At 62.6% G+C, this 57,671-nt stretch carries 49 protein-coding genes (1 of these 49 running past the window's edge); 12 read left to right on the top strand and 37 right to left on the bottom strand.

The genetic code is table 11. The annotated features are described in order from the left end of the window. Positions 1-6,939, bottom strand: a 6,939-nt coding sequence (locus tag AC1Q80_RS28140) for a peroxidase family protein (protein ID WP_492362583.1), incomplete at its 3' end; no start/stop codon positions are given. Positions 6,940-7,368: 429 nt separating this feature from the next. Between AC1Q80_RS28140 and AC1Q80_RS28145 the strand changes: the two genes are divergently transcribed. Together AC1Q80_RS28145 and AC1Q80_RS28150 are read left to right on the top strand one after the other, a co-directional pair. Continuing rightward, positions 7,369-8,841, top strand: a complete 1,473-nt coding sequence (locus AC1Q80_RS28145) for a sensor histidine kinase (protein ID WP_492362584.1) — start codon at positions 7,369-7,371, stop codon at positions 8,839-8,841. Next, positions 8,834-9,493: a response regulator gene (locus AC1Q80_RS28150; RefSeq protein WP_492362585.1), complete on the top strand. Its 660-nt coding sequence runs from the start codon at positions 8,834-8,836 to the stop codon at positions 9,491-9,493. The genes AC1Q80_RS28145 and AC1Q80_RS28150 overlap by 8 nt, the downstream gene beginning before the upstream one ends. Positions 9,494-9,640: 147 nt before the next feature. Here the strand turns inward: AC1Q80_RS28150 and AC1Q80_RS28155 are convergent, their stop codons facing one another. From AC1Q80_RS28155 to AC1Q80_RS28195, 9 genes are all read right to left on the bottom strand, one after another. Beyond that, positions 9,641-10,573, bottom strand: a complete 933-nt coding sequence (locus AC1Q80_RS28155; protein WP_492362586.1) for a sugar phosphate isomerase/epimerase family protein — start codon at positions 10,571-10,573, stop codon at positions 9,641-9,643. Between the two features lie 101 nt (positions 10,574-10,674). Then, a complete protein-coding gene (locus tag AC1Q80_RS28160) occupies positions 10,675-11,556 on the bottom strand; it encodes an ABC transporter permease (RefSeq protein WP_492362587.1) in 882 nt (293 codons plus the stop codon). After that, complete coding sequence (locus tag AC1Q80_RS28165; RefSeq protein ID WP_492362588.1) at positions 11,553-12,434, bottom strand: ABC transporter permease; 882 nt, start codon at positions 12,432-12,434, stop codon at positions 11,553-11,555. Before AC1Q80_RS28165 ends, AC1Q80_RS28160 begins: the two co-directional genes overlap by 4 nt. Then, the gene (locus AC1Q80_RS28170) at positions 12,427-13,506 is read right to left on the bottom strand and encodes an ABC transporter ATP-binding protein (protein ID WP_173421155.1); all 1,080 of its coding nucleotides are present in this window, start codon (positions 13,504-13,506) and stop codon (positions 12,427-12,429) included. The genes AC1Q80_RS28165 and AC1Q80_RS28170 overlap by 8 nt, the downstream gene beginning before the upstream one ends. Positions 13,507-13,626: 120 nt before the next feature. Continuing rightward, positions 13,627-14,778, bottom strand: a complete 1,152-nt coding sequence (locus tag AC1Q80_RS28175; protein WP_492362589.1) for an extracellular solute-binding protein — start codon at positions 14,776-14,778, stop codon at positions 13,627-13,629. 118 nt (positions 14,779-14,896) lie between these two features. Beyond that, a complete protein-coding gene (locus tag AC1Q80_RS28180) occupies positions 14,897-15,748 on the bottom strand; it encodes a ChaN family lipoprotein (protein WP_492362590.1) in 852 nt (283 codons plus the stop codon). A 14-nt stretch (positions 15,749-15,762) separates the two neighbouring features. Further along, entirely contained in the window at positions 15,763-16,494 is a 732-nt protein-coding gene (locus tag AC1Q80_RS28185; protein ID WP_492362591.1) for a hypothetical protein, read from the bottom strand. A 44-nt stretch (positions 16,495-16,538) separates the two neighbouring features. After that, entirely contained in the window at positions 16,539-18,239 is a 1,701-nt protein-coding gene (locus AC1Q80_RS28190; RefSeq protein ID WP_492362592.1) for an ABC transporter ATP-binding protein/permease, read from the bottom strand. Between the two features lie 65 nt (positions 18,240-18,304). Continuing rightward, positions 18,305-20,620 carry a TonB-dependent hemoglobin/transferrin/lactoferrin family receptor gene (locus tag AC1Q80_RS28195; protein ID WP_492362593.1) on the bottom strand — a complete coding sequence of 772 codons (2,316 nt, stop codon included), beginning with the start codon at positions 20,618-20,620 and terminating at the stop codon, positions 18,305-18,307. A gap of 431 nt (positions 20,621-21,051) precedes the next feature. On the opposite strand from AC1Q80_RS28195, the gene AC1Q80_RS28200 reads away from it, so the two are divergent. Both AC1Q80_RS28200 and AC1Q80_RS28205 read left to right on the top strand, forming a co-directional pair. Next, positions 21,052-21,585, top strand: coding sequence for a hypothetical protein (locus AC1Q80_RS28200; RefSeq protein WP_492362643.1), 534 nt, complete (start codon positions 21,052-21,054; stop codon positions 21,583-21,585). A 233-nt stretch (positions 21,586-21,818) separates the two neighbouring features. Beyond that, positions 21,819-23,135 carry a hemolysin family protein gene (locus tag AC1Q80_RS28205; protein ID WP_173421150.1) on the top strand — a complete coding sequence of 439 codons (1,317 nt, stop codon included), beginning with the start codon at positions 21,819-21,821 and terminating at the stop codon, positions 23,133-23,135. 51 nt (positions 23,136-23,186) lie between these two features. Here the strand turns inward: AC1Q80_RS28205 and AC1Q80_RS28210 are convergent, their stop codons facing one another. From AC1Q80_RS28210 to AC1Q80_RS28220, 3 genes are read right to left on the bottom strand one after another with little or no spacing between them, the layout of a single operon-like run. Further along, entirely contained in the window at positions 23,187-24,233 is a 1,047-nt protein-coding gene (locus AC1Q80_RS28210; RefSeq protein WP_492362594.1) for a glutathione synthase, read from the bottom strand. Positions 24,234-24,241: 8 nt separating this feature from the next. Further along, positions 24,242-26,161, bottom strand: a complete 1,920-nt coding sequence (locus AC1Q80_RS28215) for a flavohemoglobin expression-modulating QEGLA motif protein (protein ID WP_492362595.1) — start codon at positions 26,159-26,161, stop codon at positions 24,242-24,244. Next, on the bottom strand, positions 26,158-27,009 hold the full coding sequence (locus AC1Q80_RS28220) for an N-formylglutamate amidohydrolase (RefSeq protein ID WP_492362596.1): 852 nt from the start codon (positions 27,007-27,009) through the stop codon (positions 26,158-26,160). The genes AC1Q80_RS28215 and AC1Q80_RS28220 overlap by 4 nt, the downstream gene beginning before the upstream one ends. Before the next feature lie 213 nt (positions 27,010-27,222). Between AC1Q80_RS28220 and AC1Q80_RS28225 the strand changes: the two genes are divergently transcribed. Together AC1Q80_RS28225 and AC1Q80_RS28230 are read left to right on the top strand one after the other, a co-directional pair. After that, on the top strand, positions 27,223-27,378 hold the full coding sequence (locus tag AC1Q80_RS28225) for a DUF3309 family protein (protein WP_173422203.1): 156 nt from the start codon (positions 27,223-27,225) through the stop codon (positions 27,376-27,378). A gap of 11 nt (positions 27,379-27,389) precedes the next feature. Continuing rightward, the gene (locus AC1Q80_RS28230; RefSeq protein WP_492362644.1) at positions 27,390-28,424 is read left to right on the top strand and encodes a DNA topoisomerase IB; all 1,035 of its coding nucleotides are present in this window, start codon (positions 27,390-27,392) and stop codon (positions 28,422-28,424) included. 6 nt (positions 28,425-28,430) lie between these two features. Here the strand turns inward: AC1Q80_RS28230 and AC1Q80_RS28235 are convergent, their stop codons facing one another. The 5 genes from AC1Q80_RS28235 to AC1Q80_RS28255 form a co-directional block, all read right to left on the bottom strand. After that, complete coding sequence (locus AC1Q80_RS28235) at positions 28,431-28,796, bottom strand: response regulator (RefSeq protein ID WP_173421146.1); 366 nt, start codon at positions 28,794-28,796, stop codon at positions 28,431-28,433. Next, the gene (locus AC1Q80_RS28240; RefSeq protein WP_492362597.1) at positions 28,793-32,086 is read right to left on the bottom strand and encodes a PAS domain S-box protein; all 3,294 of its coding nucleotides are present in this window, start codon (positions 32,084-32,086) and stop codon (positions 28,793-28,795) included. Before AC1Q80_RS28240 ends, AC1Q80_RS28235 begins: the two co-directional genes overlap by 4 nt. 115 nt (positions 32,087-32,201) lie before the next feature. Further along, the gene (locus AC1Q80_RS28245) at positions 32,202-33,272 is read right to left on the bottom strand and encodes a zinc-binding metallopeptidase family protein (protein WP_173421145.1); all 1,071 of its coding nucleotides are present in this window, start codon (positions 33,270-33,272) and stop codon (positions 32,202-32,204) included. Between the two features lie 41 nt (positions 33,273-33,313). Then, positions 33,314-33,499, bottom strand: coding sequence for a hypothetical protein (locus AC1Q80_RS28250; protein WP_492362598.1), 186 nt, complete (start codon positions 33,497-33,499; stop codon positions 33,314-33,316). Positions 33,500-33,624: 125 nt separating this feature from the next. Then, positions 33,625-33,825 (bottom strand): CsbD family protein, encoded by a 201-nt coding sequence (locus AC1Q80_RS28255; RefSeq protein WP_077498137.1) that lies wholly within the window; start codon positions 33,823-33,825, stop codon positions 33,625-33,627. A gap of 205 nt (positions 33,826-34,030) precedes the next feature. Between AC1Q80_RS28255 and AC1Q80_RS28260 the strand changes: the two genes are divergently transcribed. Next, positions 34,031-34,738 (top strand): DUF421 domain-containing protein, encoded by a 708-nt coding sequence (locus AC1Q80_RS28260; RefSeq protein ID WP_492362599.1) that lies wholly within the window; start codon positions 34,031-34,033, stop codon positions 34,736-34,738. A gap of 85 nt (positions 34,739-34,823) precedes the next feature. Then, on the top strand, positions 34,824-35,516 hold the full coding sequence (locus AC1Q80_RS28265; protein WP_210264512.1) for an aspartate/glutamate racemase family protein: 693 nt from the start codon (positions 34,824-34,826) through the stop codon (positions 35,514-35,516). Between the two features lie 102 nt (positions 35,517-35,618). Here the strand turns inward: AC1Q80_RS28265 and AC1Q80_RS28270 are convergent, their stop codons facing one another. Beyond that, complete coding sequence (locus AC1Q80_RS28270; protein ID WP_492362600.1) at positions 35,619-36,632, bottom strand: 1-aminocyclopropane-1-carboxylate deaminase; 1,014 nt, start codon at positions 36,630-36,632, stop codon at positions 35,619-35,621. A gap of 159 nt (positions 36,633-36,791) precedes the next feature. Here AC1Q80_RS28270 and AC1Q80_RS28275 point away from each other — a divergent pair, with 159 nt between their 5' ends. Further along, a complete protein-coding gene (locus AC1Q80_RS28275) occupies positions 36,792-37,256 on the top strand; it encodes an Lrp/AsnC family transcriptional regulator (RefSeq protein ID WP_173421141.1) in 465 nt (154 codons plus the stop codon). Between the two features lie 14 nt (positions 37,257-37,270). On the opposite strand, the gene AC1Q80_RS28280 is transcribed toward AC1Q80_RS28275, so the two are convergent. The 9 genes from AC1Q80_RS28280 to AC1Q80_RS28320 form a co-directional block, all read right to left on the bottom strand. Further along, a complete protein-coding gene (locus tag AC1Q80_RS28280; RefSeq protein WP_492362645.1) occupies positions 37,271-37,486 on the bottom strand; it encodes a hypothetical protein in 216 nt (71 codons plus the stop codon). A 76-nt stretch (positions 37,487-37,562) separates the two neighbouring features. Beyond that, positions 37,563-38,249 (bottom strand): Crp/Fnr family transcriptional regulator, encoded by a 687-nt coding sequence (locus tag AC1Q80_RS28285; RefSeq protein WP_492362601.1) that lies wholly within the window; start codon positions 38,247-38,249, stop codon positions 37,563-37,565. A gap of 100 nt (positions 38,250-38,349) precedes the next feature. Continuing rightward, positions 38,350-38,724 carry a hypothetical protein gene (locus AC1Q80_RS28290; protein WP_173421139.1) on the bottom strand — a complete coding sequence of 125 codons (375 nt, stop codon included), beginning with the start codon at positions 38,722-38,724 and terminating at the stop codon, positions 38,350-38,352. A 149-nt stretch (positions 38,725-38,873) separates the two neighbouring features. After that, on the bottom strand, positions 38,874-40,379 hold the full coding sequence (locus AC1Q80_RS28295; RefSeq protein ID WP_173421138.1) for a tripartite tricarboxylate transporter permease: 1,506 nt from the start codon (positions 40,377-40,379) through the stop codon (positions 38,874-38,876). 10 nt (positions 40,380-40,389) lie between these two features. Next, positions 40,390-40,851, bottom strand: coding sequence for a tripartite tricarboxylate transporter TctB family protein (locus tag AC1Q80_RS28300; protein ID WP_173421137.1), 462 nt, complete (start codon positions 40,849-40,851; stop codon positions 40,390-40,392). Positions 40,852-41,093: 242 nt separating this feature from the next. After that, the gene (locus tag AC1Q80_RS28305) at positions 41,094-42,071 is read right to left on the bottom strand and encodes a tripartite tricarboxylate transporter substrate-binding protein (protein WP_209793059.1); all 978 of its coding nucleotides are present in this window, start codon (positions 42,069-42,071) and stop codon (positions 41,094-41,096) included. 255 nt (positions 42,072-42,326) lie between these two features. Next, positions 42,327-43,118 carry a pseudouridine synthase gene (locus tag AC1Q80_RS28310; protein WP_492362602.1) on the bottom strand — a complete coding sequence of 264 codons (792 nt, stop codon included), beginning with the start codon at positions 43,116-43,118 and terminating at the stop codon, positions 42,327-42,329. A 62-nt stretch (positions 43,119-43,180) separates the two neighbouring features. Beyond that, complete coding sequence (locus AC1Q80_RS28315; RefSeq protein WP_492362603.1) at positions 43,181-44,743, bottom strand: D-aminopeptidase; 1,563 nt, start codon at positions 44,741-44,743, stop codon at positions 43,181-43,183. A gap of 108 nt (positions 44,744-44,851) precedes the next feature. Then, positions 44,852-46,570, bottom strand: coding sequence for an ABC transporter ATP-binding protein (locus tag AC1Q80_RS28320; protein WP_173421134.1), 1,719 nt, complete (start codon positions 46,568-46,570; stop codon positions 44,852-44,854). A 235-nt stretch (positions 46,571-46,805) separates the two neighbouring features. On the opposite strand from AC1Q80_RS28320, the gene AC1Q80_RS28325 reads away from it, so the two are divergent. After that, complete coding sequence (locus AC1Q80_RS28325) at positions 46,806-47,105, top strand: DUF6074 family protein (protein WP_173421133.1); 300 nt, start codon at positions 46,806-46,808, stop codon at positions 47,103-47,105. A gap of 45 nt (positions 47,106-47,150) precedes the next feature. Here AC1Q80_RS28325 and AC1Q80_RS28330 read toward each other — a convergent pair whose 3' ends face one another. Then, positions 47,151-47,891 (bottom strand): SDR family oxidoreductase, encoded by a 741-nt coding sequence (locus AC1Q80_RS28330; protein ID WP_492362646.1) that lies wholly within the window; start codon positions 47,889-47,891, stop codon positions 47,151-47,153. Positions 47,892-48,007: 116 nt separating this feature from the next. Here AC1Q80_RS28330 and AC1Q80_RS28335 point away from each other — a divergent pair, with 116 nt between their 5' ends. Further along, positions 48,008-48,901: a LysR family transcriptional regulator gene (locus AC1Q80_RS28335; protein WP_492362604.1), complete on the top strand. Its 894-nt coding sequence runs from the start codon at positions 48,008-48,010 to the stop codon at positions 48,899-48,901. A 9-nt stretch (positions 48,902-48,910) separates the two neighbouring features. Here AC1Q80_RS28335 and AC1Q80_RS28340 read toward each other — a convergent pair whose 3' ends face one another. The 6 genes from AC1Q80_RS28340 to AC1Q80_RS28365 form a co-directional block, all read right to left on the bottom strand. Continuing rightward, entirely contained in the window at positions 48,911-50,131 is a 1,221-nt protein-coding gene (locus AC1Q80_RS28340; protein ID WP_173421130.1) for an adenylate/guanylate cyclase domain-containing protein, read from the bottom strand. A 129-nt stretch (positions 50,132-50,260) separates the two neighbouring features. Further along, complete coding sequence (locus AC1Q80_RS28345) at positions 50,261-51,163, bottom strand: AraC family transcriptional regulator (RefSeq protein ID WP_492362605.1); 903 nt, start codon at positions 51,161-51,163, stop codon at positions 50,261-50,263. A gap of 112 nt (positions 51,164-51,275) precedes the next feature. After that, positions 51,276-51,524, bottom strand: a complete 249-nt coding sequence (locus tag AC1Q80_RS28350) for an Atu4866 domain-containing protein (protein ID WP_492362647.1) — start codon at positions 51,522-51,524, stop codon at positions 51,276-51,278. A gap of 130 nt (positions 51,525-51,654) precedes the next feature. Next, on the bottom strand, positions 51,655-52,389 hold the full coding sequence (locus AC1Q80_RS28355) for an SDR family oxidoreductase (RefSeq protein WP_492362606.1): 735 nt from the start codon (positions 52,387-52,389) through the stop codon (positions 51,655-51,657). A 166-nt stretch (positions 52,390-52,555) separates the two neighbouring features. Further along, positions 52,556-54,616 carry a 2Fe-2S iron-sulfur cluster-binding protein gene (locus AC1Q80_RS28360; RefSeq protein ID WP_492362607.1) on the bottom strand — a complete coding sequence of 687 codons (2,061 nt, stop codon included), beginning with the start codon at positions 54,614-54,616 and terminating at the stop codon, positions 52,556-52,558. 59 nt (positions 54,617-54,675) lie between these two features. Next, positions 54,676-55,287 carry a glutathione S-transferase family protein gene (locus AC1Q80_RS28365; protein ID WP_173421127.1) on the bottom strand — a complete coding sequence of 204 codons (612 nt, stop codon included), beginning with the start codon at positions 55,285-55,287 and terminating at the stop codon, positions 54,676-54,678. A 213-nt stretch (positions 55,288-55,500) separates the two neighbouring features. On the opposite strand from AC1Q80_RS28365, the gene AC1Q80_RS28370 reads away from it, so the two are divergent. Then, positions 55,501-56,394: a LysR family transcriptional regulator gene (locus tag AC1Q80_RS28370; RefSeq protein ID WP_173421126.1), complete on the top strand. Its 894-nt coding sequence runs from the start codon at positions 55,501-55,503 to the stop codon at positions 56,392-56,394. 39 nt (positions 56,395-56,433) lie between these two features. On the opposite strand, the gene AC1Q80_RS28375 is transcribed toward AC1Q80_RS28370, so the two are convergent. Further along, positions 56,434-57,390 carry a DUF817 domain-containing protein gene (locus tag AC1Q80_RS28375; RefSeq protein ID WP_492362608.1) on the bottom strand — a complete coding sequence of 319 codons (957 nt, stop codon included), beginning with the start codon at positions 57,388-57,390 and terminating at the stop codon, positions 56,434-56,436. 93 nt (positions 57,391-57,483) lie between these two features. Further along, positions 57,484-57,671, bottom strand: partial view of a TRAP transporter large permease gene (locus AC1Q80_RS28380; protein WP_492362609.1) — the 3' end only. Its footprint extends 1,093 nt past the window's final position; only the last 188 of its 1,281 coding nucleotides appear in the window; its start codon lies off the right edge, out of view; its stop codon occupies positions 57,484-57,486.

Genomic DNA, 57,671 nt, shown 5'->3' on the forward strand with positions numbered 1-57,671 from the left:
GCGCGCCGCAACCGGCAACGGTGTTTCGCCACCGTCCCCATCGCCAGAACCGTCACCGTCACCGGAGCCAGAGCCGCAGGTGTCGTCGTCTCCATCATCATCATTGTCGTCCGGGTCGGAGCCGGCGTCATCGTCATCGTCGTTGACAGGAACCAGGGTCGGCGCAGCACCGTGGAAGGTGATGGTGTGCTGGCCGCTCGCCAGCGTCGTGGTGCCGTTGCCGTTGTCGGTCGCCACATAGCTTCCCGGATCGGCGCCCGCCGGGATCTCGACCACGTCCTGCGGACGAAGCGTGCCGACGATGGTGTCCCGCCCGCCGTTCGAGCGGAAGACGATGCGATGTGCCGAGGTGAGGCTGGAAATGTCGACGATGTCGTCGCCGCTCGAGCCTTCAATGGTGATGGTCGAGTAGTTGAGGCTGGTGCTGTCGAAATTGCCGATGACCTGGATCGTGTCCGTGCCGTTGGCGCCGCCGTCAGGGGCGCCGTTGCCGTTGTTGGCGGTCACGTTCAGATTACCGACGACGATTTCCTCGATGTTGTCGAGTTCGGCCACAACGGTCTCGACGCCCGCCACTGTGCGGGTGATGACGATTTCCGTCGAGGCGAGGAATGCGGTGTTGAGACTTGCCGCAAGCCCACCATTCTGGCCGTTGGTGACCGCATAGATGCGGAACTGTTCTGCGCCCTGCGCGCCCGACAGGCGGTAAGTGTCGCTCCCGGTTCCGCCATCGACGATGTCGCGGCCCTCGTTGCTGGTCTGGTCGATGATGTCGTCGCCGCCGCCGGCGAGGATGACGTCGTTGCCGGCACCGGCGTTAAAGGTGTTGGCGCCATCGTTGCCCACCAGGATCTGACTGCCGTTGCCGCCGGTGATCGGTCCCGCCGTGTCGTAGGTGAGCGCGACATTGGCGTTGTCCGCGTTGCTCCCTGTCGCCGTGTAGGTGAACTGTCCGCCGGCCGTGCCGTTGGTCGGATCGGTGAGCGTTACCGAGCCGGGATTGGTGGTGAGGCTGACACCCGTCAGCCCGTTGGCAGTGGATACGGCCGTCACGTCCAGCGTGCTGTCCGGATCGGTGTCGTTATAGAGGAATGCCCATTCCGGAATGAAGATCGCCGTGCCACGCGCCACGTTCGTGACGATGCTGTCATCGTTGGCGACCGTCGGATCCTGAACCGCGGTGATATTGACAGTGGCGGTTGCGACCGCGCTGTTGCGAATACCGTCATTGACCGTCACCGCGATGGAACGGGGCGTCGTGTTGGGGTTATCAGAGGTGTTTTCGAAGCGGACGGCATCAAGCGCTCTCTGGTAATCCGCAGCCGTTCCCGTACCCGAAAACTGCAGGACGATCTGGCCATTGGCGGCTGTCTGCTGGACCGAGATGCCGGCCGGGCGGCCATTGCCGGTCGTGGCCGTCAGGACGTCTCCGGCGGCAGCGTTGGTCAGGACGACCCTTGCGGAGACGATCTGCTCGTTGCTCGCAATTCCGGCGAGGCTCGAGATGCCGACTGCGGCCTGATCCTCGACGAAGGTGCTGGTCCAGCCCGTCGATCCATCGTCGATCGGGCGGGTGAACTGGACGTTGACGTTGTCGATGCGCACGGTTTCGTTGCCGGCGTCGACGCCGCTGAAGAGGAAACGGATTGCGGCGGTGGCGGTAAACGGCCCCGTCAGTGTCAGGCTCGCCGTGCCGTTGTTGGAGGTGTTGTTGAGCGTCTGCAGCGTGGTGAAGTTCTGGCCGTCGGTCGAATACTGCACCTGCAGCGTTTCGCCGTTGTCGAGGTTGGCCTCCTGGTAGCTGAAGCTCAGCGTCGCCGTGCCGTTGCCAACGGTCGACAGGTCGACGCTGCGAGTGATCGATGCGCCGGCGGGGGTGGCACCCTGAGCCGTATCCTGTCGGAATTCGAGTTGCCCAGCGTTGATGCGGATCTCGCCGGTCGTTGCCTCATTTCCCAGCCGGTCGTTCGCTTCGGTCCAGCTCGTGGCCCAGGGAATGGATCCGTTGGAATTGGCATAGCCGACCGTTGTGAATGCATCCCGGTAGCTCTGGCTTTCGAAGGCATGCAGGTCCACGGTCGGCAAACGAAGGTCGAGGATCCGGTCGGCAAACTGGATGCGTTCGATGTTGAAGAGCCGGTCCGTGCCCTCGGCTTCGAGGTTCCTGCCGGTTTCCGGATCGACGATGCCGACCGTTGGGTTGATATGCGAGACGGTGACGCTGCCGTCGTCGTTGTACGTGATCTCGTAATTCGCGAAATCGTCGTAGTAGACGGCGGTGTCGACATCGCCTTCATTGCCGCCGTCGAGAATTTCCCGGACCACCTGCAACTGCTTCGGCTTGATCTCGCCGGAGAACAGCCGCGCCTGGATGTCGGCGATCGAGTCGATGCTAAACGGCGTCCAGATCTGGCCGCGGGACAGATCCGGCGATACCAGGATGCGCACGTTCAACCACTTGTCGCCGTCGATGATGTCGTTGCCGCCCATGCCGCGGATGATGTCGGAACCGCCGCCACCCAGGATGATATCAGAGCCGTCGGATGTATCCATGACGCCAAGCAGCATCTCGCCCGCCGGATTGATCGGGTTGCCGTTGGCATCGAGGTTGTGCGGATTGTAGATCTCGAAGCGTTGCAGGTGAGCGACGAGGTCGCGCAGGCCGGCAATCCGGTCGACGTTCTTCTCGAGAAGCGCGTTGGAGAAGCTTTCGATCGGCGCATCGGGCTCGACCTGTGCCGCATTGCCGTTCGGATCATAACCACCGATCACCACGTCGCGGCCGGTGAGCCGGTCGTTGTGATCCCAGCCCGACAGGCCTTCGACCAGGTCATAGCGGTCTCGGACTATGTTGTTTTGCTGATTGACGAAGATGCTGATGTTCATGTTGGCATCGGCGCCATAGTCGTTGTTCTGGAACGACGTCCAGTCGAAGCCGGCCATGCCGTTCGAGCGGTTGATGCCGATGCCCTGCACCATGATGTCGTCGCCGGATTCACCGTCGAAGTCGGTGTCGTTTTCGCCGGCGATCATCACGTCGTGGCCGATGATGCGCGAATTGAAGAACAGTTCGGAGTTGTCGCCGGTCAGCGTCGTCATATTGCCCTGGGCTTCCATCCAGTCGTCGCCCTCGTTGCCGAGGATGACCCCACCGCCGGTGGGTGCCCGGATGAAATCGTTGCCTTCACCGCCCGACAGCGTCTTCTGGTCTTCGCCACCGGCCAGAACGTCGTTGCCGTCGCCGCCGAAGACGAGGTCTAGGCCCATGCCGCCATTGATGATGTCGTCGCCGCCCTCGCCCTTGATCACATCGGCCGCGCCGATATCGGTCCCGCTGTCGGTGATGATGTCATCGCCATCGCCGCCATGCAGGTGATCGACGCCGAAGCCGCCCTCGATACGGTCGTCGCCGCCTTCGCCCCAGATGGTGTCGTCGCCGGAGCCGCCGATCAGTGTTTCGCCGGCATTGGTCCCGCCGAGGACCACGTGCTGGTCACCGGTAAACCGGAGATAGTTGGCCGCACGCACGACGAGCGAGGTTGTGCCCGTGATAGCAGAGATGACGTCGGCTTCACCGGTCGGGTCGGCACTGCCGATCCCCTGGTTGTACTGCTTGGACTGGTCCATCGCGATGATGTAGTCGGCTGTCTGGAACGCGGCCCCGTTGATATGCAGGCCGGTTTCTTCGGTGTCGGTGTTGCGGCGGATCAGGTCGGCGAAGCTGTCGCTTTCCAGTTCGTTCAGCAGGTTCTGACCCTGTGTGCGGCTCAGGTAGTAGAAACGGTCGCCGTTCTGCAGGTTCTGGATTTGCAGCTCGAAGACATAGGTGAAGGTGGAGCCGAGCATGCCGCCGAACGGCATAAGCGCTTCGGCAAGACCCCCGATCCAGAAATCGACCTTGTTGAGGCCTGTCTCCGTGTTCGCCCAGCTGCCAGTCGAATTGAGATAATCAAGGCGCGCCTGACGCTCGGCGGCTGTCTCCCCGGCAACGCCGAACACCAGATCCCAGGCGGCGTCGCGCTTGGCTTCCGCGGTCGTAGCGCCGATGATCGCATCATGCGTGCCATAGGCGGCAATGAAGTTGACGACCGAGAGCGGGTTCTTGATATGCTGGGCGAAGTCGGCCCAGCTCGTATAGGGCTTGAGGTAGGTGTCGTTCGTCTGCTCGTAGATCTGCCGCCGGGCCTCGTTGAGTGAGGGCACGCCGGTTTCTCGGGCGCGGGCCATGTTGAGTGCCGCCAAATCCAGGGGTAGGCCCACGAGGTTGTTGCGCAGCGCGCTGGTCATGAATTCGTCGATTTCGTTGCCGACCTGGCGGGTCATGCCGCGCAGGATGGCGCCGGACGCCGCATGAGCATCCACACCCGCGCTGTTGAAGATCACCGGGTTCAGGAACGCATCGATCAGGCCGACTTCTTCAGGGGTTGCCGCGTTGTTGCTGAGCTTCAGCATTTCGACGTTCTCGGCGAGCATCGAGTGACCGAAGCGATAGACGACCTGGGCAAATTCCTCATAGATCACCGCGTCGATCTCGACCGAATGCGAGAACACGAACGGATCGATCTGCGGGGCAACGGCGCGGACGAACTCTTCGAAGACCAGGTGCTGGTAGACCATTTCGGTGGAGAAGCGGGCCGCCTGGAAGAGGCGCTCACCGTCCCAGATCAAGCCAGAAAGGTCGGTCGGCAGGCTTGTAACATCGACCAGGAGCCATTCGTTGAGCAGCGCCAGATCGCCTTCGGCCAAGACCGTCGCCTTGATGGCGTCGACCTGGCGGTTGTGCTCGCTGTGGAAGATGGAGTGCGTCGCCGTCAGCGCGATGTTCTCGTTGCCGCGGCCGTCGCCGACGATGAAATGCGCGTTCAGCAGCTCGTCATCGTAGGTGAGGTTGAAGCCGAACTGGTTCGGGATGATCGGGTTGCCGGTGACATTGTCGGCATCCGGCAGCACGGCCACCGGCGCGGTCGTCGGGTTGCGGTCGTGGTCGATCGGGGCGCTCGGCACGGCATTGTGGGCAATGTCGTTGAGGAAGGCACGGCCGGCACTCAGGCTGGTCAGGGCATCGAGCGGATCGGCGAGATTGCCTTCGACCGGCCCTGCCGTCGTTACCATCAGCGGCAGGCCGTTCGCCCCGCGTACGAACTCGCCATAAAGGTCGGTGACGAGAAGCGGCACGCTGTGGACGTTGAGGTCGCTGAGCTCGATGCCGAGCAGCTCTCTTGCCTGAGCCTTGATGTCGGCCCATGTCGGAGGTCCGCCGTTGGCGCCTTCGAGCATCTGGCCGGTTGCCATCGGCTTGCCGCCGATCATTACATATTCGCGCAGGAAAACCTGGTGCGAGGGGTTCGAGGTGTAGACCTGGTTGAGGTCGATCCAGGGCGTGGTTTCGTTGCGATGATCACGGATGTCGTCGGACGTCCCGACCTGGCCGTCAGGCCCGGCATGTACGGCGTCGTTGGTCGCGCGGGTGAGAACCATGAAGTTGGTCTGGCTGCCCGGCACGTAGAGCGGGTCATCGGGCTGCAGCGGAATGATGACGTTGCCGCTGCCACCCTTGGCGGTGAGGTCGAGGCCGTGGTCGAAGAACTGGCCGAAAATCGTCATGAACCCGTTGAAGGAGGCGGTGTCGCCAAGGTCGGCGGCAATGTTCTTGATGAAGACGTTGTCGCCGTCCATCGTCACGCCGTGTGACGTGACTTCGGCAATGACGGCAGCATCGGCGGCCGCTGCGGCAGCGACGGCAGCTGCCGTTGCGGCGCCGTCAGTCGGAATGGCATCGCGCGCCTCGATCGCGTCGGCAAGGGCGTCGTTTGCCTGGGCGAGGTCGTTGTTCGCATCGCTCAAGGCCGCATCGGCATTGGCAAGAGCGGTTGCCGCATCTGCAGCCTCCGCCTGGGCCACGTTGACTGCGTTGGACAGCACTTGCTGCTCGGCGATGGCGTCCTGGAGGACGGAGATCGTCGCGGCATGTGCCGACTGGGCCGAGCCAAGGACAGCAACCGCATCCTCATGATCCTCGACGGCCTGGGCATGAATGATCTGTGCTTCTTCACGGGCATCGACAGCCGCCGCATAGGCTGCGGCATTGGCAGGACTCGGGTCATTCTGGAAGGCGGCGAGCGCATTGGCTTCGGCCTGCTGGGCGAGGCCCAGATTGGCAAACGCAATGTTCTTGGACGCTTCCGCGGCGGCGGCCGCAGCTGCAGCGGACTGGCTGGCGACGAGCGCGGCGGCGACGGCGGATTGGGCCGCGGTGACGACGGAGGCATGTCCATCGCGTGCTGCGACGGCTGACGCCAGCGTCGCGTTGGCGGCGCCGAGGCCCTGTGCGGCGACTGCCTGCCCGGCCGCTGCCGTATCGAAGGCGGACTGTGCTATGGCCTGCGCGGTTTGCGCATTCGCGACGATAACGTTGGCAGCAGCCACGGCGGCGTCAGCGTCTGCCGCAGCGTCGGCGACGGCTGCATGCGCGGCCCGGGCCACCGCCTGCAACTGCATCACCTCGCCAATGATCTGCAGTGCCTGCGAGCCGGTGATGCCGACGGAGGCAAGTGCGCCGGAAATGGCGGCCGGATTGTTCAGGGACTGATCGGCCACGATGTTGGATATCATGCGCGGCTGGCTGTCGTAGACCGAACCGCTGAGATCTGCGTAGCTGGTTGGCAGGCCGTTACGGATGTTGGTTTCTGCGGCCGCATAATTTGGTGTCAGCAGCCGGGCCATCACCTGGTCCGAAGAACCAAAATGCGTCATGTTCGGCTGGAAGTTGTTATACGAGCCGTCAACGGTGCGCAGGCCGTAGGGAAGCAGCGGGCTTGATACCAGCTGCTCGAGCGCTGTCCGGGGGTCGGCGCCGCCTTCGATGGCGGCCGTGTGCGCCTCAGCGATCTTGATCTGCTTCAGGATGAAGTCGAGGTCGTTTCGGTTAAGCTGTACCATTTTCCCCTCCGTCGGCCGTAACGCAGCCGCGCCCGCCGGTTTTTGCCAAAGTTTCACCGCCCGGCGGGCAGGCGTCGCCTGCGCCCGTCGGCTGCAAATCGTCTTCTCGTCCGATCTCTTGATCAGGACCTTCGTGTTGATGCTCCGATGGTCGGCGGAAACGGCGAAGAAAGAAACGTCGCAAAGTCGGGCGAAATTGCCGACGAATGTCGCACCGGCAGTCCGACCACTGTCGGCGCGGCAGGTAGAATAGGACCGCTAGAGATACTGGACTTAGGTCTAGATATAGTCCAACCCTAAGATGTTGTTCGCTGACGCTCTTTCAATTTATGAAAATACTGCGATCATCATCCAGCAAGGCAGCGTCTTGATTTTCGTGCGCGGACAATTTCGACTTCGCGCACGACCCGAAGGAGGGAGCGGCGCAGTTTGACTGATCTTCTGGGTGGCATGGCGGGCAATACTGCGGCACAGCAGCGGCACCTTGATCCGGTACCGGGCGGGCGGTGGTCGTTGCCAGGCGCCTGGTTCCGCCGACAGACCTTGTCTGTCCAGTTTCTGCTGGCGAGCAGCGTGCTGATCCTTGTTGCCGCCGCGGTCGCCGGCTATCTGATTTCCGAAGAGGTTTCCAAGAACGCCGCCCACGATCGGGCGGCATCGACAGCACTTTTCATGCAGAGCATCCTGGAGCCGATGGCCCAGGAGTTGGACCAGGCAAAGGAACTGTCACCGGCGACGATCGTGAAACTCGACCACCTCTTCGCCGACGAGCAATTCCGCAGCAGCTTTCCCTATTTCGAGCTCTGGCGCCCGGACGGGACGGTGGCCTATTCCACAACCCGGCAGCTGATCGGTCGCCGCTTCAATCCGCCGGCGGGGCTCGTGCGGGCCTTAGGCGGCGAGGTTGCCTCCGAGTATGCCGACCTGGGCGCCGACGAGCACACGCTTCGCAATTTCAGCATGCGCTATTTGGAAATCTACAGCCCGGTGCGTCGTGCCGACAGCGCGGCGATCGTCGCGGTTGCCGAGGTGCACGAGGACACCGAGCTTCTGCACCGGGAAATCTTCGAGGTGCGGCTCAGCAGCTGGATCATCGTCGCAGGTGCCTCCGCCCTGATCATGCTTGGCCTGTTCGGCATCGTGCATCGCGGCAGTGCAACGATCGAGCGACAACGCCGGAAACTTCAACAGCGCGCCGACGAGGCCGAGCGGGTGTCGGAAGAAATCCGTATGCTGCGCGACCGCGCCCGCCTGGCCTCCTTGCGATTGACGGATTTCAACGAGAAGCTGACCCGCGGCATCGGCGCCGATCTTCACGACGGGCCGGCACAGCTCATCGGCTTTGCCGTCCTGCAGATCGAACCGGCGCGCCGCGCCAAGACCAAGGGAGAGCGGGAGCATTCTCTGGAAGCGATCGGCCGGACCCTGGAAGAGGCACTGCACGAAATCCGCATGATCGCCCGCTCGCTGCTTTTGCCCGACATCGACAGGCTCAATCTGGAGCAGGTCGTCGCGCGCGCCGTCAAGCTGCACGAAGCGCGCACGGCTACCACCGTTCTCGTCGAGACGTCTGGCGCCCGCATCGCCCTTCCGACCGTCATCAAGACCTGCGCCTATCGCTTCGTCCAGGAGGGGCTCAACAACGCCCACCGCCATGCCTCCGGCAACGATCAACGGGTGACCTGCCACATCGATGGTGCGATCTTGAGGCTGAGCGTGCGAGACGGCGGAAGACGCCCGGGCGAACCTGCTCCACAAGGGACTGGCGACGGCGGGCTTGGCATTCATGGCCTGCGCCAACGGGTCGAAAGCCTCGGCGGCACGCTGGAGTTCGAACCGGGGCCGGCAGGCGCGGTGTTGACCATGACGCTCGATCTTGGAGGGGGAATGCTTGATGAGTGAAACGACCTCGGTCATCGTCGTCGACGACCATTCCCTGTTTCGTATGGGTGTGCTGCAGGCGCTCCGGTTGGAGGAAGGTCTCTCGGTGATCGGCGAGGGCGGCACGAAGGCGGAAGCGCTCGGTCTTGTCGAGCGCTTGTCGCCCAATGTCGCCTTGCTCGACATCTCCATGCCGGGCAACGGCATCGAGGCCGCGCGCGATATCACCAGCCGGTGGCCCGAAACCAAGGTCGTGATGCTGACCGTCTCGGAGGAAGACGACGATGTGCTCGAGGCGCTTGACGCCGGAGCCGCCGGCTACGTCTTGAAGGGCACGCCCGCACCGGAGCTGGTTGCGGCCATCGTCGCGGTTGCCGAGGGGCGGTCCTATATGTCGCCCAATCTCGGCATGCGGCTTTTCGGCGTTATCCGCAACAGGACGGAGGAGCACAAGGCCGGCAAGCTGATCGATGCGCTTTCGCCCAAGGAAGAGATCGTCTTCCGCCTGCTCGGTCGCGGCTACACCAATCGCGCGATTGCCGAGGAAATGGGTGTCCAGATCAAGACCGTCAAGTTCCATGTCAGCCGGCTGCTGGTGAAGCTCGGAACGAAGAACCGCGTTGAAGCGGCGCTGATGGCGCAGCGGCATTTGAGCAATCCGGGCAAGCCGTGACGGCCTTCGAGCGGGTTGTCCACTCAGTCTTTTGCCACGTTCGAACTGTGGCACATGCCGCGGCCAAGCGGCGGCAGCGTACCGGTTCGGTGCAACGCAACGTATCAGCTATGCGTTGTGCTGCACCTCCTCCACGTTTGCCCCTGGCTACGCGACCTTGCTTCGGTCCTGTTGCCCTGCGATCCGGGCTTTTTCGGCAAATCCTCGTGTGATGTCGACGCATTCCCGGGCGGCATACCAGTAACGGGGGTCGAGTTCGATGTTGAAGACAACGCCTTCAGGGAACTCGCACGCCTCAAGGAGCTGCGTCCAGGGAATGTCACCCCATCCGACCGGCAGATGCAGGTCACCGTTTCCGTACGCCAGGCGTTCGCTTTGGGTATAGGCCCAGAGATCGTCCTGGCGGCCGAAACTGTCATGAACGTGCAGATGGCGTGCGACAGGCGCCAGAGCTGCGATCTCCTCCACGAAGCCTTCCCTGCGCCCGTCGGCATCCAGTTTGATGTAGCTGTGGCTGAAATCGATTGTCGCCATGATGTGAGGATGGTCGACGATCGCGATCTCCTGCGCCAGCCGCTTGGGGCTCGAGGCATGCTTCCAGCCGTCATACTCGAACAGGGTCTCGACGCAGATGATCAGGTTGCGCGCCCGGGCAAGCTCGCCTGCCTCGGCGAGCAGTTCGCGCTGGCGGGCATAGGCATCTTCGATTTTCGCCGCCTGGGTCTCATGGGTCAGGCCGGAATGCAGGACATAGTGAACAGCGCCGACGGCGGCGGCGACATCGAGCGACGCTTCCAGCACCTCGATATGGCGCGGCGTATTTGTCGGTCCGTCCATGAGGTTGATCGCCAACGGACCGTGTACCGAATAGGCAACGGCGCGGCCCGCGCAGGCCGTCTTCAAGGCGGAAAGCTGGGGCGCCCTGACCCTCCCACCGATTACGAGGTCGTAGTCGAAGGTCGCCAGTTCGATGAGATCGACGCCCAGCGCCTCGATCATATCCAACTCTTCACCGAGGGTCGTGAGGTCGCCGGCCCGGTTTTTCGCCGAGATGCCAACACCGAAAGCACCGTGTTTCAAGGGCTATTCTCCATTGTGTCTGATTGAGTGTCTTGGCCGCCCTTCCGCCTTCGAGCTGTCACGGCGCGCCGCGCCGCCGCCCGGGAAGGGAGGCGATGCGTTTACGTTGCCGGTCCTGCCGCAATGCGCTTGCGACGCCGAATGACCTCCCATGCAATCGCGCCAGCAAGCGTGGCGATCATCATCACGAGGCCGAGTGCATTCACGACCGGCGTCAGGCCCGCTCTCACTTTCGACGCGATGAAGATCGTCAGCGGCGTTTCGGTGCCGCGAACAAAGAGCGTGGTGTTGTAATTCTCGAAGGACTGAAGGAAGGCGATGAAGCACGCGCCTACCAGCGCCGGACGCAGGAACGGCAGCAGGATCCGGCGAAACACGTAGATGCGGGAGGCGCCCAAGCCGAGGGCCGCGTCTTCCATCGTTCTGTCGAAGCGCTGCAGCCGCGCTGCGACCATCAACATGACGAACGAGATGATGAAGCTCGATTGGGCAAGAATGCTGAGCGCAACGCCGCCGCCGATGCCGACCTTGCGCCAGAACAAGAGCGTGGCGATGCCGATGACGACGCCAGGTGTGAGCAACGGGGACACCATCAGCGCGTAGAGGATGTTGCGGGCCCGGCCATGCAGGCTGGTCAGCACAAGGGCGGCGGCGGTTCCGACAGGCAGCGAGATGGCGATGACGCCGGCCGCGATCACGGCGGAACTGCCGAGCGCCTTCAGCATTTCTGCATCGCGAAACAGGGCCGCGATCCACATGTCTGTCGTGCCAAGCCAGGGAACGATGGTTGGAAAGCTGCTCCTGTTGAACGTCGCTGCCGCCAGGATCAGCAGCGGCAGCAGCAGATAGGTAAGAAAGAACGCAAAATAGAGGTGAAAGGCGAGGCGCGGCAGTCCGTCGAGAACGCGCGTTGCCCGGGTTTTCAGGCGACCTGCAGAGACCGGCCGGCCAGGGTTTGAAGCTGGTGTGCTCACATTTGTCATTTGACGGCACTCGTCAGGTTGACATGGAAAAGGCGCAGCATCCCAAGGACGGCGATGAGGCATAGCACCAGCAACGTGACGCCATAGGCCGCGCCGCGGTTCCAGTTGCCGCTTTCGAAGAACCAGTCGTAGATCAGCTGCGTGAACCAGCGGCTGCCCGGTGCACCGAGCAGCGCCGGCGCCATGTAGCTTCCGGCCGCCAGCATGAAGGTGAAGACGCAGCCGGTCGCGATGCCTACCTTGGCATGGGGAAGGACGACCCGGCGATGGATGCGCACCGTTCCGGCGCCAAGGTCGCGGGCCGCATCGATCTGTGCGTGATCAAGCGTGCTGACGGCGTTGTAGATCGGCAGGAGCATGAACAGCAGATAGGCATAGGCCATGCCCGCCAATACGCCGCCGTCGCCATACCACCGGACGGGTTCGCTAAGCAGTCCGAGGTGGACAAGCGCGGCATTCAGCGGACCGTCGAAGGCCAGGATGATGTACCACGAGAGCCCGCGCAGGACCTCGTTCATCAGATAGGGCACGGTCAAAAGCACGAGCAGGGCCGATGTCTGCCTTGGTGTCGAAACCTGCCCCAGCCAATAGGCGATGGGATAGCAGATGACGAATGTCAGCACTGTCACGAGCGCGCTCGACCAGACGGTCTTCAGGAAGATCCAGCCATGCGATGGATGGTTCCAGAGGTAGAGGAAATTGTCGAGCGAATAGCCGTCCTTCGGGCCGCCGAGCTGGGCGGCAGGCAGGTTTGGTCGAAGGGCGAAGTCGAGCATCGTCAGGTTGGGAACGAGCACGAGACCGGCCAGCCAGAAAAGCACCAGCAAAATGAAGCAGCCACCGAGATGCTTGCCGAAACGTTGGGTAATCTCATTCATGGGCGAGAACGACCGCGTCTTGCCGGGAGAAGCCGGCGACGAACGGCTTGCCGATGTCGGGCGCCTCGCCGAGATGCTGATGGGGAATTGCCAGCTGGACGCTGAGCGGGTCGCTGTCATGCGGAACGACCGCGTGCGCGGTGGCAAAAGCACCTTCGAAATCGAAACGCTTGGATACCGCCGTCAGACGGTTCTCGGGTTCCTGGCGGTTGAGAGAAAGCGATTCCGGCCGAACATAGAGGCGCGCTTTCATCTGGGGTTGAAGGTTCGCACTGCGGCGTCCGACAAAGCGACCGTGCGCACCTTCAAGAACCGCGTAATCGCCGAAGGTGTCGACGACGGTGCCGGACATGATGTTGTTCTCGCCGACGAATTCGGCGACGAAGGCGGTGGCCGGGTTGGTATAGAGTTCAAGCGGCTCGCCCACTTGCTGCAACTCGCCGGCGCTCATCACCGCGACGCGGTCGGACATCGCCAGTGCTTCCGATTGATCGTGGGTGATGTAGATGAAGGTGACGCCAGTGCGTTTCTGGAGATCGCGAAGCTCGGCGCGCATCCGCTGCCTGAGTTTGAGGTCGAGCGCCGATAGCGGCTCATCGAGAAGCAGCACCTTGGGCTCGATCGCCAGCGCGCGGGCGATCGCGACGCGCTGTCTTTGCCCGCCCGACAGTTCGTGCGGCATGCGCTCGCCGTAGCCGGGCAGCGCGATGAGTTCCAGCAAGCGTTCGGCTTCCTGCCGTCGGCGGGCCTTGCTCATGCCGCGCACTTCAAGACCGAAGGCGATATTCTCCCAGACCGGCATGAGTGGAAAGAGCGCGAGAGATTGGAAGATCATCGCCGTCGAGCGGCGGTTGGCCGGGATGTCGCGCATGTCCTGACCGTCGATGAAGATCCTGCCCGCGGTTGGCTGCAGGAAGCCTGCAATCATGCGCAACAGCGTGGTCTTGCCGCAGCCCGACGGGCCGAGGATCGAAAAGAACTCCCCCGACCGGACTTCGAGGGACATGCGCCGGATCGCCAGGCTGGCGGCAAAGCGCATTTCGACGTCAAGCAGGCTGACGGTATTGGTCATGGCAGCAGATATTCCCGGGAATGAGGAGACGGGCGGCGCTTGCCTTCAAGGCCAGCGCCGCCAACCGCATGCGTGTCGCGCTCGCGCGCTTCGGTTTACGTGTTGTTCGGCGGAAAACCGTCAGGCGCTGAGGAAGCGATCCTGGTACTCGGTGCGCAGTTCGACGAACCAGCTCTCCTGCACCGGCCACCACCACAACTTGTCGAGTGCGTCGGCCGGGTAGGCTGTTTCGAAGAAAGCCTTGGCATCGGCCGGAAGCAGCGCTTCTGCGCCCTTGGCAGTGGTGTTGACCTTGGCATGGCTGGCGTACATGGCGCCCGCCTCGGGCGTCAGCATCCAGTTGATGAACGCATAAGCCTGGTCGATATTCTTGGCGCCGATCGGAAGGGAAATGCCTTCCATCCAGGCGAGCGCGCCTTCCTTCGGCGCGATATAGCCGATCGGCATGCCTTCCTGCTTCAGGCCGGCAGCTGTCGAATCCCACGTCTGGCCGAGGATACAGCCATTGGTGCGGAACGCGCCTTGCGCGTCGTTCTGGCTCGACCAGAACTGCGCGACGTTGGCCTTGCGGGCGAGAGCCTCCTCAAGGACGACATCGTAGTTGGCGCGCATGGCCTCCGGATCCTTGAAGCTTTCTAGGAATGGCTTCGGCAACTTGCCTTGCTGCTCCAGCCACAGCGCCAGGCCGACGAGAGCGGAATGGCCGCGGACGGTGACCTTGCCAGCCATTTCCGGCTTCCACAGATCGCTGTAGGAGGCGGTGCCGTATGTCAGCGGTGCCTTTTGCGTATCGAAGGCGATGGCTTCCGTGCCCCAGTCGGTCGGCACCTGATAGCGTTTTCCCCCGACCACGGCGCCGAGCGTCTCGGAGCTCTTCACAGCACTTTCGATGCAACGGTCCCATTCGACGCGCTTCTCGTCGATCGGCTGAACGAGCGAGGCTTCGACATAGTTCGGAACACGGTCGAGCGCCGGCCAGATGACATCGAAACCCTCGCCCTGATTGACCTTCATCAGGCTGAGGATTTCATCGTTGGTGCCGTAGGGCGTGTAGCTCGCCTTGATGCCAGTCGCCTTTTCGAAGGCTGCGAGCATTTCCGGAGAAATGTAACCGGCCCATGCGCTGATGCGAAGTTCACCCGAGCTCGATTGGGCAGCCGCGCTGCGCGCGACGAACGGCGCGCAGACGAGCGAGGCCAATGCGCCGCTCAGGACTGTGCGCCGTTTGAGGTTGAAGGAATGTCTCGTTGTCGCCGGCTTGTCTTGCACCATGGTGGCACGCTCCTGAATTTGGGCCTCATCCGAAAACCGCGGATGAGTTTGCAGGCGGCGAGTAGCACCCGGGTGTAACAGTTGAACGACAGGGAAACCGACGGCACGGCGGAAGCGTTTACACCTCGTCGCGATTGCGCTTCGCCACCGCGTGCTCGACCGGCGTCAGCCGGTACATGGCTGTCGCCATGTCGTGCTGCTCGGCTGTTATCTGCTCGTGATCACTGGGCAGAAGGACGGCAACGTTCGTGAAGCCGAGATCGGCCAGCTGGTAGGGCGTACCGTGACCATATTCCAGATGGCCGCGCCCGATGATGCCGACCACGAGCGCGCCGCCATCAGCATGCGCCTCGGCGATGTTGCAGGCAAAGGCGCGATCCCACGTCTGCTGCGCCCGCACGAAGCGGTCGAAGGCAGGGTCCTCAGCCGAAGTGGCTTTCCGTGCCGGCGATCCGCCGCCGGTGATATCGAACAGATACTGCCGATAAGCCGGCGTCGCCGGCTTTGCCGGGGTGACGCCGTCGCGGTCTTCGGGTGCTATCGCCTCCCAGCCGAGCTTGCCGACTTCCGTCACCAGCGCCCGCCGGCAATTCAACGCCTTCATCGGAACCTTGAACTGCCGGCAAAAATCGAAGATCGGCATGTAGAGATCAGCCGGAAATCCCCAGACGGTTTGCCAGCCGACCTTGTCCAGAAATTCCGCATTGGAAAGGTTTCCCGCCACCCACGCGTCGAGGACCGGCTGGGTGCTGCGCGGAAACATCTCGAAGCCAACGACAAGGTTGGCATTGTGGGCGTAAAGGCCGGCCGTGACGTGAAGCTGCCAGCGATGGATGTCGTAGCGGTCGTGCGTCTCGCCGAGAAGCACCGCCTGTTTGCGGGACAGGCGGTTCATCAGGTCGTTGTGGCGGATTTCTTCGCCGGTCGAGGGCACGATCCATGTGCCCGGCTTGTGTTCGATTGTAGTCAACGCCGTATCCTCGATCAGTTGGCCGGGCGAAACGCCGCAGCGGTCTTGGCGCGAAGGGTGAGCCCGGTGGGGCGCTCGTCCTTGCCGTATGCGACAAGCACGACCTCGTCTACGGTCGCCTCTTCCTGCCAGCGCGAGACGGTGCCGCCGAGCAGATGAAGATGGAAGTCTGATGTCATCACATTGATGAAGCCCATGGCGGGGCTCACTTTCGGGACAACGCCACTCCAGCGCTGGGAAAAGCCGGGCTGATCGAAGGCGATGACGATGGTCTCGGCTGAAGCGAGTGCCGCATTGAGCGGCGCGAGGCCTGGATCATCCGTGGCGACGTCGGCTCGTTCGGTTCTCTCCGCCTTTGGCCGTTCAACCGGGTCGACCTCGGTCGCAAGACCGGCAAGGGCTGTCTCGAACGGTTCGAGGCCGCCGAAGCCGACGATGCTGAAGACGGGTTCCCCATCGGCGCCGTTGAAATCGAGCCGCGGATAGACCTGTTCCTGCATGACGCTCGACGTGTCGATGACGACAGTCGCAACAAGCCGCGGATCGAGGCGGCTGTCATGATCCTGTCCCCGACAGACAAGGAAGGCGCCGTCATCTTCGACATGTTCGACGGGGCCGATGCGTTCGTGGGTGACGCCATTGCGTTTGCCGATGATCATCAGCTTGCCGATATCGGGCAGTCTGCGCACGACCGTATCAGGTGTTTCGAGAACGTAGCGGCGGGTTGCGGAGGCAGAATCTGTCATGTGTTGTCTCACGGTTGCGGAAGGGAACGGGATAGGTTGTGCTGCTAAGCGGCGGCCAAGGCTGGTGTCGGCATCAGGTCGATGGTTCGGACGTCGAAAGACATTTGTGGCGCGCGATGGGCGATCAGGATCAACGCGGTCTGGGGCAGGCGATGCCGGACCAGTGACAGGAGTTTCGCCTCGGCCGCGGCGTCGAGCGCGCCCGTCGCCTCGTCAAGGATCGCCCAGCGCGGCGCGTGTAGCAGCAGGCGGGCGATGGCCAGCCGCTGCAGCTCTCCGCCGGACAGCCCTTCGGGCGCTTCGAGACTGGTAGCCCCGTTATCGGCCATGCGATGCTCCAGTCCGACGTCGCAAAGTGCAGCGCGGATCTGCTCCTCGCCGAAACTTTCGACCGCAGATGGATAGGCGGTCGCTTCGAGCAGCGTGCCAAGTGGCAGGTAAGGCTTCTGCAGCAGGAACATCCAGCCTTCCTGCGGCCGCCTGATCTCGCCGGTGCCATGTGGCCAGAGACCGGCAACGGCTTTCAGCAAGGTGGTCTTTCCGATGCCGGATGGACCGCGCAGCCAGACGCACTCGCCGGTGCTGATCGTCAGATCCTCGATGGTCAGAAGGCTGCGGCCATCGGGCGTATCGAGCAAAAGGGCGTTCAGACGGAAGACATCGCTTCGTCCCAAGCGGTGAATGCGGGCGTCAGGGCCGGTGCTTGCGGCTGCCGACTGCATGAAATTATCCAGGCGCGAGGCGGTGGCGACGAGGTCGGCAAGGTCGCGATAGGAAAAGATGAACCAGGAGAGCGTTGTTACGACCTGCGAAAAGGCGGTGCTCAACTGCATCAATCCGCCAAAGGCGACATGGCCCGCGAGATAGCCCGGCAGCGCGACGAAGAGTGGTATCCGCAGAACGGAATGATTGAACGGATAGGTGAAGCCGCCGAGGATCAGTTCGCGGGTGATCAGCTTCTTCCAGTTCGCCGCAAGCGCGTCGAAGCGGGCGCGGAATATCCGCTTTTCGGCGTCTTCTCCGTTCGAAAGCGCAACCTCGTCAAAGCTTGTACGCCATCGGGCCATCGCATAGCGGAAGTCGGCTTCGCGATGTTGCTGTTCGGAGAAAAGGCCCTTGAGCGGCCGGCCGAGCAGGTGCGTCAGCCCGCTGCTGACCGCGACATAGAGAAACGCCGCCCAGACCATGTAGTGCGGTATTTCGAGGTCGATGCCCATGAACGCAAGCGACAGGGGAAAGTCGGAAAGGCCCCAGAGAATGGCGATGAACGAAACCAGTCCGACGACGCGGGAGATGAGGTCGAGGGTCTCGCTGAGCATGCCGCTGACGAACAGCCGGCAATCCTCGGCGATACGCTGATCCGGGTTGTCTATCCTGTCGGTCTTGGCCTGTGCCAGATGCCAGAAGGCCTTGTTGGCCGTCCAACGGTCGATGGCGATATCCGTCAATGTCCGGCGCCAGCGGATCTCGAGAATCTTGCGCAGATATTCTGCCAGCAGATGCCGGGCGGAATTCAAGGCGATGATGGTGACAAAGATGCCGATCTGCCTCAAGACCTCAGGTGCATCGACCTTTTCGACCGCCGAATAAAAGGCGCCGGTCCATTCGACCAGGCGCACGCTGGCATAGACGCTGCCGAGCGTCAGCGCGGTGATGAGCAGGAACAGCGCCAGATTGACCTTGCCGCCGGGCGAGCGGACGCAGAGGCCGATGAGGCGCTGGAATTGGCCGGCGATCTTGAACATGCTGCGCTCCTGCCTTGGGAAAGAGGGGCATGCGCGGCCGCCGCCGCGCATGCCTTGCTCGTCGATCAGAAGCGCACCGTGGCGCCGAGCTTGAACACCCGGCCCGGAGCGGTCTGCAGCTCGAGTGGGTTGACGTTGGCTGTGGCGACGGATGCGGGGACGCGATCATAGCCAGTGAGGGTGTTGGGGAAGTAGCGGCGATCGAAGATGTTCTCGATGCCGGCCGTCAACTCGACGTTTTCCCTTGGCGTCCACTTCGCATAGGCATCGAAGACGGCGTAGCCCGGAACCAGATAGTCGGCAGGATCACTGTTCTGCGTGCGTCCCGCTGCGAACGTACCGAAGACTTCGAACTGAAGGCCGTAATCCGGCAGTTCATGCTTGAGGCCGAGGACGGCGGTGAGCGGCGTAGCCCCATCGAAGGCGGTGGTCGCCGCCCCGGCAGATGTGCGCTGACGCCCCTTGCTCCAGGTGATGTTCGCCGATGCTGTCGTGTAGTCGAGAACTTCGTATTCGCCGCCGAACTCGATCCCCCACAACGCCACGTCTTCGACGTTGTTGGAGGTGTAACCAACGACCGGGACTCCGCCAGGACCCGTGACGGTGATGGGTTGAAAGCCGCGAATGAAGTTCGTGTAGTCAGCATAGAAAGTTGCCACGGTGAAATAGCCGCGATCCAGTTCGCCACGGAAGCCGATTTCGTAGCTGTCGACCGATTCCGGCTTCAGGTTGGGGTTCGGCACGAGCGAACTGCCGGTGAATGGGTCGACGCTGGATTGGAAGAGCTGCGCCGACGTCGGCATCTTGAAGCCCTCGCCATAAGAGGCATAGGCCGAATAGGTATCGTCGAATTTGTAGATGGCACCGACCCGCTTGAGAAGTTCGGTATTCTCCTGCTTTTGCGGGCGGAAACCCGGCAGGCCCGGATAGCTGGCGTCACCCGTCGGATCGATCGAATAGTGCGCAAGACGAACACCGGGATTGACGGTCAGTTGGCCGTCTAGAAACTCGATGCTGTCCTCAAGGTAGAAGTCGGCACGCTCGGTGTCGACACGTGGGAAGCTGAAGCCCTGGTTGATCGCCGTGGTCGTTGTGCCCGTCAGCGAATTGTAGGTCCTGTTGATACCTGCGTAGTCACCCTTGGTGCGGTCGCCGTCGAAGCCGTAGGTCAACGTGTGGTGCGTGGATCCCAGGTCGAAGGACGACTTCATCTGGATATCGGCTTCAAGAAAGTCTTCGCTGTAGTTGCGGTACTGGTCATGCAGCTGGATGCGGTTGGAGTAGACCCGGCGCTGCCGGCTATCGGTCTCGCGCTTCTGCGGTGACCACGAGAGGTTCCAGTTGACGCTGTCGAGCCACGCTGCGCCGACCTGCCAATCATGTTCGAGCGAAATGCGCTTGCGGCTCATCTCCAGGTCGCGAACATAAGGGTCGTTCACATAGGCCGTCGTCGATGGGATCCCGGTGGTGGAGGCCGACATGTCATAGAGTTGCAGCACTCGCGTGTCGCGGCCGAAAAGCTCGCCGGTCAGCTTGAACGTATGCTGCGCGTCCGGTGTCCAGACGACCTTCGCAAGCGCGTTGTCCACGTCGTTGTCGGCGGGGAACAGGCGGTCGCAACCGATGTAGAGGCGCGAGCAACCCCAGATGCCGCCGTCAGCGCGCGCCTTGCGGAGTTCCGCTTCGCTTGACGAGACCTGGCCGTAGCTGCCGAGAACTTCGATGTCGCCGAAGTCGTAGGCAGCCGTTACCTGCTTGCGCCAGCTGTTGTCGAGGCTGTCATAACCGGTCCTGACCTCGACGGCCCAGGGCTTGGTCGGGTCGGTCAAAAGATCCGAGGGATCGAGCGTCTGGAACATGACGGAACCGCCGAGCGCATCGGCACCCCACAGCACCGAGTTCGGTCCGCGGACGATCTCGACGGATTTGAAATTGCTCATGTCGAAGAAGTCGCGGCTACCGTCGGTGATGCCCTCCTGCACACGCGAGCCGTCGACCGTCAAAAGTACGCGGTTTCCGCCCATGCCGCGGATGGTGAAGCTGTTGAGCTGGCCCCACGGGTTGGTAATCGAGGTGGTGCGGTTGACGCTGACACCGGGCTCATGGCGAACCAGGTCCTGGATGTCGCGCACATTGTGATCGGTGATCTCTTCGCGGGTGATGACCGAGATCGACTGCGGCACGTCGAGGACCTTTTTTGCGCCGCGCGTCGAGGTGACGACGATGCGCTCAAGCGGCGTTTCCTGCACGCGCCGGGCGGTTTTGTCCTGCGCCTGGGCGTGCGCCGGCAGCGCCAATGCCAGGGCGGCGACGCCGGTCAACAGTGCCCGGCGGTGCTTGCTCGCCAGGTTGTGAAGTTCGAATGTTGTTGCAGTCCCCATGCCCGACCCCTCGAGAATTGAATAAAATCAATGCGAGGCCTTGTATTGAAACATGAGTGAAAGAATCAAGTTAAAATATGACATGTCCCGTTTTGTCGCACGTCATGTCGCATTTCGACTGCTGGCAACCAGCGCCAGCGGGCAACGACACGGCGTTGGCCGGCGAGCTCGAAACGGTGGCAAAGAAAGCGCTCGCGCCTGTTCGTGAGGGCAAATTCGGACGGCGCGCGAACGAAGCCGTCAACGGCAGCGTCCTCCTGGGCTGCGACGGTTTGACCCGTGGAAACGAGGGCAGCAAGGCTCAGGAATGTTGTGATCTTGGTGGATGGCCGGTTGAATCCTTGTCGGCGTTGGACCATGCCTGCAACTCCCGATCGAAGAGCGCCCGTACGCGGAAGCCCTCCCATCACCGGCCAATTGGAGTTATCAGTTTGTTTTTAAGAATTTTCCTGCCGGCAGCCGCCATTGCCACCCTGTCGAGCCCGGCTGCAGCCTTTGCCTCCGGAAACGCCCCAGCCTTCTACGATGGTGCCCTTTGCAAGCCGCCCTACACGATGCAATCGGCAACCGAACTCTATGACGCCGCCGAGAAGCTGGCGAAACCCGACACATCGTTGCTGACGGCTTACGTTTACAAGCTGCCGTCCGACATCGGGCAGGACGGTTTCAAGACCCATGAGGTTGTCTTTGCCGGGAGCTCCGTCGGCGTCCTGATCGAAGGGGCGCGTGCAGATGAGCTGGCGGCTCGCTACCAGCTGGAACCTGAAAAAAGCAGCATTCTCGGCACGTCGACCAAGGGCTATGCGCGGGTTCTGCCCGATGCCGAGCAGCCGACGGCGGACATGGGAATCGTTTCGGTCGTTGCGCGTGAAAGTGATGCCATCCCGGGCAAGACCTTGCTTGCATGCGAGTTCGTATCGCATGCGGATCGGGAAGCACTCAAGAGCCTTGAAGGCGGCAACTAAAGCGTCGTGCATTCGGAGCAACGCGTCAAGGATGCTGTAGTTTGTTGATTCTAAAGCATCTTTCTGCCTTCTGTGGTTCCGCTTGAAAGCGGAATGCTCCAGAGCCAAGCGCATGACGGGATGCAGGCAGCATCATGAAGAATGCCTGTATCCCGTCTGACGTGTGCGGCAAGAGCATGTTAGGCTGACCGCGGTATCAACAGTACGAGGCGCCCCGCGCCCGAAGGGAGACTATGTCCGGCTCGGATGGCAGTATTTTCGATTATCTCGGAATACTGGCCGTGTTTCTGCTCGTTGCCGCCAACGGCTTTTTCGTTGCGGCTGAGTTTTCCCTGGTGTCCGTCCGGCGCAGCCGGGTGACGGAGCTTGTGGCGCAAAGGCGCATGAATTCGGGCGCACTCCAGCATGCCGTCGACAATCTCGACGCCAACCTGGCCGCCACCCAGCTCGGCATCACCATATCGTCCCTGGCACTCGGCTGGGTGGGCGAGCCGGCTCTGGCGCACCTGATCGAGCCGCTGTTGAAAGCGCTGCCGATGGCCTGGGCATCGTTCGGCTCGCATGCGATCGCGGTGGCGATCTCCTTCATCATCATAACAGCGCTTCACATCGTGCTCGGGGAGCTGGCACCGAAGAGCCTGGCGCTCCAGCGCAGCGAGGGCACGGCCCTTGCGGTCGTGCGCCCGCTCGGGCTTTTCCTGTTTCTGTTGCGTCCGGCTATTCTCACGCTCAACGGCCTCGGCAATCTCGTGCTTCGCCTGGTCGGGCTGCGGCCGGGCACCGGCGAGGCCTCGATGCATTCGCCGACCGAACTGAAGCTGCTTGTCGCCGAAAGCCAGGAGGCCGGTCTTCTCGACGTTGCCCAGCAGGAACTGGTCGAGCGGATCTTCAACATCGGCGACCGCCGGATTTCCGATTTCATGACGCCGCGCATGGAGGTCGACTGGATCGATGCCGACGACACGCGGGAGGAGATCCTTCGCACCATCAGGGATTGCCATCACGAGCAGTTGCTGATCGGCCGTGGCGGCATCGACTATCCGCTGGGCATGGTGCTGAAGAAGGATCTGCTCGATCAGTTGCTCGACGGCCAGACGCTCGACCCGATGAAGGCGATGCGCGAACCGCTGGTGCTGCACGAATCGGCACGCGTCTTCCGCGTCCTCGAAACGTTCAAGACGGCACCCGTCCGGCTGGCGATCATCGTCGACGAATATGGCAGCCTCGAAGGCATCATCACACAGACCGATCTGCTCGAAGCGATTGCCGGCGACCTGCCGGATACGGAGGCGAACGATCCCGACATCGTCACCCGCTCGGACGGCTCGCTGCTGATCGAAGGGCTGATGTCGGCGCACGACGCCTTCGAGCGGCTCGGTATTCGCGATCGTCCCGAAGGCGATTTCCACACCATTGCCGGTTTCGCGCTGCAGATCCTTGGCCATCTTCCGCATGTGGGAGAAACCTTCGATTTTCAGGATTGGCGCTTCGAGATCATCGATATGGACGGCATGCGCATCGACAAGCTTTTGGCGTCACGCCAGGAGTGACGCCAGGGCCTTAGAGTTCGCCTGGTCCGGCCGGCCAGGCGAAGGGACCACTCAAAGGGTCGCCAGCGCCCGGTTGGACAGGGCGCCACCATAGGCCTCGCGAATGGCAAGCTTGTTTTCAAGCGCGATCACGATCTCCTCGGCGAAATCGATCTTGTGCAATGCCTGAATGTTGGGCAGCCCGCCGGGCGTGAAGACGTTGATCTCCAGCACCTTGTCACCGACGATATCCAGCCCCACCAGGAACATGCCGTCGTCGATCAGCTTGGGGCGAAGCTTTTCGGCAATCGCCAGTATCGCCGGGGTAATGGTTGCCGCCTCAGCAGTGCCGCTCGCATGAATGTTGGATCGCACTTCGCCCTTGGCAGGCACACGGCGGAAGGCGGCATAGACGTCGCCGCGCACCAGCGGACGGCCGTTCATCAGGAACAGGCGGATGTCTCCGGCGGTGGCTTCGGGCAGATAGCTCTGGGCGATGAGATAGCCGACCTCGCTGACGGCTTCGAAGATCTGGTTGAGATTGGCCTCATCGCTGGACTTGATCTTGAAGACGTTCTTGCCGCCCGATCCCTGCAGCGGCTTCAAGATGACGCCGCCGCGATGGTCGTCGATGAAGGCGCGGATTTCCTCGATGTTCTTCGAGATCAGCGTCGTCGGGCGCACGGCCTGGGGAAAGTCCTGGAAATAGAGCTTGTTCTGCGCCAGCGAAAGACCGGAGGGATCGTTGACGACGATCGCGCCGCGTTCCGAGGCGAGCCGGCCGAAATTGGCGCCGACATTCGCGGCCCAGGGGCGGCCCTCGGCATCTTCCGAGGGGTCGTTGCGCAGGAACAAGACGTCGACCTCGCTGACGTCGACCACGCTCATCACCGCATCTTCGGCCTTCAGCGCCGAAATGAACGTTTCCGGCTTTTTCGGCTTGGTGCCGTTGAGGCTGCGCGCCCGAATCATCAGCCTGTCGTCGGGCCGCAGGATGAAATCCGCGGGTGTGACGTAAGAGATTTCGTGCCCTCGGGAGAGCGCGGCGAGCGCCAGAGACGTCGTCGTGTAGGACGCCGTTTCCAGCTCAATCGAATTGACGAAGAAGGCTATGCGCATCAGGTCTCCTATTCTTCGATCATGTCGAGCGGGGTTATGCCCGCACGTGCCCGGTCCAGCCGGGAGCGTGCGTGGGCGTCATCCAGAAAAATGGGGCGTACCGCCGGTGCAGACAGCAAGCCGCGCAAGCTTAATTCCTGCATGGCGGTAAAATGCGAGGCGGCGATCTTGCCCATCCAGAAGGGGTCGAGGCTGCCGCCAGCGGCGAGATGAGCAAGCAGCTGAACAAGGCCGCGCAGATAGATCGCGTCCTTCGCCAGCCCGCCGCCGCGATAGATCCGCAGCACGATGTTGAAGGCATCGTCAGGCTGAAACCGGTGCTGATCGACGAGCAACCGATAGGTCTCCGGGAATACCGCGCCGCTGAGCATGGCTGCGCAGGCGACCACGCGGGCGGCGATGAGACGCAGGCGGGCCAGCGTCATGCCGCCGCTCAAATATTCGGCAAAGACGGCAAGCCCTTCCTGCATGCCCTCATAGCCGGCAAGACCGGAGCGAAAGAGCCTGAGCCCCTGTGCCGAGCCGTTGAAGTAGGTGAGCAGGTGCACGCCGATTTCGTGATTGAGCAGAGCCTCGACACGGTTCCGGCTCATCGCTGTGCTGCGCGCGATCAAGAGCTGACTTCTCGACACCAGCAACCCTGCGGGAATGTCGTCGCGCATTTCCATCGACGCGTTGAAGTCGGCATATTGGCGCTTGTAGGTCGAAACCATCACTTGCGCCCGGTTGCGAATGTAGGCGCTATCGACGGCGTCAATGGCAGGCTTCTGTCCAGGCTTGCTCACCCGGTTTTGCGTCTGCGCCAGGATATCGGTTGCGACATCCAGCAGCTTCGCCTCGACCGGGCCATAGAGCGCGCGGCCGAACTCGACGAAGGTGCGGCCCTCGCGGGCGGAAATCATCGAAAGCTGCAGGTCGAGTTCCTGCTGTTTCTCGCGATAGAGCGCGTAGAGTAGCGGGTCCTCGAGGTGCTCGAAGCCGATGGAAAAGAGTTTCTTCTTCGCCGCCTCGACTTCAAGCGTCAGCGGCCGATAAAGCAGTCGCGGCGCGACCTGATGCCGGCTTGAAACAAATTCTGCCCAGGCGGCATCGGAGTTGATCGGCGTGACGGCCAGGAGAAAATCGAAACTCGCGGCGATTTCGTCGATGGCACGATCGGTGCGGGTCACGGTTTCAACGAAGGTCTTTCGGCCGAAGGCCCTATGCGTCGAAACGCGTATGTCCGTCGTGCTCGCCGTGGCCGCTGCGAGCGCTTTCAGACCGGCATCGAAGATGTTGGCGATCAGGCGTTCGCGCAGTTCCGGGTAGATCCGCTCCGTGCCCGGTTCGCGATAGATCGGCGCAAAGCGCACACTGATGCAAGGAAATGTCGTCAGTGGTTTACCATCAGCCTGTTCTTTCGGAGGCGGCTCCAGCAGGTCCATGTGAGCGGTGCGAAACTTGCCTTCGATCGTGCCGACGGCGCCGAGGAAGGCTTTGGCTGCAGCCTGCGCCGCCGGTTCTTTGCTGGCCACGACTTCGATGGTGAACGGTGGCAGATAGGGCGCGTCTCTGGCGGGGGGATCGTCATGGTCGAGTTCGCCGTACTCCAGCACGAAGAAAGCGCCGAGCCGTTCCTGGATCACGCGCCCCACCGCGGCGATGACAGGTGCGGCGGCCGCAGCGTCCGGCGCGATGAGATAGGATGCATTGGACTGGGTGATCTCGCGTGCCACGACGGCTTGCTTCGCCCCGGCGACAAATACGCAGAGAAACGGTAGTGGTCGATCGATGTGCAGGCGCCCGCCCTCGGCAAAGTCGCGTCGCACCGCCTTGCCGGCTGCAAGGCAGGCGATCATTTCGTCGAGCCAGGCGTCATCGGGTGCCAGGCGGTCGGCCGGCTCGGGATGCGGCGTGTCGCGGTCCCTGGGCTTAGCTGCGCTTTTCATCGGCGCGCGTCCAGCGCCTTGACGAGGTCGGGCACGGTCGACGCGATCAGCGCACGCAATGCTTCCAGCATCTCTAAATCCGGCTCGCCGGTCCATTCGTCCATGAAGAATTTCTTGAATTCGATGGCGATGGCGCAGCCTGTCTGCGGAAAATGTTCGTGGATGAAACGGGTTTGTTCGCCGCGCCCCTGAAACGCGACGTTTTCACGAACGTCGAACCGCCTGCCTCGAAATTCGAAACGACGAAAGCCATCAAGCAGCGTTTCAAGCACATCGGCCCAGTGGCTGCGGTCCATCGAATGGGTGCCGATGTTGATTTCCGGCGCGGCCGCCGGGTCGGAGGGGACTGAACCGGGGCCGTCGCGGCGGTGGTTGTAGCTGTGTATGTCAAGCACGACGAAACTGCCGTGCCGCCGCTCGATCGACAACAGCATGGACCGCAGCATGCGGTAATATTCGTCATGCAGCACGAGCGAACGCTCGTGTTGATCACGCGGAAGCGCGTCCCGCCAGACCGAAAGCCCCCAGGCCTGCGAAGGATCGATGTAGACCGCGCCGTCGCGAGGCCGGTTGAGATCCACCTCGAAGCGCGAGCGGTGCACGATGACCCGATTTGCCAGATCCTGAATGCTGTAGGCCGTGTAGGGATCCTCTTCCCGCAGGCGCTCGTCATCGGCAAGCGCCATCAGAGCCCGCAGATCGGCACGCAAGCCATGCCCGTCGTGTATCGCCGTGGCGACAATGGGACTGTCGCCGCGATGCACCGTCCACCAGCTGTCGTTGCCAGCGTCCGTCAGCGTCTCGCCTGTCAGGTTCAGCATATTCAGGTCCCGTTCCTCCTCATTCATGGGGTTGCTGTCCCGTTACAATTCGCGAGGCAAGGGTTCGGTTCCAAACGCAGGGGAATTCCGCTGATAAAGCAAAACAGGGAGATGGGTACGCGGATGGGCATGCTGCGCCGTTGTCGGCAATTGTGTGCTCACAGCCGGACGGGTGGCGGAACCAATGCGCCTGCGCCGCATTTTCCGAGCACGCAACAACACATAGGGAAGGTGGATGACATGCTGGGAACTGTGCTGCTTATCGTTTTGATTCTGCTGCTGATCGGCGCGTTTCCGAGTTGGCCGCACTCGACGAATTGGGGCTATGGCCCGTCCGGGATACTCGGTGTCGTGGTCGTCGTTCTCCTGATCCTGCTGCTCATGGGGCGGATCTGACCTTGAGGTGAATCGTGTCCGCCGCGCCGCAAGAACCTGACCTGATCTACGTGACCGACGCCGATCCGGGCATAAAGCGCTTCCGGAAGGGGAAGCGCTTTAGCTATCGCCTTCCGGACGGCTCTGTTCTCAAGGATCCGGATGCAAGGGCGCGCATCGCAGCACTTGGCCTGCCGCCAGCCTATGAGCGCGTCTGGATCTGTCTCAAGCAGAATGGCCACTTGCAGGCCACTGGCTTCGATGCGCGCGGGCGAAAGCAGTATCGCTATCACGATGCCTGGCAGGAAATGCGCCATCACGCCAAGTTCGACCAGTTGATCGACTTCGCCAAGGTTCTGCCGAGGCTTCGCCGGGCCCTGCGTCGCCACATGGAGGGGCCGGTTGACGATGCCCGCACGGTACTGGCCGTACTTGCGGCCCTGCTTGATCAGGCGTGTCTACGCGTCGGCAACGTCTCCTATGCGCAGGAAAATGGCACCTACGGCGCAACGACGCTGTTGAAGCGGCATCTCAAGCTGGGCGACGAGGGCATCGAGTTGCGTTTCCTGGGGAAGGGCGGCAAACGTGTTGTTCGCAAGCTGCGCAGCCCGCGACTGCAGCGGCTGCTGGAAGATATTTCGGACCTGCCCGGACGCCAGCTTTTCGTCAGCAGGGATGCGAACGGTGATTTGCACCCGATCGATTCCGGTCGGCTCAACCGCTATCTCGCGGAAATCGCCGGCGCACCGATCTCGGCCAAGACGTTTCGCACCTGGGCGGGAAGTGTCGCCGCTTTCGCCGAGGCGCGCCTGGCGCTTGGCGAGGGACGACGCCCGTCGGTCAAGCGGATGTGCGAAGCTGCAGCCGAGGTGCTGCACAACACGCCTGCCGTCTGCCGCAAGAGCTACGTTCATCCTGATATCATCGCCCTGGCTGACAAGGAGGCCAAAATCAGCCTGCGCCGGCTCGAAGCGCAGCCGCGGCAAAGCGCCCTGCTGCGCGCCGAGGAGGAACGTCTGCTGCGCTTCCTCAGATATGCCGCGCGCGCGAAGAAACGTTCAACCTGACGGCCGTCATCCTTTACCGGTGAGCAATGCCTCGACGGTGCGAATGAGGTCGCGGCTGTTGAACGGCTTGGAGAGGCGGGGAAGGCTGCGATATTGCTCGGGAAGGTCGGAGGCGGCGTAGCCTGTCAGCAACAGCACGGGAACGCCACGGGCAAGCAGTTCGTCGGCCACAGGATAGACGAACTCGCCGTTGAGGTTGACATCGAGTGTGGCTGCCTGCGGTGTCTCGCGCTTGGCTGCAGCGATCGAGCTGCGCAGGCTTGTGAAGGGGCCTATGACCGAAAAGCCGGCCGCCAGCAGATCGTCCTGGATCTGGATTGCCAGCAGAAACTCATCCTCGACGACAAGGACGCTGCGCTGGTCGTCATTCATTGCTCGGCACCCGCAGAATACGGCATGTTGATGGTGTATCTGAGCCCGGTTCTTGCGAAATCCAGGTCGACGTCGCCGCCGAGGTCGGAGCCGACGACGCGTTCCAGCAACAGCCTGCCAAAACCATTTCTTGAAGGCGGTGCGACCGGGGGGCCGCCGGTTTCACACCAATCGATGTGAAGTGCCTTGTTGGCGGGGTCTAGGCTCCAGCTGACGTCCACATGTCCGTCTTCCACGGAAAGCGCGCCGTGTTTGGCAGCGTTGGTTGCAAGCTCGTGAGCCGCCATGCCGAGCGCCAGCGCATGCCGTGGCGATAGCCTGATCGCCGGGCCGCCGACGGAAACGTTGCCGGCGTTTTCGTTCCGGTAGGGCGCCAGTTCGTCGCAAAGGATCGTTTCCAGCGAAACGCCGGTCCAGGTGGTCTCCGCCAGGCGGGTATGGGTTTGCGCAAGAGCCCGGATGCGGGCGTGGAAGGATTGCTCGGCGTCCTTGCGATCGGGGGTCATGGCGAAGGATTGCCGCGCGATCGAGGTGACAGTCGCAAGCGTGTTCTTGACGCGGTGGCTGAGTTCGGCGACCAGCAGGTTGCGCTGTGCCTCTGCGTCCTTGCGTTCGGTGATGTCCATGCAGACGCCCGTGAGGCGGAGCGATGACGAGCCAGCGCCTTGCAGAAAACGCCCGAACGCTTCCAGCCAGCGTGTGGAACCATCGGGGCGGCGAATGCGGTAGGATGTGTGGTAGTCCTCGCGCTTGTCTATTGCGGCCTGGATCTCCAGTTCGACCATAGCAAGATCGTCGGGGTGGATGTCCGCCTTGAAGTCGTCGAGCGTGCCGCCGAAGCTGCCCGGTTCCAGGCCGTGAAGCACTTCCAGACCCGGCGACCAGATCACCTTGCCGGTGTCGAAGTTCCATTCCCATGCGCCCATGCGCCCGGCCTCAAGCGCCATCTGCAGTCGCCGTTCGCCATCGCGCATCGCCTGTTCCGATTCCTTGCGTTCTGTGATGTCGACGAAGGCGGCAACGGCGCCTTGCGGGATTCCGAGCGCGTCGATCAGAGGTGTGGCGTTGCCCAGCAGGTGGCGGGACGTGCCGTCGTCGAAACGGATCTCCTGCTCGAAGCTGCGCACTTCCTCGCCGCGCGCCGCGCGCTGGACCGGCAATTCGTCGGCGGAAAGCAGCCTGTCCTGCGAATAGACCTTGAAGTGCACGGGCCTTTCGCTGGACGGTGCCGAGAGCGAAGGGTTGCTGTCCGGCGGCAGCCTGAGCAGTTCGAACGAACTTCTGTTGCCGCTGATGACCCGGCAATCTGGCGTCCTCGCAATCCAGATCGGCGCGGGCACTGCTTCCATCAACGCCGTCACCTCCGTCGCCCTGGCACGTTCCTTTGCCTCGTTGTGCCGCAACAGATCTTCGGCCTGCCGCCTTGCCTCTTCGGAGCGGATGCGCTGCACGCTGAAGCTCAGTTGGCGGGCGATGGTCAAGGCGAGATCGATTTCCGAACCGGCGAAGTGATGTGCCGTGTCGTAATATGTCATGAACTTGCCGATCAGTCGGCCGACCGAAACCAGCGGGATGAAGCCGAGCGACCCGATGCCTTCGGTCTGAACAGCCTTGCGCAGGTCGTCTTCAAGCTCGGCCAATTCGACGTCTTCGATAAAGATGGGGTTGGGGTCCTGCACCTCCGCGCTCCATGGCGTGTGGCCGTCGACGGCGAGGCGATAGCTCTCCGAAAGCCCGCGGGAAGCGACAAAACGCATGGTACCGGTTGCGTCGATGAGCAGGATGGAGGCCCGGCTGCAGCGCAGCGCCGATTGAATGGCATCGAGCGCCGCCTCATAAACCGTGGCGATCGAGCGGGCCCGATGTACCCGCTCGGTGAACTGATAAAGGGCGGCCTGCTCGCGCAAGCGCTCGGCGAGGGCCTGCTCGGAAGCCTTGCGCTCCGTGATATCGCGGGCGATCTTCGAAGCGCCGACGATGCGGCCATCATTATCGAGGATCGGCGATATCGTCAGCGAGATGTCGAGGAGCGTGCCATCCTTGCGTTGCCTCTTGGTCTCGTAGTGATCGACGCGCTCGCCTCTGCGGATCCGGCCGAGAATGTCCACCTCCTCTTCCTCATGGCCCTTTGGAATGAGCCGCAGGATCGATGTTCCCACCATCTCCTGTACGCTATAGCCAAACAGCGCTTGGGCACCCCTGTTCCAGCTGGTGACGATGCCGTTCAGATCCTTGCTGACGATGGCGTCATCGGAGGATTCGACGATGGACGCGAGATGGCGCGCCGACAGCTCGGCGATCCGGCGACTCTCGGATTGCTTCTGGCTGTCGGCCAGGAGATTGGCGTTGTCTATGGCGATGGCCGCATGCGCAGCGATGGCAACCACAGTCTCCTCGGATTCGGCGGTGAACACCCCGGCTGCGTCATGGCCGAAGAACAACCCGCCGAGCACTGCGCCGGAGCGGGCAATCACCGGAACCGCGAGATAGCTGACGACGGGCAGGTGTCCCCTGGGCATGCCGAAATGCGGTTCGCTCAAGCCGTAGCGCGGGTCCTTGCGGATATCGTCGCTGCGCACGACCCGTTCGCCATTGAAGGTCGGCGAGAACACTGCGGTGTTGCGGGGAAGGCCGAATTTTTCGAACGCTTCGCGCGGAGCACCGGAGAGGGTGAAGAGCTGAAAGTGTTCGCCGCTTTCGTCGAGGACGTTGTAGAAGAAGGCGCCGAATTTTGCGCCCGTGAGTTCTGTGGCGCTGTCGGTCACGGTCTGGACGATGTGCTCGACATTGAAGTCGCCCGCCAGGAGCCGGGCGATGCGAGCGAGGGCCTCGATACGGTCAGTTTTTGCCCGCAGTTCGAGCTCCGCTGTCTTTCGCTTGCCGATATCGATGAGGACGTTGACCGCGCCGATCATCTCGCCGTCGGCATCGAAGATCGGTGTCGGATAGGGAAGCACCGGCACCATTGCGCCGTCGGGCCGAGCGACGAGCAGTTCTTCGCCCCGAACCGCCTTTTTGCTGCGCAATGCCTCGGCCATCGGGCAGTGGTCCGTCGGCAGGGTCGTTCCGTCGGGCCGGTGCAGGCGCCAGCAGATGCACCAGCGGTCGGCATGAAGGATAGGTTCGCGTCCGGCCAATTCCGCCGCTGCGCGATTGAAATAGGTGACGACCCCGGCGGCGTCCGTGGTGTATACCGCGATGGGAAGGTTGTCGAGAACCGCCCTGGATTCGATCGTCTGCGACCCGACCGCTCCCGCCAGCGCTGCCGCCAATGCTTCTGCGCCGCTCATATTTCCCTCCGCAAGCGCTTGCTAACGCAGGGCAACGCGGCACGATGCGATTTTGTTCCGCCGGCCGGCCATGCCGGGAGGCGCGGATGGCGGGCTGCATCCTCTGCCGACGTCTTCAATGCGTCTGCTTTGCTGCATCGCGGATCAGCCGGTTGATGAAATCCAGCTTTTCGATCACCGGCTGGGACAGGACGAAGGGATAGCTGTCAGGTTGTCCCATCGACCTCTGCAGGGCGTTCAGCGCGACGCTGAGCGGCACCCACGCGTCGACAAGCGCATCAGCGTTTGACGCACGATAGGGATCGAAATCGATGTCCGCGTCAAGCGCTTCGTGCCCCTCCGGGTCGAGATTGATGCCGAAGGCGTGACCGGTCTCCAGCGTGTCGACGATATGAAAGAGATGCGCGAAGCACTCGGCGAAATCCTCCGCTGGATGGGCGCTCGCATAGGGACTGATAAACCGCTCCTGCCAGTCCTCGGGCGGCCCCTGTTCATAATGGCGGTCCAGTGCCGCCCCATAGTCCTCGCTTTCATCGCCGAACAGCGCCCGGGCCGCGGATCTCGTCGGCTCGTCGACGATCAGTTGCTGCCAATAGAAATGACCGATCTCATGGCGAAAATGACCGAGCAGCGAGCGATAGGGCTCGTTCATGGAAACGCGCACACCTTCCCGCACCACGTCGTCAGCCTCGGAGGCTCGCAGGCTGATCAGTCCGTTTTCGTGGCCGGTCATCGCCGGAATGACATTGCCGTTCGCATCGACGGTGTCGGCGAGGAATTCGAACGCAAGTCCGCCTTCGGGATCTTGCTTTCGCGTCGGATGCGGCAGGCCCCAGCGCAGGAGCGAGTAAAACAGATGACGCTGCGCCACGCCTATCCTGCGCCAGCGTTCCAGACCGTCGTCGTCGCTCATCGGTACAATCGTATTGTGCCGGCAGGCAACGCAGTAGCGCTCGGACTGATCGGCCGGCACCAGCCAATGGCAGACATCGATGGCGGCATTGTCGCAGAAACGAAAAGTTCGCGACGCGTTGCCATGGATCTGGAAAAGCCCGTTGTCGAGTGGCACGAGGGCGCACATCCCGACCCCAACGGGATCGAACCCCAGTTGAGCCCCGCAGCGTACGCAGCTGCGGTTTTCAAAGTGGATCGTCTGGTCGCAGACGCCGCACTCGAAGAGCCGCATCTTTTTCTCCTCACGGATTTTCCGAGCTTCGAAGTCGTGTATCAAATGCAACTATTGCGTGCTTTTGCGGCGGCATCGAGGGCCTGTCGCGAGGGGCCGTACTGCTGAAACAGGGGCCGCGCTTCAAGCGGCGGCAGATCATGGGCGCGGATGAATTCGGCCAGATCGTAGATGTTGCTCCAGCCGTAGACGACATCTCTTTGTTCTGCCGGTCTCTTGTCTTGCACGGATCTTGCCATCGTTATCGACGTCTCCCTTGGTTCTGAGCCTGGCAACAACGCCCCGCGGTGCATAAAGTTCCACCACGCCAAAAAAAACCCCGCCGGAGCGGGGTTTTCGAGCCATTTGACCGTTAGTGCTGGCGGCCGTACCAATCGTCGATGTCGCGGCGAGCGCGGTCCTTTTCGATGCCGTAGCGTTCCTGGATCTTGCCTTCGAGCTGATCCCGCTTGCCGGCAATCTGGTCGAGGTCGTCATCGGTGAGTTTGCCCCACTGTTCCTTGACCTTGCCCTTGAACTGCTTCCAGTTGCCTTCAACACGATTCCAATCCATCTGTGGATCTCCTGACGTTGTGGTTGCACTGGTAGACAAACGCCTCGCATCGGCTTTGGTTCATTCAACACTGCAAAAAGTTCGCATGCACGGCGGATCGTTTTGGTCGGCGTGCGGCCCTCCTCTCGTCTTTCCGCTCGATCGCCACAGATAAGCAGCGAGCCGCCGCCCGAACCCGGCGGCGCTTTCTGGAGGAGTGCTCATCATGAACGAGCCCGTCGTGGCTTTCGATCTCGGCCGGATGCTGATCGGAGACGAACCGCCGCTTTTCCTGCTCGAAATCGCGCTGAGGACGGTGATCATCTACGCCTACACGCTGTTCCTGATCCGTTGGATCGGCAGCCGGTCGATCGGCCAGCTGTCCTTGGTGGAATTCTTGCTGGTGATCGCGCTCGGTTCGGCCGTCGGCGATGCGATGTTCTATCCCGACGTTCCGCTTATTCACTGCATGGCCGTCATCACCGTGGTCGTGCTGCTCGACAAATCGTTGAGTTACATCGTCGCTCGCAATCGCAAGCTTGAGGACGTGATCGAGGGTATCAGCGTCGAGGTGGTGCGCGATGGCGGCATCCTGTGGAAGGCGCTGAAGCAGCTGAACGTCGGTCACGATGAGCTGTTCGAACAGCTCCGTCTCAAGCAGGTGCGGCATCTGGGGCAGGTGCGGGCCGCCTATTTCGAAACCAACGGGTTGCTGTCGGTCTTCACGTTCGACGATCCGCCGGCGAGGCCGGGGCTGGTGATCGAGCCACCCTGGGACGTCAGCAAGCCGAAGGAGTTTCGGTCGGGCGCCACTGTCGGTGAGAAACGCCATCTTGCCTGTGTGCAGTGCGCCGAGGTCCTCGCGTTTTCGGCGGGAGAGGCCGTGCTGCCGTGTCCCCGTTGCGGGGCGGAGGTCTGGCACGAGATCCGTTAGCATGTTGCTTGTGCGTCGCGGGATGTGGCAGAAATCCGGGCACGCCGAGCTTGACGTCTGCTCGCAATCAGGAGGGATAAACGCGTTGAAGGTCATGGGACTGATCGGCGGCATGAGCTGGGAAAGCTCTGCCCAATACTACCGGATCGTCAATCAAGAAGTGCGCGCGCGGCTGGGCGGCGTGCACTCGGCCAAGAGCCTGATGTGGTCGATGGATTTCGGCGAGATCGAGCGGCTGCAGCATATTGGCGATTGGTCGGCCCTGACAGGGGAAATGACCGCCGCGGCCCGGCGCCTCGAGGCCGGCGGTGCGGATTTTCTGGTGATCTGTACCAACACCATGCACCGGATGGCCGATGCGGTGTCGGCTGCAGTCGGCATTCCGCTCTTGCATATTGCCGATCCGACGGCGGAGAAGATCAAGGCACTTGGCTTGAGCCGTGTTGGCCTCTTGGGCACGGCCTTCACGATGGAGCAGGATTTCTACAAGGGGCGGCTGATCGAACGGCATGGGCTGGATGTAATCGTCCCCGACGAGGCGGATCGGAAGACCGTGCACGACATCATCTACAAAGAGTTGGTGGTTGGCCGTGTCGAGGATGCGTCGCGGGACGCCTATCGGCAGGTCATTCAGCGGCTTGTGGACCGCGGCGCCCAGGCGATCATCATGGGCTGCACAGAGATCATGCTGCTGATCTCTCAAGGCGACAGCCCGGTTCCGGTCTTCGATACCACCGAGCTTCACGCACTTGCGGCAGTCGATCTCGCGCTCGCCTGAGGCCGGCGAAAACGGCGGCCACTGTGCGTTGCTCCGAGAGCAGGGGTTGCCACGGCCGGTCATCCGGCCGTGGCTCGTCGACAGGTTCAATGGCGGGAAACGTCAGCCATTGCGGAAGGTGTAGCCATAGCCGTTGAGTGCCGGGGCGCCGCCGAGATGGGCGTAGAGTACCTTTGATCCCTTGGGGAAATACCCCTTTCGCACCAGATCGATCATGCCCTGCATCGACTTGCCTTCGTAGACGGGGTCGGTGATCATGCCTTCGAGGCGGGCGCAAAGGCGGATGGCCGCCTTGGTCTCGTCGGAGGGGACGCCATAGACGGGATAGGCATAATCCTCGATCAGCACCACGTCCTCTTCTGTCAGATCGGTCCCGAGTTCGACGAGGTCGGCGGTTCTGCGGGCGATGTCGAGTACCTGCGCTTTCGTTTGCGCCGGGGTGAAGGAAGCGTCGATGCCGATGACCCGCCGCTGGCGCCCATCCCTGGCAAAACCAACAAGCATGCCGGCGTGGGTCGAGCCGGTGACCGTGCACACGACGATATAGTCGAACTTGAATCCGAGCTCTTCTTCCTGCGCCCGCACCTCTTCGGCAAAGCCGACATAGCCGAGCCCGCCATACTTGTGCACGGAGGCGCCAGCCGGGATGGCATAGGGCTTGCCGCCACGCGCCTCGACGTCCTCGATCGCAGCCTCCCAGCTTTGGCGAATGCCGATGTCGAAACCTTCGTCGACCATCTGGACGTCTGCGCCCATGATGCGGCTGAGCATGATGTTGCCGACGCGGTCGTAGACGGCGTCCTCGTGGGGTACCCAGCTCTCCTGCACCAGCCGGCACTTGAAGCCGATTTTGGCTGCAACGGCGGCGACCATGCGGGTGTGGTTGGATTGCACGCCGCCGATGGACACCAGCGTATCGGCGCCGGAGCGAAGCGCGTCGGGAATGATGTATTCCAGCTTGCGCAGCTTGTTGCCGCCATAGGCAAGGCCCGAATTGCAATCGTCCCGCTTGGCGTAGATCTCGACCTTGCCGCCCAGATGGCCAGAGAGCCGGTCGAGCTTCTCGATATGCGTCGGCCCGAAGGTCAGCGGGTAGCGTTCGAATTTTTCCAGCATGGCGTTCCCTTCCTTTTGTGTTGAAAGCTAGGAAACGCTACCACTGCTCAAGTGAAAGGTGCTCTCTAATGCGCCGTTCAAATTTCGCAGTTCTCCGAACTGGCTGCGTTTGATAATACGTTACTTCCGGCTTTGGCATGAAATAAGGAAGATTCCTCCATGCAGGGTGAACTCGATCGTATCGATCTCAAGATGCTGCGCCTCTTGCAGAAGAATGGCCGGCTGACCAATGCCGAACTGGCGCAGATGGTCGATGTCAGCGCCGCGACCTGCCACCGCCGGACGCAGAGGCTGTTCGAGGAAGGCTACATCACAAACGTCCGCGCACTGGTGGCGCCGCAGAAGGTCGATCGCGGCGCGCTGGTCATGGTCGGCGTGGTGCTCGATCGGTCGACGCCCGAGAGTTTTCGCGATTTCGAAAAGGCGGTCGAAAAGCTGAAGTTCATCCTCGACTGCCATCTCGTCGCCGGTGACTTCGACTACTTCCTGAAAATCCGCGTCGGCGACATGGCCGACTTCAACCGCATCCACGGAACGCAGCTGATCGCGCTGCCGGGTGTCCGCCAGACGAGGACGTTTTTCGTCATGAAGGAAGTCGTCGACAACGCCGCTCTCGATTTCTGAGCGACCCGTGCCGGCTAGCCCGTGGTAATCAGGATCAGGAGAACGAAAACCACCAGCACCATAGCGAGCGCGGGAATGATGATGGCGGGGTAACCGAAGGTCACGATCGCCAGTAGCCACATCAGCACGCAGTTGACGAGAAACAGCACCTTGGCGGTGCCGGAGCCCCGCGCCGCTTCCTTGAGCATCCAGCCGAACACCGGCACGTGATAGACCATTTTCGCAATCATTGTTTTCAAGCCTTTCTTCTGGGCGGGTCCTGAGCCCACCATGATCTGTTGGGTTGGCTGGCCTTGTGCGGAGAGATCAGTCCCTGCGCGCAAGGCCAGCCAGTGCCCGCAATTGCTGTTCGTCGAGGATGCGCACCGTCTTCGGGTGGTTGAAGTCGATCAGGCCGTCGCGCTTGAAGCGGTTGAGACAGCGGCTGACGGTCTCGACCGTCAGGCCCAGCCAATCGGCGAGATCGGCGCGCGAGAGATAGAGGTTGAAGCTGAACAGGTTCCGGCTGGCGGCGCGGCCGCGCCAGGCGAATTGATCTGCAAGATCGATGAGCCCCGTTGCAATCTTTTCCGTCGCGGTCTTGCGGCCGAGCAGGGTTGCGTGGGCCTGCATCCGGTGCAGCGTCGCCTTCAGTTCGGCAGCGACATCGGGCCCGTGGTCGCCGTCTTCGACCTGACCGCCGGCGAGCGTCTCTATCCGCGCGAAGGTCAGTGTTTCGGCGGTGGCGATGTTGCGGCCGTCATGGGTGAAGCCGAACAGGCGACCGGGGCCAAGCACGTCGGTGATCTGCCGGCGTCCGTCGTCGAGCAGTTGCGACAGCGCGACACAGCCGTCGACGACCCGGTAAAGATGGCGGTTTCGCCCGCCCTGGAAGAGCAGGGTCGCATGCTCGCCGACAAGGCGCTGCCGGTTGGGCGAGGGTTTGGCCGTCGCGAAGGCGGCGGAAGGTGGGGGCGGAAGCGTTGTCTCCGCAAAAGTTATGGTATCGGGCATTGGTGGGCGATCCGTATTGCGATCTCGTCGGGATCGTCGCTATGCGACGCGCCGCAGATCAGGCATCAGCGTTCCGTCACGATCGGCCGTGACGAGGGGCTCAGGCGTGAGATCCTGACGCTGGCGGCCCGCGCGGGCTCGCATTGGGTGGACGCTGCGATCGGGCGGATGCCACCGGATGTGCCGGTGGCAGGACCTTTCCGGTCTTGCGAACGATCGTGTCCGTGGCGTTGGCCGGTGCGGGCAGGAGGGCCCAGAAGATGCGACAGGCGCCGCAGAAGTGGCTGTGGGAGATTTGCTTGCCGCTGCCGTCGTCGCCGGATCCGGGCAGGCAGAGGTCGGGCAGGGACCCGTCGGGGAGCACGAACTGTGCCCGCTCCGCGGGCGACAAAGCCGCGGCGGCTGCGGGCGCCTGGTGCGCGAAGCCGAGAAGCAGCACGGCCAATGCGCAAAACATGCGCATGGCCTGCTGCATTCTGATCCTCGTGCGAGGCTTCATTGCTGTCTGCCTATCCCTATGCCGATCTGTCGGCTCAGGGATAGGCTACGTTATTGACAAAGCTCAATGTGGCAAACTGCGCAGGGGCAGAATGCCGCATCCCCCCATCCCCCATCCCTCCTGGATCAATCTTCCTCGACGAAGACCTGTTCGCGCTTGGCCTTGACGCTCGGCAGGAACACCACCACCAGCACCATGGCGGCGATGAACAGCAGGATCGCGCTGATGGGCCGCGTGACGAAGGTGGTCGGGTCGCCGCGCGACAGGATCATCGCCCGCCGCAGGTTTTCTTCGAGCAGCGGACCGAGCACGAAACCGAGCAGAAGCGGAGCGGGTTCGCAGCGCAGCTTCAACAGCAGGTAACCGACGAGGCCGAAGAAGGCGACGGCATAGAGGTCGTAGACATTGGAGTTGACGCTGTAGACGCCGATCGAGCAGAACGCCATGATGATCGGGAAGAGCACGTAGTACGGGATCTTCAACAGCCGCACCCACAGCCCGATCAAGGGGAGGTTCAAGACCACCAGCATCAGGTTGCCGATCCACATCGACGCGATGATGCCCCAGAAGAGGGCCGGTTGTTCGGAGGCGACATTCGGGCCGGGTACTATGCCCTGGATGATCATCGCGCCGATCATCAGCGCCATCACCGGGTTTGCCGGAATGCCGAGCGTCAACAGCGGGATGAACGAAGTCTGGGCGCCGGCATTGTTGGCGCTTTCCGGACCGGCGACGCCGGCAATGGCGCCGTGGCCGAATTCCTCGGGCTTGTCGGAGACGCGCTTTTCGACGGTATAGGAGGCGAAGGCCGCAAGGATGGCGCCGCCGCCGGGCAGAATGCCGAGCGCCGAGCCGATCGCCGTGCCGCGCAGGACCGGGCCGACCATGCGCTTGAAGTCGTCGCGCGTCGGCATCAGGTCGGTGACCTTGGCCATCAGCACGTCGCGCGTGCGCTCGTTTTCGAGATTGCGCAGGATTTCGGCAATGCCGAAGACCCCGACTGCGAGCGCAACGAAGTTCAGGCCGTCCGAATACTCCCGGATGCCCAGCGTAAAGCGCGGCGTGCCGGTGTAGATGTCGGTGCCGACGAGGCCGAGCAGGAGGCCGAGCGCTACCATCGCCAGCGCCTTGACGATCGATCCGTGCGCCAGCGCGATCGAGGATACGAGGCCGACGATCATCAGCGAGAAATATTCGGCCGCGCCGAACTTCAGTGCGATCTCGGTGAGCGGCGGCGCGAAGACGGCGACGAGGAAGGTCGAGACCGTGCCGGCGAAGAACGAGCCGAGTGCGGCGATGGCGAGTGCTGCACCGGCGCGGCCCTTGCGGGCCATCTGGTAGCCGTCGATCGCGGTCACGGCAGACGAGGATTCGCCCGGCATGTTGATGAGGATGGCGGTGGTCGAGCCGCCATACTGCGCGCCATAATAGATGCCGGCGAGCATGATCAGCGAGGACACCGGCTCCAGCTGAAAGGTGATAGGCAGCAGCATGGCGATGGTCGCCGTGGCGCCGATGCCGGGAAGCACACCGATCAGCGTGCCGAGCAGGACGCCGATCAGGCAGAAGAGCAGATTTTCCGGCGAGGCGGCGGTGGTGAAGCCGAGGGCGAGATTGCTGAAGAGTTCCATCATCCGTCTCCTAGAACTGGGTCCAGGGGCCGAAGCGCTGGAAGGGCAGGCCGAGGCCGTAACTGAAGACCGCGACGGAAAACGCTGTGAGCGCCAGCGAAAGCGCGATGGCGGTCAAAGGCTTCATCCGGCCGGACGCAAAGCAGGCGATCAGAGCCGTGAAGAACAGCGAGGGGACGAAACCGAGGCCACGCACCGTCAGGCCGAAAAAGACCGGCGCCGGCAGGATGAACAGCATCCCACGCACCGCGATCGGCCCGATCGGCTCGCCCTCGACCCGGGTCGACTGAACGAGGATCACGATACCGAGAAGCGTCAGGATGACGGCCAGAACCAGCGGGAAGTAACCAGGCCCCATGCGGAATGCGGTGCCGAGTTCGAGGTTGAAGGCCTGCCAGGCGAAGAACATCCCGACGGCTGTCAGGATACCGCCGCAGAGCGCATTGGTGGTGTCGAAGGAGATTGATTTCATCGTGTCCCCATTTGGTTTTTTTGGCTATGCGTGGGCAGGAAAGGGCCAAACGCAAGCTCGGACTGCCAGTTGCCGGCGGTGTGGTGCGATGGCTATGGTCGGGCAACACCTCTTGGGTATCGCGGGCGCCAATTTCCGGCACGAATGCGCATCCACCTCACGCGAATGCGCTACATTGGCGGCAAACCCGCCACGATCCTCGTCCCCCAAAGGCGCCAGATCGTGGCGGGTATGACTTCGAATTAGTCGGCGTACTGGCCGGCGGCTTCGATCACCGGCTTCCAGCGGGTGATTTCAGCTTCAAGCTTCGCCTTCAGCGCTGCCGGGGTTGCGTCGGCATCGCTCGACGGTATCGTGCCGAGCTCGCCGAAGCGGGCGACAACGTTCGGGTCCTTCAGTGCCACCTGCAGAGACTTCGAGAGGCGCTCGTTGACGTCGGCCGGCGTGCCCTTCGGCGTATAGACGCCGTGCCAGATGCCGACCTGCAGGCCGGAAAGGCCGCCTTCCGTCGTCGTCGGCAGGTCCGGGAAGACCTTGAGACGCTCGGGCGAGGTCACGGCATAGGCCTTGATGGTACCGCCCTGGATCTGCTTGGTGGTGTTGGTGGTCTGGTCGCACATGATGTCGACCTGGCCGCCGAGCAGATCGGTCATCGCCGGGCCGGTGCCCTTGTAGGGAACGGTCGTCAGCGGTGTTTCGATGGCGCTCATGAACATCATGCCGCAAAGGTGCGACGCGGCGCCGATGCCGGCATTGGCAACTGTGACTGTGTCCTTGTTGGCCTTGGCGTATTCGACGAGGCCCTTGAGGTCCGTCGGCTCAAGATCCTTGCGCGCGACGATCGTCATCGGCACTTCGGTGACGAGACCGACATATTCGAAGGCGTTGAGCGTGTCGTAGGCGAGCTTGCGGTAGAGCGTAGCACTGGTCGCCATGCCGATGTGGTGGAGCAGAACGGTATAGCCATCCGGATCAGCCTGGGCGACACGACCGGCGCCGAGCGTGCCGCCGGCGCCGCCGACGTTCTCGACGATGATCTGCTGGCCGAGATCCTTCGACATGGATTCGGCGACGAGCCGTGCGACGGTATCCGTCGGGCCGCCGGCCGAGAACGGAACGACCATGGTGATCGAGCGGTCGGGATAGGTCTGCGCATTGGCGGAAGCGGCAGAAAGCGACAGGGCGGCAACGGCGCCAAGAAGCGCATTCAGGGTTTTCATCTTTTCCTCCCGGATGAATTATCGACCAGCCGGCAAGGCTCCTCCCATGCCGATTCTGGTTGATCCATTTGCAGACGCAATCCGAGCGTAGACAACGGCCTTGCTGTGCGCCTTCGCGCATTTCCGTCGCCGGTTGTCCGAGTTTGGGTAGAATCTGAAACAACAGGCTCGTTCAGTGGGTGGATTTCCACCCATCATGGGTCGAGCCGCCCGACGGGGTGTTGCGGCATCGCGTCCGACCGGGCATTCGGGCCGCTATTCTTGTCCCGTCCGATGCCGTAAATACTGGACTTCGTCCGACGTCAGCGGACGGCTGGCGCCCTTGGCAAGTGACCCAAGCACGATCTCGCCGATCGAGACGCGCACGAGCCGCAAGACCTCGAAGCCGAGGACATCGAGCATGCGGCGGATCTGACGGTTGCGACCTTCCTTGAGCTCGACCTCGATCCAGCTGTTCTTTTCGCCGCCTCGCAAGTGCTCGGCGCGCGCGGCACGCAAGTGTTCGCCACTCTCTTCGACGCCATCGACCATCGCCCTGAGTTTGGCATCGCCGATCTCGCCTGAAACCTGCACGTGGTAGACCTTGCCGAGATGGGTTTCCGGGTCGAGCAGGCGCTGGGCGAGAACCGTGTCGTTGGTGAAGAGGAGCAGCCCCTCGCTCGCTTTGTCCAGCCGCCCGACCGGGGAGAGGAACTGCGCGTCGCTGTCCCCAAGGCAATCAAAGACAGTCGGCCGGCCCTCCGGGTCGTGACGGGTTGTTACCAGCCCGCGTGGCTTGTTGAGCATCAGATAAATCTTGTTTTCCGCCAGAACCGGCTTGCCGTCGACGGTGATGCGATCCTTGTCGATATCGACCCATTGCGAAAGATCGGTCGTCTTGCGGCCGCCGATACTGACACGACCTTCGAGCACGAGCTTTTCGGCCTGCGTGCGCGAGCAGTAGCCGAGCTTGGAAAGCGCGCGGGCAACCGTCACGCGTTTGCCGATGTCGCCGGCCATGCGGCCAGCGCCTTCACCTCGTCCTGCAATCGGCCGCTTCTGCCTCACCTCGGGTCGCTTCCTTCCATCTCTGGCCGCCGAGGCGTCTCGCCGCGCCTCGCAACTGTCGTTCATGCGACCTTGATATAGCCGATCTGCCGGGCAAGCCAGCAGCCGATCGTCAGGCCGGACACGGTGCCCTCACCATCGCGATGGATCCTGGCGGTCCAGTCCCCTGGCGCTGGCGCATCCATCGAACGCTTGCAGCTGACAAGCCAGATATCGTCCGCAACCGGCTGCATCGCATGCATCGCGCCCTTGCCGAGCAAGCCCTCGAAGCCGGCAAAGAAGACGCCGTTGGTCGACACGATTTCGATATCGGCGTCGAGTTCGGCGGAGTGGTAGCGCCCGGCGATGTCGGGCTTTGCCTTGCCGGCTACCCTCTGGGCCGTCGTTACGAGGTTCTCGCGCTCGCGGCCCATCTGCAGGCCGGTGTCGTTTGCCGAAAGCGAGACCGCGCCGGAGCGGGCGGTACCATCCGTTCCGATCTGCAGAACGTCGCCTGCGGTCGCAAAACGCAGTTCAAGCCGCCCGGTCGCGAGGGGCCGGGTTGACAGCGCAAGACCGGTCTCCGGCTCGAGATAGGTTCCGAATTGCCTGCTTTCCCAGGCGCCGACCTCCGTCTCGGCATCGCGGTGGCCGAGCGCGATCTTCATCAGGGCGGTGGCTGCGGCGTGGGCGTCGGCCTCGTGGTTGAACATCACGACGATCGATAGGCGCTCGCTGGCCGCATGCAGCCGGCGGCAGCGAAAGCCGCGCAAGGCGCCGCCATGGCCGGTGATCGCGACGTCACCGATCGTCTCGTGGGCAAGGCCGAAGCCATAGGTCGCGGCCCCTCCATCCGCATAGGTCTGTGGTGCGGAAAGCCGGCGGTAAAGGCCGTCGTCATCGTCGCGCGTGCGGTCGATGAAGCACTCCCAGGCCAGCATGTCGTCGAGCGTTGCCGAAATGCCGGCATCGCCCGCCCAATAGATCCGGTTTGTGGCCTCGAAGTACCCCGTGGCCTCGTTGCCTTCGTAACCGATCACGCCGTTCGGCGACACGCTGGTGTCGGGGGTGAGGGCGGCCGTCGTCATGCCGGCCGGACCGAAAGCGGAGCGATCGTAGAGTTCGGACAGCGACCGGCCCGTATAGTCCTCGATGAGGTCGGCGAGGATCCGGTAGTTTCCGTTCGAATAGGAATAGCGCGTGCCCGGCTCGAAATGGGTCGAACGGGCGCGCGACAGCAGCGGCCGGGCGTCCTCGCGACGAAAGACGCCATCGGCTACGGCGCCCTGCAGTACGGTCAGAGCCCAGTAGTCACGCAGGCCCGACTGGTTGTGGCAGAGTTGCGCAACGGTGGGGCGCTTGCCTTCGATCCGCGGCAGGTAGGCGTCGAGCGCGTTGTCGAGAATGGCGGGATCACCGACCGTGTCGAGCAGCACCGCGCAGGTGAAGTGTTTGCTGATCGAGCAGATCGGCAGCAGTGTTCCCGACGTCATCGGCTTGCGCGCCGCGAGATCGGCATAACCCCAGACGTGCTTCAGGATGACCTCGCCATCCTTGACCACGCCGACGACGCCGCCCGGCCCCCGGTACTGCTGTGGCAAGGCGTGGACGGCTCGTTCGAGGGCGGGAAGATCCAGGGTCGTCATGGTGTGCAATGCCAGTCGGTCGGGAGGGAAACCTGCCGCCCGGACGGGCGGATCGGTTTCGTACCTACCGCTCCGTCAACGCAGTTGCAACCGCGCTCCCGCGTCTCCTCAGCGCAATCCGGCCTGGGCGTGATACAGCCGGCTATAGGTGCCCTTGGCGGCGAGCAGAGTGTCGTGCGGGCCCTGCTCGCTGATGCCGTTCGTATCGACGACGATAATGCGGTCGGCATCGCGGATCGTCGCCAGGCGATGAGCGATGACCAGGGTGGTGCGACCCTTGGAAAGCTCGGCCAGCGATTGCTGGATCGCCGTTTCGGTTTCCGTGTCGAGCGCCGAAGTGGCTTCGTCGAGGATCAGGATCGAGGGGTTCTTCAGGAACATCCGCGCGATCGCCAAACGCTGCTTCTGACCGCCGGAAAGCTTGACGCCGCGCTCTCCGATAACCGTGTCCATGCCGTCGGGCAGTGCGGCGATCATGGCGTCGAGCTTTGCCCGGCGGGCGGCATCGAGGATATCCGCTTCGTTTGCGCCGAGGCGTCCATAGGCAATGTTGTCGCGGATCGTGCCGGCGAACAGGAAGACGTCCTGCTGCACGATGCCGATCTGTCCGCGAAGCGAGGCGAGCTTGATGTCGCGGATGTCGATCCCGTCGACGGTGATGCTGCCTTCGGCGACTTCGTAAAAGCGTGGCAGCAGCGAGCAGATCGTCGTCTTGCCGGCGCCCGACGGGCCGACGAAGGCCACGGTCTCGCCGGCCTTGATCGTCAGGTCGATGTTGGCAATGGTCGGCTTGTCGGCGCTGTAGCCGAAGGAGACGTTGCGATAGGTGATGTCGCCGCGCAGGCCCTTGACGTCGACCGCGTCAGGGCGATCCTCGATATCGGGCTCGGTTTCCATCAGTTCGATGAAGCGCCGGAAGCCGGCGATGCCCTTCGGATAGGTCTCGATGACGGAGTTGATCTTCTCGACCGGACGGAAGAACACGCCGACGAGAAGCAGGAAGCCGATGAAGCCGCCATTGGTCAATTGTCCCGTCAGCACGAAATAGCTGCCGGTGATCATGACGATCAATTGCGTCAGCCGCATGCTCATGTAGCTGAGCGACGTGCTGGCGGCCATGATGCGATAGGCCTCGAGCTTCGTCTGGCGGTAATTCTGGTTGTCGGTCTCGAACAGGCTGCGTTCGTGTTCTTCGTTGGCAAAGGCCTGGACCACGCGGATGCCGCCGACATTTTCCTCGATGCGGGCGTTGAAGTCGCCGACACGGCCGTAGAGGTTGCGGAAATTGTTGGCCATGCGGCCGCCATAGCGGCTGGTGACCCAGGCGGTGATCGGCACGACGGCCGCCGTGATCAACGCCAGTTGCCAGTGCACCGTCATCATCAACAGCAGCGCGCCGATGAAGGTCATGATCGCGATGAACAGGTCCTCGGGACCGTGGTGGGCAACTTCGCCGATCTCTTCAAGGTCCTTCGTCAGCCGGCCGACGAGATGGCCGGTCTTCTGATTGTCGAAGAAGCTGAAGGAGAGCTTCTGCAAATGGTCGAAGGCCAGGCGGCGCATGTCGGTCTCGATGTTGATGCCGAGCATGTGTCCCCAATAGGTGACCGTCGCCATCAGGCCGGTATTGACGAGATAGACGACGAGAAGGCCGACGGAGGCCAGCAGGATCAGCGTCCATTCCTGGCTGGGCAGCAGCTGGTCGACGAACAGCTTGACCGCGACCGGGAAGCCGAGCTCCAAGAGGCCGGACAGCACCGCGCAGGTGAAGTCGAGAATGAAGAGGCCGCGATAGGGCCGGTAGAACGCGAAGAAGCGCTTCAACATGACAACCGCACTCACATGGGCAGCCGCTCGGGAACGGCCTTAAAATCTGAGCTCAAATGTCATGTTTTTAGCCGGAAGCCAACAGATATGCGACGGAAAAGCGAAGAGACGCCGTCACAAATCACACCAACCCGAGCGTGTGATCCCCCGATGAGACGGAACGCGGGGCGAGAGGAAGAAAACGTTAACCATAAGCTTCGTAGAAGAGGGAATCACCAGGGGAGAAATTGAAGCAATGGCAGGCGATAGATCAGATGAAGCAGCGGTGTTTGGCGGACGCGAGGTCGTTCCGTTTCCGATGGCAAGAAGACTGAGCACCATTCGCATCTGCGCTGCCGACCTCGAAGATCTCCATGGTGACGACGCCGTAAAATATTGGCGGCGCGAATGCCGGAAGCTTGCCGACGAATTGCTTGCGCTCGGTTGCTCCGAAGAAGACATGCGTGAGCAGGTCATGGCATTTCAGGCTGAGGTGCAGGCCGAACTCTGGCAGCGCCACCAGTCGCGGGCTTCCACCGGCGCGGTCAGCCAGTAAAGCGACAGTCCGCACCCCACATCATTGGTCGGTGGGTCGAACGTATCAGGCAAGGCCGCCATTGGCGCGCAGGATCTGGCCGTTGACCCAGCCGGCGGCAGGCCCCACCAGGAACGCCACGACACTGGCGATATCCCCCGGCTGGCCAAGCCGCTCCAGCGGCGGCATCTTCGCAAATTGTGCGACAAGATCCTCGCTTTTGCCGGACAGGAACAGGTCGGTCGCAACAGGGCCCGGCGCCACGGCATTGACGGTGATGTTGCGTCCGCGAAGCTCCTTGGCAAAGACGTGTGTCATGGCTTCGACGGCCGCCTTGGTAGCGTTGTAGACGGCATAGCCCGGCAGGTTGAGGGCAAGTGTCGTCGAGGAGAAGTTGACGATCTGGCCGCCGCTGCGCATGCGCCTTGCCGCTTCGCGAAGCGTGTTGAAGGTGCCTTTGGTGTTGATGGCGAAGTGGCGATCGAACTCGTCATCGCTGGTTTCGGCAAGTGCCGCAGTCTTCAGGATCCCTGCATTGTTGATGAGTACGTCGATGCCGCCGAAGGCTGCCTCGGTTGCGTCGAACATGCGCTTGACCGCTTCGGGATTGGCGACATCGGCCTTGGCGGTCAAGGCGCGGCCGCCCTTTGCTTCGATCTTGCGGGCCAGGTTTTCGGCGGAAGCGGCGTCGCCGGCATAGTTGATGACGACCGTGAAGCCGTCAGCGGCCAGGCGTTCGGCAATCGCCGCGCCGATACCGCGCGAGGCGCCGGTCACGATGGCAACCCTGTCTGTTTGGTCCTGCATCATGCTTCTCCTTGGTCGCGAAGCGGATTTGCTTCGTTGATGAGGAGAAGATGACGCCTTCCTCGCCCCGGATAATCATGCATAATCTGGCAACATAATCCGGAGATGCCGAACAAATGGACAGGTTCGACGCCATGCGCGTGTTTTCACGTGTCGTCGAGAGGCGCAGTTTCACACAGGCCGCTGATGATCTCGGCCTGCCTCGCTCGACGGTGACGGATGCGGTCAAGCAACTGGAAGCGCGACTGGGCGTTCGCCTGCTGCAGCGAACGACACGACATGTCAGCCCGACATTGGATGGCGCTGCCTACCATCAGCGCTGTCTCTCCATTCTCGCTGATATCGAGGATGCGGAAGGGGCCTTTGCCGGTGCCAAACCCAAGGGCCTGCTGCGCATCGACGTGCACGGCACGCTCGCGCGGCACTTTGTGTTGCCGAGCTTGCCCGCTTTTCTTGCGGCCTACCCGGAGATCGAGCTTTACATGAGCGAGGGCGACCGGCTGGTCGATCTTGTGCGGGAGGGCATCGACTGCGTGCTGCGGGTCGGCGAGCCGCAGGACAGCGACATGATCGGGCGACGCATGACGATGCTGGACGAGATTACCTGCGCGGCACCCGGCTACATTGCTCTCCACGGCAAGCCCGAAAGGTTCGATGCCCTGGAAGGGCACCACATGGTCGGTTTCCGTTCGTCGACTTCAGGCGCTCCGATACCGCTCGAATTCAAGGTTGGTGACAAGGTCGAACACGTCGCGCTGCCGGTGACGGTCGCAGTCAATGCCGCCGAAAGCTTCGTTGCCGCCGCTCGGCTGGGGCTTGGGCTCATTCAGGTGCCGCGATACCATGTCGAGCGTGACCTGCATGAGGGCAGGTTGGTCGAGGTGCTTGAAAGCTGCCGCCCGACGCCGACACCGGTTTTCCTGCTCTATCCGCGCAACCGCCAGCTTTCGCCGCGCGTGCGCGTCTTCATCGACTGGCTGGCCGGTGTCTTTGCCAAGGGCGGCGGTTGATCCGGGGCATCAGTCCGTCAACAGTTCCGGATCCCAGGTGAACAGTTCCTTGGCGCGGGCAATCCCGCGCAGCGCGAAACGCCCGAGCGAGACAGCGTCCGCCTGCAGCTGCTGCGGGCAGGCCTCGACGAAATCCGCCGACATGATCACCTGCCGCTCGATCGAGCGGCACATCGAGGCGATGCGGCTGACTTCGTTGACGGCGGGGCCGACGACGGTGAAATCGAGTCGGTTCTGGCTGCCGATATTGCCGTAGAATACCTCGCCGATGTGCAGGCCGAGATAGACATCGGTTGTCGGCTTTCCCTCCTCTTCCCGGCGGGCGTTCAACGCCACCAGCATGCGCCGCAATTGCCGCTCGGCGGCGATGGCATTGGTGCAGGCGGTGGTCGGCTCTTCCGCACTGAAGATGGCAAGCACGCCATCGCCGATCAATTTCAGGACACTGCCGCCGTGATCGTGGATGGCCGAAATGACCATGCCCGAATAGTCGTTGAGGAACGGGATGATGTCCTCCGGCGCGGCCGTGTCGGAAATCCGGGTGTAGTTGCGAAGGTCGGAAAACCACATGACGGTTTCGATGCGTTCGGCCTCGCCGCGCACGATGCTGCCTTCGACCACGCGCCTGCCCGCGTCGGCGCCGAGATAGACGTCGGCAAGCGTGCCGATAATGCGGACGCAGGACGTGGTCTTCACGGCAAGCGCCAGGGTCGGCAGCAGAATGCGAAGGGCCGCGATCTCCTCGTCGGTAAAACCGGTTTGCCGGCGCGTGGTCCAATAGGAATAGAAACAGTCCATTTCGCCGACGCGACCCCGGTCGGTGAAATGGTGGATCATGTTGAGGCAATCGGTATGTCCCTCTTCCTTCAGGCGGTCGAGGACCTGGTAGGGGACCGAAGGCTCGTGGGCGAGCCGCACGCGCCGCTCCGGTTCGCGTGCCGTCAGCATGTGGTAGAAGATCGAGCGATGCCAGTTCGCCTGCGCTTCTCCTCCCGTGGTCGCGGAGTATTGCACGACCTCCGGCGTCACATCGCTTTCGCTGTTCCATTGGAACGCGCGGCCCTCGAATTCTGGGTGCAGCGTATCGATCAGGCCCTGCGCGCGCGCAAGGTCGATGCCTGCAGCGCGACATTTCTCACAGAAGCCTGCAAGCATTTCAGGCTCTTCCAGGCCCTTCAGTCCCTCTTCGGACAGCCATAGAACGATGTCGCGGATCTGTTCGTTGTTCATTGCGGGTCTCGCTCTTGAGCTGCCGGTGGTTTGCGCTGGCGCCAGCCGGGCACACTATCAATAGCCGAGTCCGGCATGAGGACAAGCAACCCTTCAGACCTCGCCAAGGTTCCGATGCGTTCCCGCACTTCAGGCCTCCAGCAGGTAGGAAGGCGCTGCCCGCAGCCGCGCAATGTCGCGCAGCGGTGGCGCACCGAAAAGGCGGGCATATTCGCGCGAGAATTGCGACGGGCTGTCATAGCCGACATGGTGGCCTGCGGTCGCCGCATCGATGGATTGACCGAGGATCAGCCGGCGGGCTTCCTGCAGCCGAAGCTGCTTTTGGTATTGCAGTGGGCTCATTGTCGTCACAGCCTTGAAGTGCTGGTGAAAGGATGACAGGCCCATATTGGCTCTTGCCGCCAGATCTTCGATGCGCAGCGGCTTGCGGAAGTCGCGTTTGATGAGGTCGATCGCGCGGTTGACCTGGGTCAGCTTGCTTTCGGCGCGGGCGATCTGGCGTAGGCGATGGCCCTGTTCGCCAACAAGCAGCCGGTAAAGGATCTCGCGTTCCGCCAGCGGCGCCAGCACGGCTATTTCATCCGGCCGGTCGAGCAGGCGCAGCAGCCGGACGATGGCGTCAAGCAGTTCGGGCGTCGTATCGCTGAGAAACAGGCCGGGTTCCGGGGCGCCGACATCGGACGGCGAGGACCCCATCTCGATCACCAGTGCGCTCAACATGGCCGGGTCCAGATCGAGGCGCAGGCAAAGATAAGGCTTTTCCGCCGATGCGTCGATGACCTGACCGATGACCGGCAGGTCGACCGAAACGGTGAGATACCGGTTGGGATCGTAGGTTTGCACCGTATCACCCAGCATCACCTGCTTGGACCCTTGCGCAATGAAACAGACGGCGGGCTGATGCAACGTGTGGATCGGTTCGGTCGGGTTCGACGACCGGATCAGGATGAGGTGCGGTATCTTTGTCGACAGCACGCCGTCGATGCCGCTGTTGCGCTCCATCAGTTGCTGGAATTCTTCGAGATCACCCAAGGCCGTTTTCCTTCGCGGGGGAATGGCGCCCTGAAAAGGTTGACCTTTTTCGAGGGCAAGTTCAACGGGATATCGAGGGAGCGGCAGATGTCGTCGGCCGCCGCCTCCTCTATCACTTGTCTTTCCGGCGCAGAGTCATGCCGCCGTGGTGGAGCACGCCGTCGACAAAATCGCCGTCGGCGGTAAAGCCGGTATCGTCGACATAGTCGATATGATCGCCGGTCACCCAATAACGTCCCCGATAGGCGCTTTGCCGCTTGCCGCGCGCTTCGTCATAACGGCCACCCGGCAGGAGGTGGTGGCGGACATGCCCGTCTTCGGTCTCCCACATGCCGACATAGGGGTGCGGCGCCTGCTGCATGATTTTCTCCCGTGCCGATGACGGATCTGGCGAGATGGCGGAAAGGACAAGGCCGAACGTCGTCCAGGCTCCCGCTGCCATTGCTGTTGGAAAGGTGTGCTTCATCTGCTTTCGCTCCGCTTGAACCGGATCAGTGCGGGCTTGCCGTCGGGCGAACGATGATCTCGCTAACATCGACATCGTCAGGCTGCTCGATGGCATAGGCGATGGCCCGAGCGATGGCGGTGGCCGGGATGGCAATGCGCCGAAAGTCGCGCATTGCGCTGCGGGCGCTTTCGTCGGAGATGCTGTCCGCCAGTTCCGATTCGGTGACGCCCGGCGAGACGACGCTGACGCGGATGCGATCTGTCTCCTGTCGAAGGCCATCGGAGATCGCCCGGACGGCAAACTTGGTCGCGCAATAGACGGCTGCGGTCGGCGACACCGCATGACCGCCGATCGACGAGAGGTTGACGATCTGTCCGCGGCCTTGCTCGTTCATGAGGGGCAGACTGGCAGCGATGCCGTTCAGTACACCGCGGATGTTGACATCGATCATCCGGTTCCACTCGTCGACCCTGAGGGCGGACAGCGGCGACAGCGGCATGACGCCGGCATTGTTGACGATGACGTCGAGCCGGCCGAATTCCGAAACCGCATGGGCGACGAAGGCCTGCATGTCGCTAAGGTCGGTAACGTCGAGCGCCTGGAAGCTGGCGGTGCCGCCGGCCGCGCGGATTTCGCCGGCAAGGGTCGCCAGACGGTCGGTGCGGCGGGCCCCGAGGACGACGTGGGCACCTGCTGCAGCCAGATGGCGCGCAGTCGCTTCGCCGATGCCACTGCTGGCACCGGTGATGGCGACGACTTTTCCTTGAACGTTGGACATGGCTGGTTCCTTTCTAGATGGGCCGAGAACCTCCCCGGCTCTGAAAGTCACCTTGCTCTATCCGCTCGATCGAGCGGTAGAACAGCACTCCGGCATCCTTGCACGATTCTCCGAAAGGTTTGTGACGACGCTGCGCGGCGAGCGGCAGAGCCATGGTGCAGCTGAGTTAGACGGCCAATTGAAGGGCTTGCCCGTCATTTTCCGCCGGCACGGCGCAGCAGATCAAAGCCTCCCCCTGCCTGACCTCGAACGAGGGCTGCTGGGGATAGGCGACTTCGCCCTCGATGACGCGGGTACTGCAACTGCCGCAGCTGCCGTTGCGACAGCCATATTCGGGCGAAAGGCCGCGCGCCTCGGCCAGGTCGAGCAACGTGCCTTCGCCCGGCTGCCAGCGTGCTTCCTTGGCCGAGGTGGCAAAGATGACGCGCACAGGCGTACTCGACGGTGGCATTGCCGATGCCGGCACTCCGGGATCAGCGCTGCGCGTCAGCGAGGACAGGCCGAAGGTCTCCGCGTGGATACGGGCGTCGGCGACGTTGAGCTCACGCAACCCGTCATAGAGCGATTGCATGAAAGCCCGCGGGCCACAGAGGTAGAAGTCGTAATCGTCGAACGGCAGGACGGATTGCAGCAACGGCATATCAATGCGTCCGGCGGCGTCGTAGTCCTCGCCCTTGCGTGCGCCATCCGCCTGGCTGAGCACACGGGTCAGGTGGATCTTGCCCTGGCCGGCATCGACGAGGGAGGCAATCTCCTCACCGAATGCGCGTTCGTCCAGACTGCGGGCCGATTGGAACAGCCACGTCGGACGGATCCTCCGCTTGCGCAAGCCCTCATAGAGGACGTCGCGCAACATCGCGATGACAGGTGTGATGCCGACACCGGCGGCAAGCAGCACCGCCGGACGGCGCTCCGTAGCGTCGATGACGAAGCTGCCGGCCGGCGCCCGCGCTTCGACAATGTCGCCCGGTCCGAGATCGTGCAGGAAGGACGAAACCGCGCCTTGGCGCTTGATGCTGAGGCGATAGGCCCCGTCCGAAGGGGCGGCTGAGAGCGTGTAGCTTCGAACCACGGATTTGCCGTCCATCTGCAGCCGGATCGACAGATGCTGGCCGGCGCGGAACGGCGCCAGACCGGCATCATCAGCCGGTTCGAGGTAGAGCGAGCGGATGGTGGTGCTCTCCGATTGTGTCCGCACGATCCGAAACGGGCGCCATTCCCCGGCGCGGGCGGCGGCGCGCTGCCGATCCTCCGTCTGCTGCCAGTCGCCGGTCATCAGCGAATTGGGCGACTGACCAGCCTCGCGATCAGACCAGCGAAGTGGCAAACCATCCGGACGGTAGACCACTTGCCGTGGTCGAAAGCGCCAGAGGCGTTCCGCGCCCTGGAACGCGTCGATTTCCGGCGAGGCGAGGACGACTTCCGCTTCGCCGGTCATCTGCAGCATGTCTCCGGTGGCAAAATCGACAAAAAGCAGCCCTGCCTTAGGGTTGAGCATGAAATTGCCCAGCGTGTTGAAAAATAGGTTGCCGGCGAAATCGGGGATCGTCAGCACGCCATCCTCGCCGATACGCACGAAACCGGCCTTGCCGCCGCGATGGGAAACATCGACCTGCCGCTCACCGTCGTCGCGGTCGACATAGGAGGCGACGAAAAATGTGTCGGCGTTAGCGATGATTTCTTTCGTGCGCGCATCGAGACCGCCGAGGTGCACGGCGCGCGTCCGCGGTGGAGCGGCTGGTTCACGCACGAACGAGAAATCCCGCAGCTGGATATATTGCGGACAGTTGCCGAAGCTCTGGCCGACGGAGACGGCAAAGCGATCGTCCGCCGGCCGGCGGATGGTGCCGTTCAGCCGGTTGCGGCGCCGGGTTTCAAGCTGAATGCCCAGCAAGGCGATAGCGTCGCCGTCCTCCATGCCATTGTCTGCGGGGTCGTTCCCGTCGCGGGGGAGCTGAAGTTCGAGGGCGTGTGCGTCCGGTGCCTGGATAAAACCCGGTTCGCCCGCCCGCAGGCTTGCCCAGACATCACCGGCGGGATCGACGGCGCCAAGGACGATGAAGGGCAGCATCGGAAAGAACTGCCGGTGCTGCTCGGGCATGAAGGCGCGAACGAAGTTGCGGCCCGGCGCGTCCATGCGTTCGACGACCCCGAGACTGCGTTGAATGGCAAGTTCGCCCTCGTGCCAGGGGGACGCGGCGGCGGTCGGTGCAAGTGTGTCCGGCATCGGCTTTCTCCTTGCTGACGGGAAAGGCCGGGGCGGAGCGTTCCGCACCGGCAGCGCAATCAGGCGGCGAGGCCCGCCGCCGTTTTCTGGAAGCCCACGAAACCGGGCAGGGCCTCGATGCGTCCAAGCCAGGCCTTGACGTTGGCGTAGCCGCTGAGGTCGACGTTGCCTTCGGGCGCACTGGAGACATAGCTGTAGAGCGCGACGTCGGCGATCGTCGGCCGGCTGCCGAGCAGGAAGTCGCGGTCGGTGAGTTCGGCTTCGATCAGTTGCAGGATGCGGTGTGCCCTGGCGATCACTTCCTCCGGCCGAAGACCCGCGCCGAAGACGGTCACGAGCCTTGCAGCGGCCGGGCCATACGCGATTTCGCCGGCGGCGACCGATAGCCATTTCTGCACTTTCGCCGCGCCGGCGGGATCTTCCGGCAGCCAGTCGGAGCGACCGAGCTTCTTGGCGAGATACACGAGGATGGCGTTAGAGTCGCTCACGATCGTGCCGTCATCGTCAAGCACCGGAACCTGTCCGAAGGAATTGAGCTTTAGGAAATCGGGCGCCTTGTGGGCCTTTGCCAGGAGGTCGACGTCGACAAGGTCATGCGGCACACCAAGCAGGGCTAAAAAGAGCTGGGCGCGGTGCGAGTGGCCCGAGAGTGGATGGCGGTAAAGTTTCATCTTTCGTGTCCTCTTGTATCGCGGCCCGCCGACGGATCAGCCGCCGGAAGCACCATGTGCAATCATTCGGCAGCGAAAACCGGTTTTCTCGGAGCGAGCTCAGCGTCCACGGGCGCTTCGGAATGAACCGCCTTCCTCAACAATCTATGCCCTTCCGGAATTTGGTTGTAGAATGTCATTCTGGTAGATGGATTCTCGTAAATTGGAAGGCAAATGGATCGACTGGATGCAATGACCGTGCTTCTCGGCGTCGTCGAGGGCGGGAGCCTGTCTGCTGCATCGCGGCGGCTTCGCATGCCGCTGGCGACGGTCAGTCGCAAGGTTTCGGAACTGGAAACCCATCTCGGTGCGCAATTGCTCACCAGAACCAATCGGCGGATCCAGCTGACGGAGGCCGGGCGAACCTATGTCGACGCGGCGCGAGAAATCCTTGCGCGTGTCGACGAGGCGGAACGGGTGGCGGCTGGGGAATACACGACGATCAAGGGCGATCTGACGATGACGGCGCCAATCGTCTTCGGACGGCTGCACGTGCTGCCTGTCGTCGTCGATTTCCTCAAGGCCAACCCTGACGTCAACATGCGCCTGTCTTTGGGCGACCGGCTCGTCAATCTCGTCGACGATCACATCGATGTCGCGCTCAGGATCGGCAACCTGCCGGACAGCAACCTGATCGCCACGAAACTCGGCACGATAAGGCGGGTCGTCTACGCGAGCCCAAGCTATTTGGGCCGGAATGGACAGCCGGGTCATCCGAGCGAGCTTGCCGACCACGATTGCATCACGTTCGAAGGCTTGATGTCGAACCGGACCTGGAGCTTTGTCGACGGGAAGGACGAGATCACTGCCCCGATCCGGTCACGCCTCGCGGTCAACACCGCCGAGGCCGCAGTCGACGCTGCCGTTTCCGGGCTCGGCCTGACACGCGTTCTGTCCTATCAGGCGGCACGCGCGGTTGCCGATCGTCTGCTTGTGCCGGTGCTGGAGACGTTCGAACATCCGGCGCTGCCGGTTCAGCTGGTCTACCTGCCGCAGGGTCACGTGCCGATGAAACTGAGAGCCTTCGTCGATTTCGCGGCTCCCCGGCTCAGAGCTGTGCTGAAATGACAACGCCAGAACCACCCCCAATGGATATTTCCCCTGATGTCACCGGCTGATCTGCGGTGCCTCGCCGATGATGGCGCCTCGGTCAGCCGTCGCGATGGGCAGGTCACCCGCCTGCCGAAGTTGATGCATCGCTTGCAGCGGGCGCGGTCGGTGGACGAGCGTGACCAGCACGAAGGACAGGATCATCAGCAGATACCACGCACCCAGCTTCTGCAGCGACACCAGCGTCCAGCCGGCGTGTTGCGAGGGATAGATCCAGGCGCGCGACCACGTTCCGATATTCTCGGCAAACCAGATGAACAGGGCAATGAGCAGAAAGCCGATCAGCAGCGGCATGCGATGCCGGAACCGGAAGACGCGGTAGTGCACGGTCGTGCGAAAGAACAGGATCGCGATGATGGCAAACAGCAGATAGCGCAGATCCACGACGAAGTGATGGGTGAAGAAGTTGGCATAGATGGCGAGAGCCAGGAGCACCGTTGCCCAGCGCGGAGGATAATGGGTGTAGTGCAAATCGAGAATGCGGGTCACGCGAGCAAGGTAGGAGCCGACGGCGGCATACATGAACCCTGAAAACAGCGGCACGCCGCCGATGCGAAAAACGCTGGGTTCCGGATAGATCCAGGAACCGACGGACGTCTTGAAGATCTCCATCAGCGTGCCGACGATATGGAAGATCAGGATGACCTTGGCTTCGGCAATGGTCTCGAGCTTGAAGGCCAGCATGAGAAGCTGGATGCCGAGGGCGGCGAGGAACAGGAAATCGTAGCGGGCAAGGCCGATCTCGTCCGGCCAGAACAGCTTGGTTGCAATCATCAGCGCGAGCAGGGTGCCGCCGAAGAGACATGCGAAAGCCTGTTTGATGCCGAAGACGAGAAATTCCGTCAGACCGCCAGGGATGCCATCGCGTGGAAGCCTGTCGAGCAGCCGGTGCGCGGCCGCATCGATGCGCGCTTCCAGTGATGTGAAACGTCTGTCATCCGATCGCTGCGCCACGCGATTCGCCTCCATCCCGGTGTCGCAGGTGCGATGCCGGGGCAATGCGGTCGAATTGTGGATCGGCCCGAACCTGAGGGCTCGGGCTGACGGCTATCGGAAGAGGCTCGGCAGCCAGAGGGACAGGCCGGGGATGTAGGTGACGAGCATCAGGACGGCGATGCTGGCGCCGAAGAACGGCCAGATGGTGCGCATCGCCTCGCGGATCGAAATGCCGCCAACGGCGCAGCCGACAAAAAGTACGGTGCCGACGGGTGGGGTGTTGAGGCCGATGCCGGCGT

This window comes from Ensifer sp. GW823-FHT05D09, from assembly GCF_058795755.1.

Bases quoted from the DNA above. Each gene is read 5' to 3' on its own strand.
- AC1Q80_RS28150 (WP_492362585.1), top strand. From the start codon at position 8,834: ATGAGTGAAACGACCTCGGTCATCGTCGTCGACGACCATTCCCTGTTT.
- AC1Q80_RS28160 (WP_492362587.1), bottom strand. From the start codon at position 11,556: ATGACAAATGTGAGCACACCAGCTTCAAACCCTGGCCGGCCGGTCTCT.
- AC1Q80_RS28165 (WP_492362588.1), bottom strand. From the start codon at position 12,434: ATGAATGAGATTACCCAACGTTTCGGCAAGCATCTCGGTGGCTGCTTC.
- AC1Q80_RS28170 (WP_173421155.1), bottom strand. From the start codon at position 13,506: ATGACCAATACCGTCAGCCTGCTTGACGTCGAAATGCGCTTTGCCGCC.
- AC1Q80_RS28175 (WP_492362589.1), bottom strand. From the start codon at position 14,778: ATGGTGCAAGACAAGCCGGCGACAACGAGACATTCCTTCAACCTCAAA.
- AC1Q80_RS28185 (WP_492362591.1), bottom strand. From the start codon at position 16,494: ATGACAGATTCTGCCTCCGCAACCCGCCGCTACGTTCTCGAAACACCT.
- AC1Q80_RS28190 (WP_492362592.1), bottom strand. From the start codon at position 18,239: ATGTTCAAGATCGCCGGCCAATTCCAGCGCCTCATCGGCCTCTGCGTC.
- AC1Q80_RS28195 (WP_492362593.1), bottom strand. From the start codon at position 20,620: ATGGGGACTGCAACAACATTCGAACTTCACAACCTGGCGAGCAAGCAC.
- AC1Q80_RS28205 (WP_173421150.1), top strand. From the start codon at position 21,819: ATGTCCGGCTCGGATGGCAGTATTTTCGATTATCTCGGAATACTGGCC.
- AC1Q80_RS28210 (WP_492362594.1), bottom strand. From the start codon at position 24,233: ATGCGCATAGCCTTCTTCGTCAATTCGATTGAGCTGGAAACGGCGTCC.
- AC1Q80_RS28215 (WP_492362595.1), bottom strand. From the start codon at position 26,161: ATGAAAAGCGCAGCTAAGCCCAGGGACCGCGACACGCCGCATCCCGAG.
- AC1Q80_RS28220 (WP_492362596.1), bottom strand. From the start codon at position 27,009: ATGAATGAGGAGGAACGGGACCTGAATATGCTGAACCTGACAGGCGAG.
- AC1Q80_RS28225 (WP_173422203.1), top strand. From the start codon at position 27,223: ATGCTGGGAACTGTGCTGCTTATCGTTTTGATTCTGCTGCTGATCGGC.
- AC1Q80_RS28235 (WP_173421146.1), bottom strand. From the start codon at position 28,796: ATGAATGACGACCAGCGCAGCGTCCTTGTCGTCGAGGATGAGTTTCTG.
- AC1Q80_RS28240 (WP_492362597.1), bottom strand. From the start codon at position 32,086: ATGAGCGGCGCAGAAGCATTGGCGGCAGCGCTGGCGGGAGCGGTCGGG.
- AC1Q80_RS28245 (WP_173421145.1), bottom strand. From the start codon at position 33,272: ATGCGGCTCTTCGAGTGCGGCGTCTGCGACCAGACGATCCACTTTGAA.
- AC1Q80_RS28255 (WP_077498137.1), bottom strand. From the start codon at position 33,825: ATGGATTGGAATCGTGTTGAAGGCAACTGGAAGCAGTTCAAGGGCAAG.
- AC1Q80_RS28260 (WP_492362599.1), top strand. From the start codon at position 34,031: ATGAACGAGCCCGTCGTGGCTTTCGATCTCGGCCGGATGCTGATCGGA.
- AC1Q80_RS28270 (WP_492362600.1), bottom strand. From the start codon at position 36,632: ATGCTGGAAAAATTCGAACGCTACCCGCTGACCTTCGGGCCGACGCAT.
- AC1Q80_RS28275 (WP_173421141.1), top strand. From the start codon at position 36,792: ATGCAGGGTGAACTCGATCGTATCGATCTCAAGATGCTGCGCCTCTTG.
- AC1Q80_RS28280 (WP_492362645.1), bottom strand. From the start codon at position 37,486: ATGATTGCGAAAATGGTCTATCACGTGCCGGTGTTCGGCTGGATGCTC.
- AC1Q80_RS28285 (WP_492362601.1), bottom strand. From the start codon at position 38,249: ATGCCCGATACCATAACTTTTGCGGAGACAACGCTTCCGCCCCCACCT.
- AC1Q80_RS28290 (WP_173421139.1), bottom strand. From the start codon at position 38,724: ATGCAGCAGGCCATGCGCATGTTTTGCGCATTGGCCGTGCTGCTTCTC.
- AC1Q80_RS28295 (WP_173421138.1), bottom strand. From the start codon at position 40,379: ATGGAACTCTTCAGCAATCTCGCCCTCGGCTTCACCACCGCCGCCTCG.
- AC1Q80_RS28300 (WP_173421137.1), bottom strand. From the start codon at position 40,851: ATGAAATCAATCTCCTTCGACACCACCAATGCGCTCTGCGGCGGTATC.
- AC1Q80_RS28305 (WP_209793059.1), bottom strand. From the start codon at position 42,071: ATGAAAACCCTGAATGCGCTTCTTGGCGCCGTTGCCGCCCTGTCGCTT.
- AC1Q80_RS28315 (WP_492362603.1), bottom strand. From the start codon at position 44,743: ATGACGACCCTGGATCTTCCCGCCCTCGAACGAGCCGTCCACGCCTTG.
- AC1Q80_RS28320 (WP_173421134.1), bottom strand. From the start codon at position 46,570: ATGTTGAAGCGCTTCTTCGCGTTCTACCGGCCCTATCGCGGCCTCTTC.
- AC1Q80_RS28325 (WP_173421133.1), top strand. From the start codon at position 46,806: ATGGCAGGCGATAGATCAGATGAAGCAGCGGTGTTTGGCGGACGCGAG.
- AC1Q80_RS28330 (WP_492362646.1), bottom strand. From the start codon at position 47,891: ATGCAGGACCAAACAGACAGGGTTGCCATCGTGACCGGCGCCTCGCGC.
- AC1Q80_RS28335 (WP_492362604.1), top strand. From the start codon at position 48,008: ATGGACAGGTTCGACGCCATGCGCGTGTTTTCACGTGTCGTCGAGAGG.
- AC1Q80_RS28340 (WP_173421130.1), bottom strand. From the start codon at position 50,131: ATGAACAACGAACAGATCCGCGACATCGTTCTATGGCTGTCCGAAGAG.
- AC1Q80_RS28350 (WP_492362647.1), bottom strand. From the start codon at position 51,524: ATGCAGCAGGCGCCGCACCCCTATGTCGGCATGTGGGAGACCGAAGAC.
- AC1Q80_RS28355 (WP_492362606.1), bottom strand. From the start codon at position 52,389: ATGTCCAACGTTCAAGGAAAAGTCGTCGCCATCACCGGTGCCAGCAGT.
- AC1Q80_RS28360 (WP_492362607.1), bottom strand. From the start codon at position 54,616: ATGCCGGACACACTTGCACCGACCGCCGCCGCGTCCCCCTGGCACGAG.
- AC1Q80_RS28365 (WP_173421127.1), bottom strand. From the start codon at position 55,287: ATGAAACTTTACCGCCATCCACTCTCGGGCCACTCGCACCGCGCCCAG.
- AC1Q80_RS28370 (WP_173421126.1), top strand. From the start codon at position 55,501: ATGGATCGACTGGATGCAATGACCGTGCTTCTCGGCGTCGTCGAGGGC.